General features: G+C 37.3%; 47 protein-coding genes (1 of these 47 running past the window's edge). 24 read left to right on the top strand and 23 right to left on the bottom strand.

The annotated features are described in order from the left end of the window. Positions 1-630 carry the 5' portion of a capsular biosynthesis protein gene (locus KO505_RS03085; RefSeq protein ID WP_216053983.1) on the bottom strand. 531 nt of this gene lie to the left of the window's left edge, so the window shows 630 of its 1,161 coding nt (coding positions 1-630); it begins with the start codon at positions 628-630; its stop codon lies off the left edge, out of view. A 146-nt stretch (positions 631-776) separates the two neighbouring features. On the opposite strand from KO505_RS03085, the gene KO505_RS03080 reads away from it, so the two are divergent. From KO505_RS03080 to KO505_RS03060, 5 genes are all read left to right on the top strand, one after another. Then, positions 777-2,204, top strand: coding sequence for a capsule assembly Wzi family protein (locus KO505_RS03080; protein WP_216053982.1), 1,428 nt, complete (start codon positions 777-779; stop codon positions 2,202-2,204). A 7-nt stretch (positions 2,205-2,211) separates the two neighbouring features. Further along, on the top strand, positions 2,212-2,775 hold the full coding sequence (locus tag KO505_RS03075) for a hypothetical protein (protein ID WP_216053981.1): 564 nt from the start codon (positions 2,212-2,214) through the stop codon (positions 2,773-2,775). A gap of 8 nt (positions 2,776-2,783) precedes the next feature. Next, positions 2,784-3,884, top strand: coding sequence for a glycosyltransferase (locus tag KO505_RS03070; protein ID WP_216053980.1), 1,101 nt, complete (start codon positions 2,784-2,786; stop codon positions 3,882-3,884). 85 nt (positions 3,885-3,969) lie between these two features. Further along, positions 3,970-4,404: a YeeE/YedE family protein gene (locus KO505_RS03065; protein WP_216053979.1), complete on the top strand. Its 435-nt coding sequence runs from the start codon at positions 3,970-3,972 to the stop codon at positions 4,402-4,404. Continuing rightward, positions 4,404-4,823 carry a DUF6691 family protein gene (locus tag KO505_RS03060; RefSeq protein WP_216053978.1) on the top strand — a complete coding sequence of 140 codons (420 nt, stop codon included), beginning with the start codon at positions 4,404-4,406 and terminating at the stop codon, positions 4,821-4,823. Before KO505_RS03065 ends, KO505_RS03060 begins: the two co-directional genes overlap by 1 nt. Before the next feature lie 11 nt (positions 4,824-4,834). Here the strand turns inward: KO505_RS03060 and radC are convergent, their stop codons facing one another. After that, positions 4,835-5,509, bottom strand: coding sequence for a DNA repair protein RadC (radC, locus tag KO505_RS03055; RefSeq protein WP_216053977.1), 675 nt, complete (start codon positions 5,507-5,509; stop codon positions 4,835-4,837). A 149-nt stretch (positions 5,510-5,658) separates the two neighbouring features. Between radC and coaBC the strand changes: the two genes are divergently transcribed. Continuing rightward, a complete protein-coding gene (gene coaBC, locus KO505_RS03050) occupies positions 5,659-6,882 on the top strand; it encodes a bifunctional phosphopantothenoylcysteine decarboxylase/phosphopantothenate--cysteine ligase CoaBC (RefSeq protein WP_216053976.1) in 1,224 nt (407 codons plus the stop codon). A gap of 23 nt (positions 6,883-6,905) precedes the next feature. Continuing rightward, positions 6,906-7,490, top strand: coding sequence for a nucleoid occlusion factor SlmA (gene slmA / locus KO505_RS03045; RefSeq protein ID WP_216053975.1), 585 nt, complete (start codon positions 6,906-6,908; stop codon positions 7,488-7,490). Positions 7,491-7,558: 68 nt separating this feature from the next. Here the strand turns inward: slmA and KO505_RS03040 are convergent, their stop codons facing one another. From KO505_RS03040 to metB, 7 genes are all read right to left on the bottom strand, one after another. Continuing rightward, complete coding sequence (locus KO505_RS03040; protein WP_216053974.1) at positions 7,559-8,251, bottom strand: tRNA (guanosine(46)-N(7))-methyltransferase TrmB; 693 nt, start codon at positions 8,249-8,251, stop codon at positions 7,559-7,561. A gap of 79 nt (positions 8,252-8,330) precedes the next feature. Beyond that, entirely contained in the window at positions 8,331-8,912 is a 582-nt protein-coding gene (locus KO505_RS03035) for an alkylphosphonate utilization protein (protein ID WP_216053973.1), read from the bottom strand. A 123-nt stretch (positions 8,913-9,035) separates the two neighbouring features. Next, positions 9,036-9,353 (bottom strand): DUF5665 domain-containing protein, encoded by a 318-nt coding sequence (locus tag KO505_RS03030; RefSeq protein ID WP_216053972.1) that lies wholly within the window; start codon positions 9,351-9,353, stop codon positions 9,036-9,038. Between the two features lie 7 nt (positions 9,354-9,360). Next, positions 9,361-10,209, bottom strand: coding sequence for an HDOD domain-containing protein (locus tag KO505_RS03025; RefSeq protein ID WP_216053971.1), 849 nt, complete (start codon positions 10,207-10,209; stop codon positions 9,361-9,363). 167 nt (positions 10,210-10,376) lie between these two features. Next, positions 10,377-11,264 (bottom strand): methylenetetrahydrofolate reductase, encoded by an 888-nt coding sequence (gene metF, locus KO505_RS03020; RefSeq protein ID WP_216053970.1) that lies wholly within the window; start codon positions 11,262-11,264, stop codon positions 10,377-10,379. 14 nt (positions 11,265-11,278) lie between these two features. After that, positions 11,279-12,421 (bottom strand): hypothetical protein, encoded by a 1,143-nt coding sequence (locus KO505_RS03015; RefSeq protein WP_216053969.1) that lies wholly within the window; start codon positions 12,419-12,421, stop codon positions 11,279-11,281. Positions 12,422-12,457: 36 nt separating this feature from the next. Continuing rightward, entirely contained in the window at positions 12,458-13,714 is a 1,257-nt protein-coding gene (gene metB / locus KO505_RS03010; protein ID WP_371819944.1) for a cystathionine gamma-synthase, read from the bottom strand. A 214-nt stretch (positions 13,715-13,928) separates the two neighbouring features. On the opposite strand from metB, the gene metJ reads away from it, so the two are divergent. Beyond that, positions 13,929-14,246, top strand: a complete 318-nt coding sequence (metJ, locus tag KO505_RS03005; RefSeq protein WP_216053967.1) for a met regulon transcriptional regulator MetJ — start codon at positions 13,929-13,931, stop codon at positions 14,244-14,246. A 94-nt stretch (positions 14,247-14,340) separates the two neighbouring features. Here the strand turns inward: metJ and KO505_RS03000 are convergent, their stop codons facing one another. The 3 genes from KO505_RS03000 to KO505_RS02990 all read right to left on the bottom strand — a co-directional run bounded on the left by KO505_RS03000 (position 14,341) and on the right by KO505_RS02990 (position 16,687). Continuing rightward, entirely contained in the window at positions 14,341-15,558 is a 1,218-nt protein-coding gene (locus KO505_RS03000) for a malic enzyme-like NAD(P)-binding protein (RefSeq protein ID WP_216053966.1), read from the bottom strand. 447 nt (positions 15,559-16,005) lie between these two features. Next, entirely contained in the window at positions 16,006-16,218 is a 213-nt protein-coding gene (gene rpmE / locus KO505_RS02995) for a 50S ribosomal protein L31 (RefSeq protein ID WP_216053965.1), read from the bottom strand. A 139-nt stretch (positions 16,219-16,357) separates the two neighbouring features. Beyond that, on the bottom strand, positions 16,358-16,687 hold the full coding sequence (locus KO505_RS02990; RefSeq protein WP_216053964.1) for a hypothetical protein: 330 nt from the start codon (positions 16,685-16,687) through the stop codon (positions 16,358-16,360). A 121-nt stretch (positions 16,688-16,808) separates the two neighbouring features. Between KO505_RS02990 and priA the strand changes: the two genes are divergently transcribed. Further along, entirely contained in the window at positions 16,809-19,031 is a 2,223-nt protein-coding gene (gene priA, locus KO505_RS02985) for a primosomal protein N' (RefSeq protein WP_216053963.1), read from the top strand. A gap of 31 nt (positions 19,032-19,062) precedes the next feature. Continuing rightward, the gene (locus KO505_RS02980) at positions 19,063-19,596 is read left to right on the top strand and encodes an SPOR domain-containing protein (RefSeq protein WP_216053962.1); all 534 of its coding nucleotides are present in this window, start codon (positions 19,063-19,065) and stop codon (positions 19,594-19,596) included. A gap of 40 nt (positions 19,597-19,636) precedes the next feature. Here the strand turns inward: KO505_RS02980 and KO505_RS02975 are convergent, their stop codons facing one another. Further along, positions 19,637-21,226, bottom strand: coding sequence for a methyl-accepting chemotaxis protein (locus tag KO505_RS02975; RefSeq protein WP_216053961.1), 1,590 nt, complete (start codon positions 21,224-21,226; stop codon positions 19,637-19,639). A gap of 221 nt (positions 21,227-21,447) precedes the next feature. Between KO505_RS02975 and hslV the strand changes: the two genes are divergently transcribed. Further along, entirely contained in the window at positions 21,448-21,966 is a 519-nt protein-coding gene (gene hslV, locus KO505_RS02970; protein ID WP_216053960.1) for an ATP-dependent protease subunit HslV, read from the top strand. Between the two features lie 20 nt (positions 21,967-21,986). Continuing rightward, complete coding sequence (gene hslU / locus KO505_RS02965) at positions 21,987-23,321, top strand: ATP-dependent protease ATPase subunit HslU (RefSeq protein ID WP_216053959.1); 1,335 nt, start codon at positions 21,987-21,989, stop codon at positions 23,319-23,321. 90 nt (positions 23,322-23,411) lie between these two features. On the opposite strand, the gene KO505_RS02960 is transcribed toward hslU, so the two are convergent. Further along, the gene (locus tag KO505_RS02960) at positions 23,412-25,298 is read right to left on the bottom strand and encodes a methyl-accepting chemotaxis protein (protein WP_216053958.1); all 1,887 of its coding nucleotides are present in this window, start codon (positions 25,296-25,298) and stop codon (positions 23,412-23,414) included. A 309-nt stretch (positions 25,299-25,607) separates the two neighbouring features. On the opposite strand from KO505_RS02960, the gene KO505_RS02955 reads away from it, so the two are divergent. The 8 genes from KO505_RS02955 (at position 25,608) to KO505_RS02920 (ending at position 45,260) form a co-directional block, all read left to right on the top strand. Beyond that, entirely contained in the window at positions 25,608-26,447 is an 840-nt protein-coding gene (locus KO505_RS02955; RefSeq protein WP_216053957.1) for an MBL fold metallo-hydrolase, read from the top strand. 45 nt (positions 26,448-26,492) lie between these two features. Further along, positions 26,493-27,806, top strand: a complete 1,314-nt coding sequence (locus KO505_RS02950; RefSeq protein ID WP_216053956.1) for a surface lipoprotein assembly modifier — start codon at positions 26,493-26,495, stop codon at positions 27,804-27,806. 8 nt (positions 27,807-27,814) lie between these two features. Continuing rightward, positions 27,815-29,245, top strand: coding sequence for a FecR domain-containing protein (locus tag KO505_RS02945; RefSeq protein WP_216053955.1), 1,431 nt, complete (start codon positions 27,815-27,817; stop codon positions 29,243-29,245). Positions 29,246-29,253: 8 nt separating this feature from the next. Further along, complete coding sequence (locus tag KO505_RS02940) at positions 29,254-40,362, top strand: tandem-95 repeat protein (RefSeq protein ID WP_216053954.1); 11,109 nt, start codon at positions 29,254-29,256, stop codon at positions 40,360-40,362. Further along, positions 40,363-41,190 carry an MBL fold metallo-hydrolase gene (locus tag KO505_RS02935; protein WP_216053953.1) on the top strand — a complete coding sequence of 276 codons (828 nt, stop codon included), beginning with the start codon at positions 40,363-40,365 and terminating at the stop codon, positions 41,188-41,190. Positions 41,191-41,298: 108 nt separating this feature from the next. Next, the gene (locus tag KO505_RS02930) at positions 41,299-42,948 is read left to right on the top strand and encodes an HD family phosphohydrolase (protein ID WP_216053952.1); all 1,650 of its coding nucleotides are present in this window, start codon (positions 41,299-41,301) and stop codon (positions 42,946-42,948) included. Positions 42,949-42,964: 16 nt separating this feature from the next. After that, entirely contained in the window at positions 42,965-44,830 is a 1,866-nt protein-coding gene (locus tag KO505_RS02925; RefSeq protein WP_216053951.1) for a GGDEF domain-containing protein, read from the top strand. A 118-nt stretch (positions 44,831-44,948) separates the two neighbouring features. Next, complete coding sequence (locus KO505_RS02920) at positions 44,949-45,260, top strand: pyrimidine/purine nucleoside phosphorylase (RefSeq protein ID WP_216053950.1); 312 nt, start codon at positions 44,949-44,951, stop codon at positions 45,258-45,260. A 71-nt stretch (positions 45,261-45,331) separates the two neighbouring features. On the opposite strand, the gene gpsA is transcribed toward KO505_RS02920, so the two are convergent. From gpsA to KO505_RS02900, 4 genes are read right to left on the bottom strand one after another with little or no spacing between them, the layout of a single operon-like run. Beyond that, entirely contained in the window at positions 45,332-46,342 is a 1,011-nt protein-coding gene (gene gpsA, locus KO505_RS02915) for an NAD(P)H-dependent glycerol-3-phosphate dehydrogenase (RefSeq protein WP_216053949.1), read from the bottom strand. A gap of 46 nt (positions 46,343-46,388) precedes the next feature. After that, the gene (gene secB / locus KO505_RS02910) at positions 46,389-46,877 is read right to left on the bottom strand and encodes a protein-export chaperone SecB (RefSeq protein ID WP_216053948.1); all 489 of its coding nucleotides are present in this window, start codon (positions 46,875-46,877) and stop codon (positions 46,389-46,391) included. Between the two features lie 22 nt (positions 46,878-46,899). Further along, the gene (gene grxC / locus KO505_RS02905) at positions 46,900-47,157 is read right to left on the bottom strand and encodes a glutaredoxin 3 (RefSeq protein ID WP_216053947.1); all 258 of its coding nucleotides are present in this window, start codon (positions 47,155-47,157) and stop codon (positions 46,900-46,902) included. A 15-nt stretch (positions 47,158-47,172) separates the two neighbouring features. After that, positions 47,173-47,601 carry a rhodanese-like domain-containing protein gene (locus KO505_RS02900; protein ID WP_216053946.1) on the bottom strand — a complete coding sequence of 143 codons (429 nt, stop codon included), beginning with the start codon at positions 47,599-47,601 and terminating at the stop codon, positions 47,173-47,175. Positions 47,602-47,792: 191 nt separating this feature from the next. On the opposite strand from KO505_RS02900, the gene gpmM reads away from it, so the two are divergent. From gpmM to KO505_RS02885, 3 genes are all read left to right on the top strand, one after another. After that, positions 47,793-49,322, top strand: a complete 1,530-nt coding sequence (gpmM, locus tag KO505_RS02895) for a 2,3-bisphosphoglycerate-independent phosphoglycerate mutase (RefSeq protein WP_216053945.1) — start codon at positions 47,793-47,795, stop codon at positions 49,320-49,322. 42 nt (positions 49,323-49,364) lie between these two features. Further along, positions 49,365-50,546, top strand: a complete 1,182-nt coding sequence (locus tag KO505_RS17545; RefSeq protein ID WP_216053944.1) for a peptidoglycan DD-metalloendopeptidase family protein — start codon at positions 49,365-49,367, stop codon at positions 50,544-50,546. Positions 50,547-50,706: 160 nt separating this feature from the next. After that, complete coding sequence (locus KO505_RS02885) at positions 50,707-51,510, top strand: divergent polysaccharide deacetylase family protein (RefSeq protein ID WP_252731618.1); 804 nt, start codon at positions 50,707-50,709, stop codon at positions 51,508-51,510. Between the two features lie 19 nt (positions 51,511-51,529). Here KO505_RS02885 and KO505_RS02880 read toward each other — a convergent pair whose 3' ends face one another. Beyond that, a complete protein-coding gene (locus tag KO505_RS02880; RefSeq protein WP_216053943.1) occupies positions 51,530-52,351 on the bottom strand; it encodes a DUF2797 domain-containing protein in 822 nt (273 codons plus the stop codon). A gap of 153 nt (positions 52,352-52,504) precedes the next feature. Then, positions 52,505-53,371: an RNA polymerase sigma factor RpoH gene (rpoH, locus tag KO505_RS02875; protein ID WP_216053942.1), complete on the bottom strand. Its 867-nt coding sequence runs from the start codon at positions 53,369-53,371 to the stop codon at positions 52,505-52,507. 222 nt (positions 53,372-53,593) lie between these two features. On the opposite strand from rpoH, the gene KO505_RS02870 reads away from it, so the two are divergent. Continuing rightward, the gene (locus KO505_RS02870) at positions 53,594-54,844 is read left to right on the top strand and encodes an EAL and HDOD domain-containing protein (RefSeq protein WP_216053941.1); all 1,251 of its coding nucleotides are present in this window, start codon (positions 53,594-53,596) and stop codon (positions 54,842-54,844) included. Positions 54,845-54,891: 47 nt separating this feature from the next. Here KO505_RS02870 and ftsX read toward each other — a convergent pair whose 3' ends face one another. The 3 genes from ftsX to ftsY form a co-directional block, all read right to left on the bottom strand. Beyond that, positions 54,892-55,878 (bottom strand): permease-like cell division protein FtsX, encoded by a 987-nt coding sequence (gene ftsX / locus KO505_RS02865; RefSeq protein WP_216053940.1) that lies wholly within the window; start codon positions 55,876-55,878, stop codon positions 54,892-54,894. Further along, entirely contained in the window at positions 55,875-56,585 is a 711-nt protein-coding gene (gene ftsE / locus KO505_RS02860) for a cell division ATP-binding protein FtsE (RefSeq protein WP_216053939.1), read from the bottom strand. Before ftsE ends, ftsX begins: the two co-directional genes overlap by 4 nt. A 126-nt stretch (positions 56,586-56,711) precedes the next feature. Next, a partial coding sequence (ftsY, locus tag KO505_RS02855) for a signal recognition particle-docking protein FtsY (protein ID WP_216053938.1) occupies positions 56,712-57,671 on the bottom strand: 960 nt, incomplete at its 5' end.

Here is a 57,671-nt window from a genome sequence, read left to right as displayed (position 1 = left end):
AAATGGCACGAAAATAAACGATTCAGGCAAAACCACATTTTGTTCATCTAACTTTCGATTTTTATGTGGTTGTCTAACAACCAATTTTTTAGTTATCTCACTGTCATCAATATTTATATCGCGATAAAAATGCGGTTCTCGTGGCACTGAATTTAATGCATTTACCCCTTTAGCATCTAAAACGGTCGTATTTGGCAATAATCCATTCTCAAATAACATGGTTTTTTTCCCGCAAACTTTAGCTACTTGGTATGGGGTTTTATTAGGCTGCTTCATGCCATTCCATAAAATAACCGTGTCATACTCGCCGTTTAGAAATAACTTAAAGTAATAACTCGCTCTTAACTTTTCCAATAAGATATAACTAGATTTAACAACACTGAGTAATGGTTTGAACGTAACTAACCATGGATGGCGAACTATTTTTCGGCGCACATGGACATCAACTAACTCATCAAAATTCAATTTTTCTAGGTGCTTCCAATATGCGATATGGGGTAAAGATATCAATTTTAATTGATGTAGTTCAGCCGATCCTCCAATAAACGCCACTAACTTTTGGTAGTAACGATAATGTGAAGACTTCCTAGATATAAATAAAAATTTCTTTTGAATATTATTTGACTTCAAATGAGCTAATCCTGTTGCCTAAATTTTATGAAGCACCTTATCTTCAGAATGTTACAGTGATATTATCGAAAAGTTAATGAAATAGTGAATTTCAAATTTAAAGCCTTTACACTACGCCTACTTTTAGACAGCGTTAAACATCTATTGTGATAATAAAAAATTACCTAGTACTGTTATTCTTCATATCCTCATCTGCACTGGCTGGAACATCTGGTTATTTACCTTTAAAACAATCCGCAAAGCTTGAACGGAACATTGACCAATTATTATTAATGGCGAATATGACGTCATTAAAAAAACCGCTTTCTGTTAGTCAAGTTAAACAAGCACTCAATAAAGTCTGTTTTACTCGTGTTACTCCTCTTTGTACTGAAATAACAACACATATAAAAAAATACCAATCACCTGCGAGTATATTGGACGGGCGTATCGCGGTTCAATTGTCTGACCGCACAGACTCTACCTTAGCTAACCAAAGAGGGATTGAATACCAGTCTAATGTCTATGGCCATATCACTGGATATAGCCAACTAACGGAATATTTATCTTTGACTGCTGGTGCTCAACTGAATGGCAGCGATACATCATTAGAAAATACCTATATTTCCGTTGGTACTGACTGGATGCAATTAGATATTGGCACCAAACCACATTGGTTATCACCAATGGAAAACTCCGCCATGTTACTTAGTACACATGCTCCGACACTCCCAACGCTCTCCATTAGCAATTCAATACCATTAACTGACTTTGGGGTAAATTATGAACTCTTTGTCGGTGAGCTATCAAATTCTGACAATATTTATTATCAAGGTGAATACATTAGCGGGAAGCCGATTATCACTGGCTTTCATCTATCCGTCTCTCCTTGGCAAGGGTTTAGTTTAGGCGTTAATAGAATATTACAGTCTGGCGGAGGTCAACGAGGTTCTAATTCATTCAGTGATTTAATTGGTGCTTTTTTTGACCCTAGCGGTAGCGATAATACCAGCGCAGATTTATCCGTAGACGAACAATTTGGCAATCAAGCAGCTTCATTAGTCAGCCAATTTACCTTCTCAGGTGATACTCCATTTTCTTTATATTTTGAATATGCAGGAGAAGATACAAGTCGAGGTTTTAACTACAAATTAGGTAACTCAGCTTTATCTGCAGGCCTTTATATTCCGTCTTTAACAGACAATATTGGTCTTCGCGTAGAGTTATCTGAATGGCAAAATGCTTGGTATGTGCATCATGTTTACGGCGATGGTTTAACTCATCAAGGAAGTATAATAGGTCACTGGGCGGCAGAGTCTAGAAATCGTGACAATTCTTTCTCTGGTGATGGTGTTGGAGCGTATAACGCTATGGCAAAGTTATATTGGTTACAGAGCAATGGAGATGACATCACCCTTTCAGCCAATGTTACTCAAAATGAATCCTATACATCTTACGATTATCATACTAGTTATCAGGTTAAAGCTGAATGGTTTACCATCATGAATGAATATCAATGGGTCTCTTCTATTGAGTATGGTAAAGATATTTTTAACGAGTCTTATTATTCAATTTCGACCTCGATAGGCTGGTGATCTCACAATGAACAAAATACTTATAATCATACATCTCGTTGCATTTCTTTTTACTGCCAATAGTTTTAGTGCTGACTCATATCAACTTAGATTAGATGCAGGAGCTAATATTTTTTTTGGTCGGTTATATGAAGCCATTAATGAACCAATACCTGAGTATGAATCAGCAAAACTGGGCCAATATTTAGCGATTGCCGTACATAAACCTATTTCAGATACAAGCTCCATAGGTACAAGGTTAGATATACAGAACTTTAATGATCATGTTTTATTAAGTGTCAGAGCGATTGATTATCAATACTCATTATCAAAATCATTCACCACTAATATTTTTCTTGGGGCTGCTCGTTATCAATTTAGAACCCCAGCCTATGGTTATAGTGCTGGGATTGGCATGTTATACCAACCTAATGAGTGGGGTAACTGGGGGTTACAAACGGAATTCCAGTACTTTGATATGTTAGCAAGAGATAAGTTAACTGCAGAAGACCCTACAGGTGCAGAGTATAATGGACTTGATTCATTTACCTATTTTCAAGCCATTTCTATCGGCGTAAATTACTATTTTTAGGCAATATGATGAGTAAAAATATAGCGATATTTATTGATAGTCTTGGTGGTGGTGGTGCTGAAAAAGTCATGTTGACTTTAGCTATAGGACTACAAAACGTAGGTAATAACGTTCACTTCTTTTTACTTGAGCCCCGTATCGAATACGATTCACCGGCTGAGTTCCCAGTCCATATCCTATATAACGATATCAAGCACAGAAAAAGTACGAATTGGCTAAATATAAAACAAACGGCGAGAGATATGCAGACTCTCGTTAATGAAGTCTCAGCTCATTCCGGTTCATTTGACTTACACCTAGTCAACTTAGACCCTAGCAGTAAAGTATTATCTCGTTGTCATTTCGTAAATACATTTTATGTCCTTCATAATGCAATGGCACAAGAGCTAAAACGCGAAGCCCGACTAGGGCCTTTAAAGTATTGGCGTAAATTGAGAGAGAAAAAAAGCTACAACAATAAAAATTTGATAGCAGTGTCGGAAGGTGTCAAAAATGAAGCACTCTCAAAACAATACATAACCCCCAAATCTGTGGTTAGAATCTATAATCCAACTGATATCACAACAGTTCAAGAGTTAGCAACTGTATTAAATCCCGATATTCCTGAAGAGCCATACTTAATTCATGCAGGAAGAGTTGTTAAACAAAAACGACATGACATATTGTTTCAAGCGCTCGCCTTAGTGCCCGACATTAAACTTGTATTACTTTGTAAATATGACAAAAAAGCCCGAAAACTTGCTGCAAAATATGGCGTAGAACACCGAATTATCACCCCTGGTTTTCAAGAAAATCCTTATAATTGGCTTGCTAAGGCCCAGCTATTAATTTCAAGTTCTGAATTTGAGGGATTGGGCATGAATATTATTGATAGTCTGATTTGCCAAACTCCCGTTGTCAGCACAAATTGTGATTATGGTCCAAGTGAGATCTTAATTGGCGAACAAGCCGACTTCCTAACTCCAGTAAATGACCCAGAAACTCTTGCTATTAAAATTATACAAGCGCTAGAAACCCCACCCAAAATCGACCTATTACATATTAAACAAAACTTCTCAGTGGAAGCCGCAGTGGAGCATTACCTAAAATTAGCCCAGCAAAAACCTTAGTTATATATCCTTTAACTTAGATATAAGACCAGTATGTTAGTAGCTGCTAAAATACGTTTTTATAATTTATGCTAGGTACTAACACATGGTTGAATTGACCTTCTCTGACTTTACGTTAGCCATAATTGGCGGCTGTTTTATTGGTGTGTCTGCTGTATTAATGCTGTTATTTGTTGGGCGAATCGCTGGCATCTGTGGTATTACTTTTTCATTATTAGATCCTAATCAGGTCAAAAAACCTTGGCGTTGGATATTCTTACTTGGCTTAATACTTGGCCCAATGCTCGTGCATCATGTATACAATTTACCAATTCCTGAAGCGCCAACTGACAATTTGCCTTTATTGATCATTGCCGGTCTTATTACTGGTTTTGGTACCAAGTTGGGTAATGGCTGTACAAGTGGTCATGGCGTCTGTGGCATTGCTCGGTTTTCTACCCGCTCAATAGTCGCGACTATCACTTTTATGTTATTTGGCTTTATTTCCGTATTTTTACTTAAACAAGTAGGGGGATTCTAATGACTAAATTAGCAGAATATTTAATCGTATTGTTAGCAGGATTATTGTTTGGTATTGGACTGGCCTTGTCAGGTATGAACGACACCAAAATAGTACAAGGCTTTTTAGATATATTTGGTTTATGGGACAGTCGTCTTATATTTGTGATGTTAGGAGCTTTGATTGTCACTATTGTAGTTTTTCCTTTGATATTAAAACGCAAACAGCCATTATTTGATTCGTCATTTCATTTACCAACGTTTATAAAAATTGATCGGAAACTAGTTATCGGCTCGGCTATGTTTGGTATTGGTTGGGGATTAGTTGGTTATTGTCCAGGCCCAGCTATTGCCTCAATAAGCTATGGTTATTGTCAAACCATAGTCTTTATTGTCAGTATGTTAGCGGGGGCGTTTATTTGTAGTAAAACAACCGATTAACACACTTACTGTTATAACAAGCCACGCTCGGCAAAACTAACAACCTGATCATAACCCACCACAAAATGATCCAATGTTCTCACATCGATTAGGGTTAATGCTTGTTTTAACTTGTTGGTCAGGTTGATGTCCGCATGGCTAGGCTCCGATATACCCGACGGATGATTATGGGCGAATATTACAGCCGCTGTTTTGTGCTTTATAACCGAATCTATTACGACTCTAGGGTACACGGCGGCAGAATCAATGGTTCCGGTAAACAAAACTTCATCGTTAATGACTCTGTGTTGATTATCCAAGTGAATAAGTAAAAATTTCTCGTATGTTTCATCTCTTAATAACTGGTGTAAATAGGTTTTAACCGCTCCCGGCGAATCTAATACATTTTCCCTAAACATAGATTCTTGAAAATACCGTTTGGACATTTCTAATACAGCTTGTAATTGAGCATATTTGGCCTCGCCCATACCTTTCGTTTGGCAAAAAGAAATGACATCCGCGTTAAACAATCTATTTAGCGAACCAAAGTGATCCAGCAGATGAGTGGCCAACTTAACCACGTCCATCCCAGCGGTGCCGGTACGCAAAAATATCGCTAACAATTCCGCATCAGTTAACGATGTTGCGCCTTTTGTTAATAGTTTTTCTCGAGGTTTTAAATGTTCCGGCCAATCGTTTAGTGACATACTGCCTCCGTGCAATAATAAATTGATTGCTTTTAAGCAAGATTATTTAGTTTAAGAATGGTTTCCGTTGCTGAAAACCGTTAAGGTATAGGCCTAAAAATTATAGTGTTCGTTTTCATTTTTACCAATTTTGGCTACAAGATATGACCATGCTGTTACAAGACCATTCCAATAAAAACATTTTGCTCATTATTACCGGCGGAATTGCCGCTTATAAAATGCCTGAATTTGTTCGCCGTGTTAAAGAACAAGGTGCTAACGTCAAAGTAGTCATGACATCCGGTGCTAAGGCGTTTATTACTCCATTAACATTACAAGCGGTAAGTGGTGAGCCGGTAGCAGAGGATTTATTAGATCCTCAAGCGGAAGCTTCTATGGGCCACATCGAGTTTGCAAAATGGGCCGACCTAGTAGTGGTTGCCCCAGCGACGGCAGACATTATTGCGAAAATGGCAGCTGGATTAGCCAATGACTTAGCCACAACTTTATTATTAGCGACCCCAGCTCCGGTAATTGTATGCCCTGCGATGAATCAACAAATGTTTGCTCACCCAGCAACACAGGATAACTTAAAATTATTAACACAACGTGGTGTTACATTATGTGGGCCGGCAAGTGGTGAACAAGCTTGTGGTGATGTAGGTTTAGGACGTATGGTTGAACCTGCAGAAATAGTTGCAACTTGTGTGCAACACTTCGACAATCTATTGGACACTGCATTGCCAATTTGGCAAGGTAAGACAATTACCATTACGGCAGGCCCTACTCGTGAAGGTATAGATCCTGTTAGATATATATCCAATCACTCTAGCGGTAAAATGGGCTTTGCTATTGCTCAAGCTGCGGCTCAGTTAGGCGCTAAAGTTAATTTGATTTCTGGTCCTGTAAATCTAACTACACCAAATAATGTTTCAAGAACAGATGTAGTAAGTGCGTGCGACATGCACCTAGCCAGTCTTAATCTAGCAACTCAATCTGATGTGTTTATTGCTTGTGCCGCTGTAGCTGATTATCGCCCAGATAACCTCGCGACACAGAAGATAAAAAAAGATAATGATGTCATGCAGATCACCATGACCAAAAATCCAGATATTGTAAAAGATGTCGCCGCTTTAACAGAAAATAGACCGTTTGTTGTTGGTTTTGCGGCTGAAACCCAAGATGTTGAACAATATGCAAAATCAAAAATGTTACGAAAAAATTTGGATATGATTTGTGCAAATGACGTATCAGTTTCAGGTCAAGGCTTTAATTCTGATCAAAATGCGCTTAAAGTATACTGGGATGATGGAAGTAAGGACTTACCTCTTGAGAACAAAAATGTTTTAGCTAAACATTTGTTGTCATTAATTCATCAAACATATAACCGCTAAAACTTTAAATTTCGAGGAAAGTTATGCCAGCAGGTAAAAAAGGAAACCGTAAAGAGCAAATATTACAATGCCTTGCGGAAATGTTGGAAAGTCATTCAGGTCAAAGGATCACAACGGCTAAATTAGCTGAAAAAGTAGGTGTGTCTGAAGCAGCTTTATATCGTCATTTTCCTAGTAAAGCGAGAATGTATGAAGGTTTAATCGAGTTCATCGAAGGCACATTGTTATCCCGCATCAATATAATATTAGAAAAAGATAAATCTACCGAAGGTCGTATTTCTAATATTATGAAGCTGATTTTAGGTTTTGCCGAAATGAACCGAGGTATTACCGCCATACTCACCGGTGATGCATTAATGGGTGAACACGATCGGTTAAGAGAGCGTGTTGCCGCACTGTTTGAAAAACTTGAGACTCAATTTAAACAGGTATTACGTGAACGTAAATTACGTGAAGGTAAAAACTTCCCTATCGATGAAGCTGCCCTTGCTAATATGTTATTAGCTTATACCGAAGGTAAGATGAATCAGTTTGTCCGTTCAGGCTTTACTCGAAGCCCAATGGAAGGATTTGATGCACAGTGGAAAGGCTGGCAACTGTTCTGGTAAAAAAAGACATCAACAACATAAGCTCTTATCTAACAGAGCTTATGTTGTCATATTTAAATTCGTAAAACTTAACTCTTCAAATTATTAAAAGTTACATTCAACTCAGTGCTTTTTTGACCACTCGCCCAATATTTTCGTTCAAATGGCGTCATCGCTGTATCACGTTTATAATCAGATATTTCAGCTTTCACATTCATATGTGTCAACGCTTGAGTAAACTCTTCAATATATATAGCCCAGTTACTTCTCACCGTTAACTTTTCACTTAATTGAGGTATGTATTTAAATACGGGGGCTCCGTGCCAACGTCTTTGTAGGTGTTTGCTTTTAGGCCACGGATTTGGATATAAAATATAGTGGTGTGAAATTGGCCAATCTGCCTCTGCAATTAAACGCCATAAATCATTTAAATCACCACGGATCAAAATAAAATTATCTATTTTTTGTTGGTGATGGTGTTCGTACTTTTCTATCCTGTGTTCAGATTTATCGATACCAATAACCAAAGCATCAGGATTATTAACCGCTAAATGATAAGTACTTTCACCCACTCCACAGCACGAATCTAAAATAATTGTGCCTTTTGAGTTAGATAACAAGAACACAGAAACTCGCATCTTTATTTGCTCAAAACCTGACAGTGAATGGGGAGCATATGGTTTTTTAAAATCTGAGCTTAAGTGTTTTTTTACAACTTTATCAAGATCATCGTGAACGCCTAATTGATTTGACGTAATACTTCTGGAGTTACCTTCAATCATAATGATCTCTGTGGGGTTAACTGGTTATTGTATATGAGGCCTCTAGGTGGATAATTATTCCACCCAGAGTAATATGGATTTAAACTTTTTTAACGAACTTAGTTAAAATAACTATTTTTTGACCATTCACACGCCCTTCAACATGTTCAGGGTTTGAAGTTAAAGAAATTCCACGAACCGTTGTGCCTTGTTTTGCGGTAAAACCAGCACCTTTAACTTGAAGGTCTTTGATCAGGTATACATTATCACCCGCTGACAATTTTACACCGTTTGAATCAAATGCTTCAGCATCATCTTCTGACAATAAATGTGCAACACCTGACTCTGCCCATGCTTTAGCATCGTCTTCCATGTACATCATATCTAACAAGTCTTGAGCCCAGGTTTCACCGGCTTTAGTCAACACAGTTAGCTGCTGCCATGATAATACTTGAACCGCAGGTGTCGTGCTCCACATACTGTCATTTAAACAGCGCCAATGTGTTATATTTAAAGGCTCATCGCCATTCAATTGTGAAACACAAGTACTACAGACTAAAACACAATGATCTGAATTTGAGGCATCTTTTGGTGCAACAGGTTGAACTGTTAATCCATCCTTAGCGCCACATAATTCGCACACATCATTACTTCTTTGTTTTAATGTAGTTTCAATCGTCATTGATATTCCTTAGAGTGAATATAACTGGATAAAGTACCCACTTATTTTGTGCGGGATTATGCCTATTATTAGCCTAAATTTAAAGTACCACGTTACTTTTAGGCTAATTTAATTCCGTTATATTTAATCTGTCGTTGGGGTTTTCACTACATCAATGATGGCTGACACCCACTCTCCAATATAAGGAATAAACTCAAACTGAGCCAAAACATACACTAACGCGGATAACACAACCGTAGCCCCTAAGACACTGCCTAAACCAAATGCAACGCCTTTCAACAAATGAAACCACAACAACTGAGGAATTGAGTTGTATGCCTTTATTAACTTGTGATGGTTTAACTTTTCGAGTTGATGATTAATTTTCTGAGTTTGCGCAATAACCTCATCCATACGTTCAAGGTTATTATCTATTTTATCGATTTCTGTGTTTTCTTTCATATCCAATTTAATTTCCAATGACTAACTCAATAGCGTCTTCTTTTATATCGTTGTATTCATAATTAGTGATACCAAGAACATCTAATACCGCCTCTTTCAAATATACCCAATCTGGTGCTGCTACATATCGTCTTTCGGTATGTACAATATTTTCAGCCATTTTCAAGATTGAAAAGGTCATTTGCTCTATCGATGATTCTTTTTTATCTAAGAAAGTTAGATCATGGTGTCGTAAAATTAAGGTACAAAGCTCTTTTGGTAGATTCCAACCGCTTGCTAAAAAATACCCAACAATCGCGTGATTGGTTTGGAAATACTTTTCTTCCAACTCCACCAGCGAATGATCATAATTTTTGTTGGACTCAACAAGTACATGAATGTAATTTTGAAACTTCATCGCCATTAGTGGCACGCCAGCATCATGAAACAAGCCTAATGTGTATAAACTTTCAACTGGCACTTTAGTTTTAATTTGGCTACCTATGAATAAGGCAACTTGTGCAATCTCTTCTGATGTATCCCAAAAACGCTCTAAACTAATTGAGCTTTTTCCTGCAAAAGATTGTTTTAACTTAATCCCTTGTACTAATCCATATATACGGTCAAAGCCCAGAAACATAACGGCTTGATTTATATTTGACACTGTACGAGCAATCCCAAATATGGGGGAGTTGATCAATTTGAGCACCGCTGCAGATATCGAAATATCTTTAGCTATGATATTACCCATCTCAACCAAAGATGGCTCTTCTTGCTGCATTAATGCATTTAGCTCAGTTAATAACTCTGGGCGAGGCGGTATCACAAATAGTTTTGTTATTTGCGATACATATTGATCATCTAACGTAATCGCCATTATTAATTCCTTATAAGCTATATTGCATATAAATATCGGCAGTAAAACCTTATAACAAATAAGAGGAGTATTAAATAACAATTATCAGAAAGGAGAACTCAGGAAATATTGAAGGTGCTTAGCGAATAAAACTAAGAAAGGCTAAGCACCCTAGTGATTTATGGAAGTTACTTTGGACGCACACCTAACATGTGGCAAATGGCATAACTTAATTCACTACGATTAAGTGTATAAAAATGGAAATCCGTTACCCCTTCTTTTGATAATACTTTAACCATGTCCATTGCGATAGAAGCGCCGACCATATTACGTGTTGTAGGGTCATTGTCTAAACCTTGGAATGAGTCATGGATCCAATTTGGCACATGAACATTGGTTAATCCAGCAAAGCGTTTTAACGTATTAAAATTAGTTACCGGTAATATCCCAGGAATAATATCCGCTTCAATACCAGCTGCCGCACAACGGTCTCTAAATCGTAAATAAGAGTCCACATCAAAAAAGAATTGAGTGATAGCACGGTTAGCGCCAGCATCAATTTTACGTTTTAAATTAATAAGGTCAGCCTGTGCGTTGCGCGCATCAGGATGCACTTCTGGATACGCCGCAACGGATATATCAAAATCAGCAACTGATTTTAATAAAGTGACCAAATCAGAAGCATACATGTGAGGTTTTGCTGAATTATCAGGTAAATCACCGCGTAAGGCGACAATGTGACGCACATCATGTTCCCAATAATCTTTAGCAACTTGTATAAGTTCTTCTTTACTGGCATCGATACAAGTTAAATGAGCAGCCGTTGATAGATTGGTATCTTTTTGAATGCGTTTTATCACATCATGCGTTCTATCGCGGGTTCCAGAACCTGCACCATAAGTAACCGAAACAAACTTAGGGTTTAAAGGTGTTAAGCGCTCAATTGAATTCCAAAGTGTTGTTTCCATCTCTTCTGAGTTTGGTGGAAAAAACTCGAATGAAACATCAATTTTACCTTTAATATCTAGTAGGTTGTTGTTTATAGACTCTAAGTGCTGTGCTCGCTGAAAACTCATGTTGTGCTCTCTAATTATTTTTTATTGTTGGCTATCTCATTGGCGACGGCCAATTGAGTTACAAATTTGTTTAAATCAATATTCACTGCTGTTGCGGTTATGATTGCACCCGCCCCCGGACCTCTAATGATCAATGGGTTGTCGTTATAAAAATCAGTTTTCAGAGTAAATACATTATCAGTAGGTGATAACTGAGTTACGGCATTCGCTGCTGGTAATGCCGTTAATTCTACTGATGGAAATGCAACTTTATCGACAAAAGATACTTTTGCTTCGTATACTAATTTACTGCTTTTTTGCTCTGCGTCTGCAAATTTTTGCGACATATATAAATCAATTTTATCTTTCTTATCCCAAAAATCAGCCACACTTCCCTGTAATAGTTCTTGCGGTAGTAAAGGCTGAACAGCAATATCATCTAAATTAATAATATAACCCGCTAACCTGGATAAAATTAATAATTTCTTTTGTACATCTGCACCGGATAAATCTTCTCTTGGGTCTGGCTCGGTAAACCCAGCATCTTTAGCTTGTTTAACTAACTCAGTGAAACTTTGCTTTCCGTCATAATTGACTAATAAATAAGATAAACTTCCTGAAAAAACGCCATTTATTGATAACACTCTATCGCCAGATTGAATTAATTCAACCAAGCTAGATTGCACAGGCAATGCAGCACCTACCGTAGCATTTATTCCCCAATAACAACCATTACTTTTTAACAAGCTCACTAATCGTTTATAACGCTCAGATGACACCGACATTGGAATTTTATTGGCCGATATAATATTCCAGCCTAATGACGCAAACTCAGGATAACTATGAGTAACTTGTTGACTAGCGGTAACATCAATCACTAGAACATTATCTAATTTCGCTTGTTCAACTTGCTCAATTAACCCAGCTAAATTATTTACAGTTGAATCTTCAGCAAAATTATTAAATTGATTTGATGTTAACCCTTCAAAGTTAACTATCGCTCGAGTTGAATTGGCAACGACAATCAGTTTAACCTCTACAGTTTGCGCAAAACGTGCTTTTTGTTCACTAAACAAAGATAACCACGCATTGCCCACGTTCCCCTTACCAAGCAATATAATATTCACTTCTGCCATGCTTGATTTACTCACGCCGCTATCTTTTATTTTCAGAGTCATTTATACCGTTCCGTTCCCTATTAATAAAACCTATAGTTACCACAATGCTGCTAAAGCAGGACTTAATCGGCAAGTGGCGATGGTTTCAAGTTCTATTGACGTTTCATTTTCAGAACAAAATGCGGAAGCAACTTTTAAACTATTTAACGAGTCTAATGCTTGCACTAAATCGTTGATTAAGTCTTGTTTAGCTTCTATCCCCACCGACAACCTAATTAATTGTGGGGTAATACCCGCTTCTTTTTGTGCTTCCGCGTCCATAGCTGCATGTGTCATGTTAGCTGGATGACAAATTAAACTTTCTGTGCCACCTAATGATTCAGCAAGAGTAAATAAATTTAACTTTTTCACAAATGCATCAATTTGACTGTCATCTGCATTTATTTCAAAACTCACCATGCCACCATGCTGTTTATGTTGGCGAAGTGCTAATTGATGATCTGGGTGCTGAGGTAGCCCCGGGTAGTTAACGCTCGTTACATTTTTGTGCGCTAATAAGGTCTCCGCAATAGCAAGTGCATTTTCACTATGCTGCTTTATTCGGATCGGTAAGGTTCTGATACCACGTAAAATCAAATAGCTATCAAATGGCGCTCCGGTTACGCCAGTATTATTGGCCCACCAACTAATTTGTTCGTGTGTCTCTTCATCCGCTGAAATAACTGCGCCAGAAATAACATCACTGTGACCATTGAGATATTTAGTACAAGAATGAACAACTATATCAGCCCCTAACGCAATTGGTGATTGCCCTAGTGGAGATAAAAAGGTGTTATCTACAACAACTTTTGCATTAACTTGTTTTGCTACTTGGCAAAACTGTTTAATATCAGTTAAACGTAATAATGGATTACTTGGGGTTTCTAACCAGATCATTTGAGGTTTTGTTTGAAGTAACTGTTTCTCAATGTCTTCTGCGTAAAAGTCCAGCCAAACTAAATTAAATCCACCGCGTTTAGCTAAACTGGTAAATAATCGATGAGTTCCACCATAACAATCTTTAGGAGCCACTAGTGTGTCGTTAGGCGTGAGTAACTGTAAAACCAAATTAATAGCAGCCATGCCTGAAGATGTAACGACTGCACCTTTACCACGCTCTAATTCTGCAAGTGCTTGGGCTAATAGATCTCTAGTTGGATTACCACCACGACTATAATCAAAATTTGGTTTGTTAGTAATCGTGTCAAATTCGAAGTTGGTTGCCAAATAAATAGGGGCAACAACTGAATTGTGACTTTGGTCAGAATTTAAACCGGATTGCACTGCAATTGTTTCAGCATCAAGGTTATTTATTGACTGGTTTGACATATCACCCTCGGACATTTACACGTTTAGATGGCTAAACTATAAACTGATTATTAGTATTGTCAACCATCTAGACGTCTAAACTTTTAGAAAGCGATAATTTGACTAAATAAATAAATTCAATACAATTTCACAGTCTCAAAAATTTAGTACCTGGTTGTTAATAATATTAATAGCTGGATTCACAACAAATAGGTTTGTTATGGCAAAGTGGAACGGTGAGTATATTCACCCATATGCAGAACATGGGAAAAAATCTGAGCAAGTAAAAAAGATCACAGTATCTATACCGCTCAATGTTTTAAAGGTGTTGACCGACGAACGAACTCGCCGTCAAGTGCAAAATCTGCGACACGCTACAAATAGTGAATTACTGTGTGAAGCATTTTTACATGCATTTACAGGTCAACCATTACCAGCAGATAATGACTTAGCGAAAGAAAATCCTGAGCAGATCCCAGAAGAAGTAAGAAACATTCTTATTAAAATGGGTAAAGAAATACCAACTATTGAAGAATAAAATAAATTAATTTTCATTTTTATTTAATTTTTCAAATAAAAAACGCAGCCTCATTAAGCTGCGTTTTTTTATTGCTCTAATAAATTAGGTTAAATCAAATCCTTGAAACCCCAGATTTAATTGCTGCATCAGCAACGGCTTTTGAAACCTTTTCTAGTAAACGAGGATCCATTGGTTTTGGGATTATGTAATCTGCACCAAAATGTAATTCGCTAACATTGGCCGCTTTTAATACACTCTCAGGCACCGGCTCTTTCGCTAATTGTCTAATCGCTTCGACTGCCGCAATTTTCATCTCGTCATTTATCACCGTTGCCCTAACATCGAGCGCTCCACGAAATATAAACGGAAAACATAAAACATTATTAACTTGATTTGGATAATCTGAACGGCCTGTTGCCATAATTAAATCGTCGCGAACAGACATAGCTAATTCAGGCTGAATTTCTGGGTCAGGATTAGAACACGCAAAAACAACAGGATTTGGGGCCATCAACTTTAACGCTTCCGCGGTTAATAGATTGGCACCTGACACACCAACAAATATATCAGCGCCTGTGATTGCTTCTTCTAATGTGCGTTTGTCCGTATTATTAGCAAAACGCATTTTATATTCATTCAAATCATCGCGACGAGTGTGAATGACACCTTGACGGTCTAACATGTATATTCGCTCTCGTTGCGCACCACATTTAATCAACAACTCCATACACGCGATAGCTGCTGCACCTGCACCAAGACATACAATAGTACAATCGTGCAAAGCCTTGCCTTGAATCTCCAACGCATTTAACATACCAGCGGATGTAACGATTGCAGTTCCATGTTGGTCATCATGAAACACAGGAATGTTGCAACGGCTGATTAATTCTTTTTCAATTTCAAAACATTCTGGGGCTTTGATATCCTCTAAATTAATTCCGCCAAACGAATCGGCAATACTGGCAACTGTATTAATAAACTCATCGGTCGTATTGTGGGTAACTTCAATATCAAACGAATCAATATTAGCGAAACGTTTAAACAATAATGCTTTACCTTCCATTACCGGTTTTGAAGCTAACGGTCCAAGATTACCTAAGCCCAGGATGGCAGTGCCATTACTGATCACGGCAACTGTATTTCCTTTGGCTGTATATTTATAAGCATTATCTGGATCTAGCGCTATTTCTCTTACTGGTTCAGCAACCCCTGGACTATAAGCGAGTGATAAATCATCAACGGTCTCTGCCGACGTGGTTAAAGCTACTTCTATTTTCCCCGGCTTTGGATATTGGTGATATTCCAAAGCTCGTTTTTTTAAATCAGACATTTAGTTACTTCCTGATATTTAGCTATTAACAGCAATAAAGTGGGCTCTTGAGTGCAATTGATAGCTAAAACTCAGCTACTTATTTAAACAATCAAGAGACTGTATATTAGAGTTAATGTACTACTAAAGTCTTAGATAAAAAACCACATGCGTGTAATAAGTTATAAGGTTTGATGCTGTTCATACCAGTAAGATGTAATTTAACAACATTTAGACTCAAAGAACAAAAAGTTGAAAATATCACCCAAATGATAGATGAAAACATTTAAGGTGTATTTCTTAAGCAATTGACAAAGATCAAAGCAGATTCGACCTGTTGAATACACTTTATAAAGAGACGAGTAAATTGATGCGTTGATTACTTACAACAAAATTAAAAATAAATTGTTTTTATTACAGGCATAAAAAAAGCACCCTAAGGTGCTTTTTTTGCGTATTAAGCAATTATTACTTTTTGCCCAACATGCCAAAACGATTTTTGAACTTGTCAACACGGCCACCAGTAGTAGCTTGTTTTTGTTGACCAGTATAGAAAGGGTGACAAGCAGAACATACGTCTAAGTGTAAGTCTTTACATACTGTTGAACGAGTTACGAATTTGTTACCACATGAACAAGATACGTTAATTTCTTCATACTGTGGGTGGATGTCTTTTTGCATGGGATTACCTCATTAGGCCGTATCGCCATCCGGTCATTGCCGAATACCATACGAAGTTTAAATAAATTTAGGGCGCGAATTATAATCGGTATCGACTAAAGATCAAGCAATAACAGTATTAATTCAAAAGATAATTTAATTATCGACGAACTTGCCTATGTTTTTCTCTCGCTTGGATAATTTTTTCAACTTGATTGGGGTTTAAATAAATACTACTGCCAGGGTAAGGCTGACCATATTGGTAATTCCAACTGGCTGGTTGAAACTCAGCTACTAAGCGATTTACTCGGTTGCATAATTTAACTTTTGGGCGAAAACCAAGTCGACTTTCGTATTGTTTTAAGTAATCATTGTCTACTTGCTCAAACGCCAGAATACAATATCCTTCGGTAGAATAGGTTCTTGCTTCTTTTGCAAATATGTTAATATTAACGCTTAACATTAAGCTGAAAAATATAATCTTATACATTTTGGGTAAACACAATTTCATCTGTTTTTACTAGTTTTAATATTAATAGTTACTTAAGCCTTAACAAAAGTAAGTGATTGCTTTCATTTTGTCAACTTATCCATATGGGTCACAGAGTTTAATGTCATTATTTAATCATCAAGTTCTGCAAGTAGCCTTACCGCTACCATTAAGAAAACTCTTCGATTATCTATATATAGCACCAACTGACATTATAGATATCACCAATAAACCTCAACAAGGTCAAAGAGTTATCGTTCCTTTTGGGCGTCAAACTCTGGTTGGGACCGTGATAAACATTACCGATAAATCGGAATATCCAATAGAAAAACTGAAACCAATTATTGCGTTAATAGAAAATGAGACAAGTTTCACTTCAGAACAATTAAATCTATTACTTTGGGCGGCAGAATATTACAAACATCCAATTGGTGAAGTATTTTCAGCGGCGTTACCCGGTGTTTTGCGTGAAAATAAAACCATTGGTCAACTTGCACCGCAAAGATTGACACTCAGTCAAATACACAATGTAGATGAAAAAATACCTAAAAATGCCAAGCAATTACATAAGTTATTATCACTATTATCGGAGCAGTCTTATACCCGCTCTGAATTAACCAACAAAGACATGAAATCTACCTCAATAAAACGTTTTGTTGATGAAGGCTGGGCAAATTGGAAAACCTCGTCCATTTATATTAAACCTGTAACGGCGGACGATATTACCGGGCAACTTTCACTTAATACCGAACAAGCAATTGCGGTTTCCGCGATTAACAGTTCAAGCAATAATAACAACCTACCCAGATGCTTTTTACTCGATGGTGTCACTGGCAGTGGAAAAACTGAAGTTTATTTACAAGCCATCGAACATACCCTATTAAAGCAGCAACAGGTGCTTGTTTGTGTGCCAGAAATTGGGTTAACACCACAGACCATTAGTCGCTTTAAACAAAGATTTAACCTAGATGTCGAACTTTGGCATTCTGGTATGACGGATAAACAAAGATTTAATACTTGGTATAAGGCACGCAGTGGCCAAGCAAAAATAGTCATCGCCACTCGTTCTGGGGTATTTTTACCGTTTGCCAGTTTGGGCATGATAGTTATAGATGAAGAACATGATGCATCATTTAAGCAACAGGAAGGCTTTAAATACCATTGCCGTTCATTAGCCCTTTATCGTGCTAAAGTGGCAAATATCCCGGTTATATTAGGCTCTGCAACCCCCAGTTTGGAAACGTTACAGAATGCATTAGTGGGTAAATTTCATCACTTAGAGTTAAAAAGTCGAGCAGCTGGTAGCCAACTGCCAGCAATGAAATTATTAGACCTAAATCAATGCCGTGTTGACTCTGGTATAGGTGAACCTTTACTTGAAAAAGTAAAGTCCTGCTTAGCTGCGGGTCAACAAGTTATGTTGTTTATCAATCGCAGAGGGTTTGCTCCCGTTCTTATGTGTGAAGAGTGCCGTTGGTTAACAGAATGCAGCCGATGTAGTAGCTATACTACATTTCATAAAAGTAAAAATCAGCTCATCTGTCACCATTGTGGTGATCAACAACCAACTATTCATCAGTGTAAAGGTTGTGGCTCGACTCGTTTATCCACAGTCGGTGTTGGTACCGAACAGCTTCATTTAGCTTTGCAAGACGCAATACCTGATTATCCAGTGATTAGATTAGACAGAGATAGCACAAGCAAAAAGGGCGAGTTTGAAGCAATACTCGAACAAATCAATCAAGGGAACCCTTCCATTGTTGTAGGTACTCAAATGGTTGCTAAAGGGCATCATTTTCCAAATGTTAGCTTAGTAGGTGTTGTTGATGTTGATGGCTCCTTGTTTAGTAGCGACTTTAGAGCTCCAGAAAAACTAGCCCAATTAATTGTTCAAGTCAGTGGGCGAGCCGGTAGAGGAAGTATAAAAGGTGAAGTATGGTTACAAACTAAATTTCCAGAACATCCGGTGATCCAAGATCTCATCAATAATAAATATTCAGATTTTGCTAGCTTTGCATTAACTGAGCGTGAAATGTTAAATCTTCCTCCATACTCACATCAAGCTTTGATAAGAGCTGAGGCGACTAATGAAAACTACGCGAGTCAATGGCTACAGTCTATCAGTCCTCACCTTAGTCAGTTTGCTGATTTATTAGTATTAGGACCAAGCCCAGCCCCTATGATGAAAAAAGCTGGGAAATACCGTCATATGCTGACTATTCAATGCAAATCTAGACCTTATCTACATAAAGTCGTCGATTGGTTAATTGAAAACTTGGATAGTGTGCAAAAGGATAATAGAATCCGCTGGTCAATTGACATCGATCCCTTGGATTTGAGTTAACGTATAAACAATTAAGGTTCTCTACCCCAATATGAAAAATAAAGATTATGTAAGTCAAAATAAAAATAAGAAACAACCAAGACGAACAACCAAAACCAAAGAGAAAAAACCATTCCCTGTGCTAAAGCTTGCGATTATTGTGTTAGCGGCTTCTGGTTTTGGTTATTTTTTATCCCAATTAAGTGACCAACCCACTATTGATACGGTTGACCAAAAACAACCAATTGAAAAGAAAAGCAAACAATCGGTGCCACCACCACCTGATGACGAAGAGTGGCAATTTATTGAAGAGCTAGAAAATAAACAAGTAAAAGTCAGCACTGAAGAATTAGAAGCAAAGGGTCCCTTTATTGTACGTTGTACTACGGTACGTTCAAGAGATAGAGCTGAAGCCCTTAAAGCTAAAATTGCTTTTGCTGGTTTCGAGTCTGAAGTTAAAGAGTATCAAGGCACATCAGGGATTTGGTACCGAGTAGATCTTGGGCCATATGAGAAAAAAAGAACGGCTGAAAAGACACGCCACGAATTAAAACGTAATAATATTCACGGTTGTGTGTTTAGATAGATTGAGTTAGGTCAAAACAGTTTAAAACTAACTATTCTTGTTACGTTTTAAACTGTTTTAACAATTGATTTAGTCCTGTTACCAATTGCCCCAGTGAGTTTGACGCTTGTCTGGTTTCGTCACTGGTTTGTCTAACTTGTTCAACAGAGCCACTAATATCATCTATATCGGCACGGATCTGAGAGACATCACTTTGACTGGCTTTGCCAAAGTCGGCTAATTGATTATTTTCATCACTTAACCTAATCACGGTAGATTTAATTTCATTTAACGATTGAACCGTAACTTCTGCCGCATTTACCGCTTCGTTCGCTTTACTCTTATTCGTTTCCATTGACTCTACCGTTAACGAAATTGCACTAACAATTTCAGCTAAAATAGAATTAATTTCATAAGTAGACGCATGAGTGCGGGAAGCCAACGTTCGAACTTCACCGGCAACAACAGCAAAGCCCCTGCCCGTTTCACCAGCTCTCGCGGCTTCTATCGCCGCATTAAGTGCTAATAAATTCGTTTGTTCAGCGATCTCTGCAATCGTTTTAACCACAGAACTAACTTTATCCCCTGAGTGTTTCAAACTTAATAACATGTCTGAGGAAATATCGATATCGGTAGAAAGCTCGGCAATAATGTCAGCGGTTTGCTGAATGTCTGATGACCCTTGCTCCACTTGCTCTGCCCCTAAACGTGCTTGTTCAGACGCAGACAGCGAACGATTAGCACCATCACCAATGCTATGTTCCAATTGAGACAGGCTATTAAGCATAGTTACCATAGTGGCTGATAACTTTCTTATTTGCTCGTCTGACAAACCTGCACTGTGATTTAAGAGCTCAATTGATTGGTATAACACGTCGGCAGAATTGCTAATCTCACCATTTACTTTACGAAATGCTCTTAATAATTGGTTAACACTATTCGCTGTGATATTGATCTCATCGCCACTATTTATGCTGACGTCTTTACTTAAATCATGAGCATCAACAATATAATCAAGTTGAGATGACAAGGATTTCACAGGTTTTACAATTGTATTTTTAGCCAATAACAGTGCCAGTAATGTAATCACAAAGATAATTATGATGCTCAAAACTAACCAAGTCAGCATATTGTCGATATTGACAGTGACATGATTCACTTTTTCATTTGCCTGGTTAGACACTGACGATTCTGCTTGATTTAATATTGATTCAACTTTTAAAGACTGAGTTTGTAACTTTGTTAACAAATCTCTGGCCACATCCCAATCAACAGAATCAGCCGTCATTTGATTTTTAAGCTCTGTGAGAAGTGCAGATAATTCCGTTAATTTGATATTAGGTTTATTTAGATGTTGGCTTACTTTTGGTAAAGCCGCAGCCAAGCGTTTCAATTCGCTATCGACCTCTGAACTAAACTCATCCGCCGTTAAGGTGTAACCATATAAACCATATGCCGCGATTGATAATTTACTCAAACTCGAAATGGCCTGATTAGCAGACTGTAAGGTAGGTAACGTATCAGTAACAAATTGATCGCTAATGGATTTAATAGTGATTAATTTCGAAAACAAGGTACTCGTGGTTAAACCTAAAACAATTAAAATTGATAAATAACCAACAACCACTTTTTTACTAATTGAATTTAACAAAGGCAACCCTTTTGTATTAACGTGTTTAACTTACGCTTATGAAGAACGAATATAACGAAAAGAACTTTCATAACACCTATATTTAATATCGGCATACTGTCACTTTTATTGAATTAAAACCGACCATATTAATTAATAATACATAACTATTAAAAACTCGGGCTTGAATTCATAGAAAAAAACATTACATAGACGTTAATCTAGGTTTTTAGGAGTGGACAATGACCACTATAGTCTCAGTTCGTCGTGGTAACAATGTTGTATTAGGTGGAGATGGTCAAGTATCACTTGGCAACACAGTAATGAAAGGCAATGCCGTAAAAGTTAGACGTTTATATCGCAACAAAGTGATTGCTGGTTTTGCCGGTGGAACCGCCGACGCTTTTACTTTATTTGAAAAATTTGAAGCTAAATTAGAGATGCACCAGGGTCATTTAACCAAAGCTGCGGTTGAATTAGCAAAAGATTGGCGTACCGACAAAATGTTAAGAAAGCTAGAAGCATTATTAGCCGTAGCAGATGAAACCGCTTCGCTCATTATTTCTGGTAATGGTGATGTAATACAGCCAGAAAACGATTTAATCGCCATTGGTTCTGGTGGACCTTATGCCCAAGCTTCCGCTACCGCTTTGTTAGAAAACACAGAATTATCAGCCCGAGACATTGTAGAAAAAAGTTTAAACATTGCAGGCAATATTTGTGTTTACACTAATACCAATTTAACCATCGAAGAATTATAGAATTTTTAAAAGGTAATCAAATGTCAGCAATGACCCCAAGAGAAATTGTTCACGAATTAGATCAGCATATCATTGGTCAAAATGATGCCAAACGAGCCGTCGCAATCGCCCTTAGAAATAGATGGCGTCGTATGCAACTTGAAGCTGAATTACGTGCTGAAGTCACACCAAAAAACATCTTAATGATTGGCCCAACAGGTGTGGGCAAAACCGAAATAGCTCGCAGATTGGCTAAATTGGCCAATGCCCCTTTTATCAAAGTAGAAGCCACCAAATTTACCGAAGTAGGTTATGTTGGTAAAGAAGTTGAGTCCATCATCAGGGATTTAACTGAGATATCCATTAAGATAACCCGCGAAGCGGCAATGGAAAAGAACAAACACCGAGCTGAAGAAGCTGCTGAAGAGCGTATATTAGATGCTTTATTACCTAAACCTAGAGACACCTATGGCCAAGTAATTGAGTCTGATGAACCTGAAAGCAATACCCGTCAAGTATTACGTAAACGTTTACGTCAAGGGGAGTTAGACGACAAAGAAGTTGAAATTGACGTTGCACAAAAAGAAATTGGTGTTGAAATCATGGCACCTCCTGGCATGGAAGAAATGACATCACAACTACAAGGTATGTTCCAAAACTTATCTGGTGATAAAACCAAACCTCGTAAATTAAAAGTCAAAGTTGCACTTAAAATGCTAATCGATGAAGAGTCAGCAAAATTAGTCAACAATGATGACTTAAAAGAAAAAGCGTTAGAAGCCGTTGAACAAAATGGTATCGTTTTTATCGATGAAATTGATAAAATTTGTAAACGTGAAGGTGCCAATAGCGCAGATGTTTCTCGTGAAGGTGTACAACGTGATTTATTGCCGTTAGTTGAAGGCAGTACGGTATCAACTAAATACGGTATGGTAAAAACGGATCATATGTTATTCATCGCATCTGGTGCATTCCAAATGAGCAAACCATCAGACTTAATTCCTGAGTTACAAGGCCGCCTACCTATTCGTGTTGAATTGAGTGCATTAACGCCAGAAGACTTTGAACGAATTCTAACTGAACCTAATGCATCGTTAACGGAACAATACATTGCTTTATTAGCAACAGAAGGTTTAGCTATTGAGTTCACAGAAGATGGAATTAAAGAGATTGCTCAGGTAGCTTTTAAAGTAAACGAACGTAATGAAAACATTGGAGCCAGACGTTTACACACCGTTTTAGAACGACTAATGGAAGAGATTTCATTCACAGCTTCAGAAAGCAGTGGCAACTCAGTCATCATTGATCAGAGCTTTGTGAAAGCAAACCTGGATGAAATTGCCGAAGATGAAGACTTGAGTAAATTTATTCTTTAACGATAGGTTTGTACAAACCTATTGATTAATAAATAAAAAAGCCCGTTTATGACTTACCATAAACGGGCTTTTTTATGTAACAACCTACTCTTAACTAGCTGTTTTATAACGTTCTATCTCTTGATGTAAAATAGCCGCTTGTTTCGCTATGTCTCTGCTAGCATCGGCATTGATTGCAGCACGTTCTTGTGAGTCACTCGCAATATCACGAATTTTAATAACATGTTTACTCATTTCTGTCGCTACCATATCTTGCTCTTGTAGTGATGCTGAAATTTGGCTATTCATGCCAACCACTTCATCTACATGGCTTGCAATCCGGCCTAACGACTCACCCGCACTTTGTGCTTGTTCAGAACATTCAATACCATTTTTATAACATTGATTAACCACATCAACGATAGTTTGAGTACTTGATTGCAATGAGGAAATAATCGTTTCAATCTCACTAGTAGATTCTTGAGTTCGCATAGCTAAACTTCGTACTTCATCTGCAACCACCGCAAAACCTCGACCTTGCTCTCCAGCACGAGCTGCCTCAATCGCAGCATTTAGCGCTAACAAATTAGTTTGTTCAGCAATTCCGCGAATCGCATCAGATACGGTTCCAATTAATTGGCTGTCTTTTTCTAATTTCTCTATTTGAGTTAAAGCATTTTTTAACTGATTAGCTAACTCACTAATATTGGCAACGGTTTGCCCAACCTCTTTAGCACCAGCCTGAGCCATCTCACCCGTTTTATTCGCAGTCGCTGTGGCAAGTTGTGTATTCTGACTAATATCCGCAACCGTTGCTTGCATCTCTGCACCAGAGGTAGCAACCATATCACTCTCACTAAACTGCAACTCCATACCCTCTAGCGTATTTTGTGTGTTGGAGGCTAATTCATCAGTAGAATTATCTAAGGTGTTAAGTGCCGTATTAACGTTCATTATTAAGTTTCTGAAATCGGCAACTAATGAGTTCACATCGGTGGATAACTCAACAAGCTCATCTTTACCTTTTGATTTAACTAACCAAGTTAAATCATTGTTTCTACGTATATGTGAAATTGCATTTCTGACCGCTAAAATTGGCATTAATATGCTACGACTCGTTGTGTAGACAATGAATAAAGTGAAAATCATGGCAACAATGAAAACGATTGTGGCATTACGAATGGTTGAATCCACTCTTTCTGCTAACTCAACTTCCAAACTATTGATTATTGAGTCTAATGAAGATTCCGTTTGATGAATGGTTGCCCTTAACTTACCTAATGCGCCTGACTTAGCGTCCAGTCCAATATCGGTTTCAGCTTTAGCAAGCTGCTTAAACTTGGACTCGTAAATTGCTAAGTAACTCTGAATATTACTCAATTCACTCGCTGGCATAGACTCCAGGATTAGTTGTTGCCTAAATGTTTGCATTCCAGCATCAAACTTATCTAGGTATTTTACATCTCTACGCAACATAAAATCTTTTTCTGCGCGTCTCAATTGCAACATGTAAGTTAATAATTTGTAAGAATTACTATTTTTTAACTCTTCTTCTGCTTCATGCACCGAACTTCTTAACTCACCATAAAGTCCCGTGGTCGGAGTTAAACCAATTTGTACTTGCAGTGCACTAACCGTATCAAATTGAATGGCATAATCTTTAACTGCCTTAGCGAAGTTGCTTAACTCTGGAACTTCAAAATTCAACTCATCCGCTATCAGTTGTAAATCCATCGTGTTTTTTTGCAGTTTTTTTACCGTACTTTGAAATTCTTTTACGTACTTCATGTCTTTTCGGGCTAAAAAGTCTTTTTCATGTTTTCGTAACGTCAGCACCTGCGCTTCCAACTTTTCAACTTTAGCTAAGGATAAACCGAGTGTATTTAGGACATTTGAGTTCACTAACATCATGCCAAATAAAATTGATAGAGCAATTGCTACAACAATAGCATTAGCAAACAAACGATTTTTGATCGTCAAATTTGTTAAAATTTTCATTTTTTATCCTACTTAATTAAAAGGAAAACTCACTTTCCACTGCAATATACACGACGGTAAAGATGTATATAGTTATCGGCCACCAAGTTAGATTTGTGACTCTTTTTTTTTATCTTGTTAATTTACATAAAGTTATAGATACCTATCACTAAGCGTAATAGAAAATTTAGTATTTACAAAAAATGATCCTAGCAAAACCAAATAAATTGGACCTTGCATATTTTGTTCTTGCTTATTTTTACTGATAAATTGTAAATTTTGCTTATTTAACGTATAAAACTGGATGATAAATAATCAACGTTGTTCATCATGAAAGTAACCTTTTACGGAGTCAGAGGCTCCATCCCCACACCCGGACCTGATACTGCAAGATACGGGGGTAATACGCCTTGTGTTGTATTACAAAGCGATGGTGGTCAAAAGCTAATTTTAGATGCTGGCACAGGTTTACGACTTGCCAGTAAAGAATTTGAAAACTATAACGACACCATCCACATCTTATTAAGCCATCACCATTGGGACCATTTACAGGGATTTCCTTTTTTCACGCCTATTTTTAAAAAAGGAGTAAACATAACGATTTACCCTGGAAGTACGACTCTAAATCATGATACTGCGATTTTAGATCAGATGAGTAAAAGTTATTTCCCAGTAAAATTTCATCAGCTTCCGTCGACCATTACATTAAAGAAAACCAACTTTTCTGTCGATGAAGGTATTGAGGTAGGTGACTTTATAATTCAAGCTATGGATATGAATCACCCTGATGGTGGCTCAGCTTATCGGATAAAGTGTGATAATCAAATCTTAGTTTATGCGACAGATCATGAACTTGTAGCCCCAGAGAGTCATCATTTTCGCACTGTACAACAATGGGCCGGGTTTTGCGCTAACGCCGACTTATTAATACATGATGCCCAATATTTAGATCATGAAATGACACAAAAATTCGGTTGGGGACATTCCTCTATATCAGAGACATTAAATTTAGCCCATAATGCAAATGTTAAAATGTTATCTTTGTTTAGTCATGACCCTTTAAGAACAGACGAAGAAATTGATGATTTAACTGCTAAAATATTAAAAACAAACCCTGACTTCAGTTTCTTTTTTGCTAAAGAAGGTCAAAGTTTAATTTTAAGAGAATAATGCCCTTTTATATACCAAGCGTACGCCAAAGGAACTAAAACAAAAATGAGCCGGATTTTCACATTTTTAATAAGTTTGTTATTGATACTAAGTTTTACAACTTATGCCAAGGTTATGCCCTATCCAGACGTTATAAAACAGCTTAATGTCTTATTAACCAACAAACAGTATGCACAAGCGTTCCAATTGTCGGATGAATATACCTTTGAATATGGTGGCTTGCCTGAGTTCGACTTATTAAGTGGTTTTTCAGCTTACGGACATAAACAATACCAAGAGGCCGTATTTGCATTTGAACGAGTAGTAATCGAAGTCCCTAACTCTTATTTAGCACGATTTTATCTAGCTCAAACCTACCAAAAGTTAGATAACCTACAAGCGGCTGTGGCTGAATTAAACCGTTTACTTAAAAGACCCCTATTAGATAATCAGCGCGACAGTGCAACAAAATTATTAAATCGAATTAATAAAACCATTCTTAATAAAAATAAAACGTGGGGCCATTTTATATCTGGCATGATGGCATTTGACGATAACATTAATAGCGGCACTGCAGAAGAGCAGATATTCATTCCCAATTTAGGCGAAATTCAATTATTTGATAACTCTAGACAGACGCGCGACCTAACATATTCGTTTAATTACAAAGCAAACTATCAACACCCTATTAGCCAAAACCAATGGTTAAAAGTCAACATTGGTGCAAATTACGTAGATTATTTAGAGTTTAATGAATACCAAAGACACATGGTTAATTTTGACTTAGCTTATGCACAAAAATCTAAAGTGGGCACATTATCAGTATCCGGCTTTGCTCGTCCTTTATGGTTAAATGGTACACATTACCGAACCGAAGCTGGTGCAAGCTCTAATTGGCAAAGTGAGTTATCTAAAAGTAGTGGCATCATGTCTAGCCTCAGTTATTCAGTAATCAGCAACGAATTAAATTCTGAACTAGACTTATCTCGTACCAAGTTATCCGTTTCATACCTTTTAAAATCAAGCCAAGTTCACACGATAATGGCTCATTGGCAACAGGATGTTAGTGATGATTCGCGTTATGTGTTTAATGATAAAGATGTAATTGGCGCAATGTACCAATTAACTTGGCCAATTACAGATTCCGTCATTAGTAATAATTCGTTTATGGTTGAACAGCACACCTATAAAGGCGTTCATCCGTTATTTTTGCAAGAGCGTGATGAAACAATGTCGATGTTTTCATCTCAGTTAATGTTTAATTCCACAGATAGATTGAACTTAAAACTGCATTTAAATGTGCAGAATAAAAGCAGTAACATAAAATTATATAGTTATGACCGAGTTGAACTTGGTGCCAGTTGGCAATATGAGCTGTAGGGAAGTTTATGAATATTTATAAGATAGTACTAGTCGTCAGCCTTGTCACTGCAAACAGTGTTAATGCACAAACAACCGCAGGAAAAACACTTATTTCTAAAGGTAAAGTAAGTGCCATCGCCAATGATAAAACCAGGGCGCTTAAACGACGTTCCATCATTTATGACAACGATGTGGTTACCACAGGTAAAAAAAGTAAAGCCCAACTTCGTATGGCTGATGGAGGCATGATTGCCCTCAAAGAAAGTACGGAACTACTCATTTCCGATTACCGTTTTTCTGATGAAAATGGCAGAGGTTCTGTGGTTATGGAGCTAGTAAAAGGTGGATTGCGTTCAGTCACAGGTGCTATAAAAGCTGAAAACGGCGATTACAACTTAAAAACACCTACAGGCAGTATCGGTATCCGAGGAACCCATTACGAAATTGAATTAATTGAAGGTGATATGTTTCTTGCAGTTTGGGACGGTGCTATAGATGTCACAGTTGAAACTGGCGGAAGTGAAAGCACAGTATCTTTTGGTGATGGTGAAGATTATTCATTTGGCGTTGTGAGTGAAGAAGGTGAAGTGACTCAGTTATTAGAAGCACCTGAAAACTTTAATGAAGGACATAGTACAGACGATAGTGAAGAGGAAGATGAAGAGTCTGAATCAAATAATTCTGAATCAACCGACGATGAAGGTGATTCGGAAGACGGAGAAAGCTCGGATGAAAATAACGATGAAGGCAATGAAGAAAATTCAGATGAGAGTAACGATGAAGCGACTGATGAAAATGAAGAAGGCTCCTCTGAATCTGATGAAAATAGCCAAATTGCATCAGAAACTGATTCGTCTGACACCTCAGATTCAGAAGAGAATGATGATTCAGAAGGGTCTTTGATTGCCGTAGATACAAGTGACAATAGTACTCTTGAAGAACCTGAAAATGTAGCAGAAGATGTAGCTATATCTGAACAAACGGAGCTCGTAACCAGCACCATATCTGAAGAGTTCCAACAAATTGAAGATAACGCTCCAACAACGGTAGAAGATGACTTTAATTCAATTGATACCTCAACAACTGAGGAATTATTATCACAACGCAGTGGCAGCTTTAATTACAACAATGTAGAAAGTTTCTCAGTGACGTCTAGCGCCGGTGCAATTTCAAATTTCAATATGAATATGAACATTAACTTTGATAATGGCACAATCCCTACTGGTCAAATATCTTTTGATGATGCAGGTGGAGAATGGTTTGCGGCCTTCAGTGGGATTATTTCAGTTGATCAATTAAATTTAGATATAAGTTTCGCTTCACATGGTAATAACCTCGCTGATGGGGATATTAACGCATCGTTTTTTGACGGTTTAAACTCTGTTGTTGGAGAGTTTGATTTCCATGAAATACATAATCCCAATAATAAAGTGAATGGCAGCTTCTTGCTTAAGTAGTAAATATTATGAAATTAGCCACATATCAAATTAGTAAAATAAACAGAACGTTAATTTTGTTTATGAGCATATTACTTACTGCGGCCTGTGGTAAGTTCAATTCAGATGGTGAGCAATCAACGTCTGATACAGATAAAACCTCTGACAACGTCATAGATGCATCCAAAGCTACATTAGTACAACAAAAGGTTGCTCACAAAGTAGCTGGGGTTGTATACCAAACTAATTCCGTTGCTACAGCGAGTGTTTTTAATGCTACGGGCGGATTTAACTACCCTTCAGCAGCGACTGAATTCTCAGGCAACATATCGGTTTCTCTAGATGTCGCCGATGAACAAGGAATCAAACAAGTATTGATTGGCTTTGTTGGCTCTGATATGACATTACCAATTTGTGAGATCGATTGTGGAACGGAATTTTCTGCATTTGTAAACGGCATTAATCCTAAGTTGTTTGCCTTGTCTAGTGGTGAACAAACAATAACACTATGGGTTGAAGATAATGACGGCAACTTATCCCAAGTAAATAATCTAAATATCAATTGGCGTGAATTAGTTATAACAGGTGTTTCAGCAACGTTAAACCCAGACAGTGAGGAGTTATCCATTAGCTGGAGTCCGTTAACAACGGCTTTACGTTATAATGTTTACGTTAGTAATGACGTGGCTCTAACCGGTCAAAATTATATTGATCTGACCGGTGGCGAAGCGAAATTAGCATTAACGGAAACCTCTACTGTTTTTACACAAAAAACAGTTACTGCTGACTATTACATATTAGTTACGGGAATTGATGGTAGTGGAGAAAGTGCATTTAGCGACAAACTAATTTTAATTAATGGCAACAAATCGGTTGTGCCTATTGCCGCCGCAGATACGTTTTCGACTGATGAAGACCAAATCTTAAGCAATAACTTATTACTTAATGACAGCGCTGAAGGCGATATTATTGTTGCGGTTACCACCCCCGTAACTTTGCCAACAAATGGTACGGTTATCATTACTGAAAATGGCGATTTTACTTACACGCCAAATGAAAACTTTAATGGAACTGATCAATTTAGTTACAGCATCATAAACTCTCATGGCTTAACCAGTAGCAACAACGTCACTATTACAATAAACGCAGTAAATGACTTACCTTCAGCAATCAATGACACTTTTGTGATTGAAGCCGACACATTAACAATCACTTCGCCAGGTGTGTTAATCAACGATACGGATATAGATAATGATCCGCTAACCGTTATAACCGAGTTACTACAACAACCTAAATTTGGTGAAGTGACCATCAACGCTGATGGCAGCTTTGAGTATAAAAAAGGAGTTAACTTTACCACTTATGATAACTTTACATACTCTATTACCGATGGTTCTGATTCCTCACAATCTGCAACGGTAACCATAACAAGCCCAGAATTTAATGGGTATCCACCGGTAACAATAAACGATTCGTATGAAACTAATGAAGATGCACAACTAATTGTATCTGAAGATAAAGGCATTTTAATCAACGACTTTGATGAAGATAATGCAACGGACGAATTAACGTTAAGTGTAACAACAGAACCCAATAATGGCGCTTTAGTCATTGCCGACGACGGCAGTTTCACTTACCAACCCAATTCAAATTATTTTGGTAACGACCAGTTTAGCTATAGCCTGACCGATGATAACAACAATACCGCAACCGCGATTGTTACCATAAATGTAATCGCTCAAAACGATGCTCCTACGCCATTAAACGATAGTTATATAGTCCAAGCGAATAGCCCAAATGATTTGCCGCCCTTTTTTGGAATTTTAGCCAATGATAAGGATGTAGATAATGATGAGATTTCTGTAGTACTTGACTCAGTTTCTGAGCCAACGTCAGGCTCTTTAGTCGTATTAGAAGACGGTAGTTTTAGTTATACCCCCAATTCAGAGTTTATCGGAACGGATAGTTTTACTTATAAAATTACAGACGGTAAGTTAAATAGTGTTGATGCCACTGTACAACTATTTGTCAGTGAAGTTATCGCAACGACCGATGATCTAAGTCCAATTACGATCAGTATTTCTGAACTCACGAATGGATTTGATACTCTTTATGAAATCAATGACATTAACGCAGAACACGGCGAAATAACGATTGATGGTGATACCATCACCTATACTCCTACAAAAGGTTTCGGTGGCTTTGACACAATAACTATTGTGTATTTAATCGATGGAGAAGAATATACGGTTTCATTTTATCTTCAGGTTAATTTAACTAATGTTGCACCGACTATCACGTCTTTAGCGCCTATAACAGCGAAGCATAATACACTCTATTCATACACCCCAACCGCATCCGATCCTAACAACACTCAATCAGAGTTAACATGGACGCTAACCAATGCGCCTGTTGGAATGAGTATATCTGAGGTTGGTAAAATAACTTGGATACCGACAACCGATATTTCTACCTCCGGATTAATTACGTTAAGCGTTTCTGATCTTGACTCGACAACCGATCAACAATTTGAAATAACGGTTAGCGCACAAGACACAGATAACGACGGTCAACCAAATGAAGTTGACACTGACGACGATAACGACGGTATCTTAGATAACATTGACAGCCATCCGTTAGTTGCTGAATTTACAGACGGCGACACACATTTAGGCTTTTCCAATAAAGGCATGATATCTAATGGAATGTTAGATAATGTTCAATCGTTAGCTATTCATCCTAATGGTCGTTATGCATATATAGGCTCAAATAACGGTCTTATGATTGCCGACTTAAATGACGATGGTTCAGTAACGGGTACTTTTAACCAACTCACAACAACCCAACTAGGTAACCGTAATTCGACTCAAGGGAATTATATAAAATTTGCTGATGACGGTAATTTATACTGGGCATCAATCATTGAATTAAATGGTGAAGCAACCTTTGGCATAAGAGTCTTTAATGTTGACCCTATTACGGGGGAAGCAAAATTATCTCAAACTATGCCGCTTATGTTAAAAGCGGATGCGGCTGCTGAATCGAATCAGCCTGAAATATTTGAGTTTTCACCTAACGGTCAATTCTTATATACAACGGTTCATTATAGTTCTGCTGGAAACTACTTATTAATTTACAAAATTGATCAAACCAATGGTCACTTAAGTTATGCCGGAGAATTTGATTTAAACTCATTTGGGTATCCAGATTACGAGCATAACTTTGCAATTTCTTCAGACAGCAAATTTATTTATTACGCCTATGAAGACTCTAAAATTGCAATATTAAAAACGGATACCAACACCGGTTTAGTCGTTTCTACAACAGTTCAATCTTTAGCGGATAGTATTCCTTACAGCATCGCAATCAAAGCATCGTCATCTAACAAAATGTACGTCGCCCATCTCGGTGTGCTCAAAGTCATGTCTATTAATGGGAGTGATGGCCGGTTATCTGAGCATCAATCAATAAATTATGGCTCTGATATGACCAATGCTTATGTCATGTCCATCAATGATGATGAGTCTAAGTTAATAGTTATTGATGAAGATGAAAGTCGTAAGTATCAATTAAGCCAATTTTCTTTGGGTAACAATATAGAGCTGATTGGACAAACCACTATAGACAGCATTACCTTGGATGTTCGTTTTAATCCACAAAACAATTACATTTATTGGAGCAACTGGTCAAAAGAATCAATACTTTACAGTACATCGTTGCCTTTAATTACAAATGAATTTAACCAAAATGAATTCGGCAATCAAGGAGCTAGGATTTCATCAAACAGCGTTTCATCTCAATTTAGCTTGCTTGGTTTAAACGATGGTTCAAATTACAAAAGAATCAGAGATAACGGACACGGTTACTTAGAGCACACTGAATTGTGGCCAGAAGATACCGAACAATTAACATCTTATTTCCGTGGCTCAATATTAGTTGATGAACATACGGCAATGTTGTTCGGTGACAAAATGTACAATACCGAAGGGGGTTATACCGGAACCCATTATGCGGGTACAGAAGTGTTGGTCAATAAATTATTAGATGACGACACTGTAGAGTCAACACGTTATACACTAGGAACTGGCTCAACCACCTATCGAGTAATTTATGTTAAAAGCCTTAATAATAATAAAATATTATCTTTTGAGATTAGCGATAACCATTCAAATGACTCAAGTTTAGGTGGGTCTCCTTACGGCTTAACTATATACAATATCGAAGATGATTATAGCTTAACTGTCTATGCCGCTATTCCAGCTTACGGGTTTCTAGATATTCGTAATATGGATGCACGATTAGACGATGATACGCTGGCATTAGGTACAAGTGTGTACCAAATTACTAACGGTATTGGCGATTATATTCGCAGTACGGACAGCAGTTTTTACAATTCTGATAATTTTTGGTCAGAGACAATTGGTGTCACTTTGTTTAATGATTCAAAAACCGTTAAATCATTTATATCCCCTTCAATAACGCCAGAATTCTCGATTAACGCTGGTGAACATGAGTCATTTTTAAAAATTGATGATAAACGTTTTGCTCTAGTTTCAATCGCGGAAGCCGGTTTTGTTTCAATTGAAGTTTATCAAGTGACTAACGTAGGTGACTTTATCCCTTTAGCTCACTCCAAGTTACCATTACAGACACAAAGCAGAGCTGAAATTAAACTCAATTACGACTTTTCTAGTTATACCTTATGGTTGACGGTCGGAGGTGGTTATGATGAAACTTTCAAATTAACCTTTGGACCTGTCATTGACTCTGACAATGATGGTTACTTTGATAACAATGATGTTTTCCCTACCGATCCATCAGAGTGGAGTGATTACGATCGTGATGGTGTTGGTGACAATAGCGACGATGACTTAGACAATGATGGTATACACAACGATTCAGATGCATTTCCATACGATTATACTGAATCCGCCGATACGGACTCTGATGGCGTTGGTGATAACAAAGATGCTTTCCCTAATGACAATACAGAACAACAAGATAGCGATTTAGATGGTATAGGGGATAACTCTGATGCGTTCCCGTTTGATGCGTCAGAAAGTGAAGACTCTGATTCAGACGGCGTTGGTGATAATACCGATTTATTTCCTAACGATAGTTCTGAGCACTCAGATAGCGATTTAGATGGTGTTGGTGACAACAGTGATGCGTATCCGTTTGATAATACACAAAGCACGTTCGTAGAGTTAAACTCTTACGTAGAAGTGAGTGATTTCAGTATTAGTTCGGCCTATACGCAAAGCACATCGAGTTGGTTCGCTCAGTCTGAATATTATACCGCCGGAGGGTCTGCATTAAGATCTGGTGCAATATCTAAAGACCAGTTTTCAATATTAAAAACAACTATTGATGCTGGTTCTGAAGGGGCGTCCTTGTCTTTTGATTGGAAAGTTTCCACCCAAGAATACAACGCCCAACTGGCTTTATATGTAGATGCACAACATTGGAATGCCATTACCGGTGAACATGATTGGCATAATCAAACCATTGAGTTGTCGCCTGGTACCCATGAAATTGAATGGCATTATATTAAATATGACAGCGTAGACTCCAACTACGATGACGCTGGATTTATAGACAATGTTGTTTTGTCTGAAAATCAAAAGTTGGCCAATATTAATTGGGATGATCCTGATTTAGGCCAATGTATTATGAACAACCATAGTTTTACAAATGCTGATGTTAACGATGTTCATTATATTTCGTGTTCTGGTACATTTGAAACCTTAACTGACCTTGTTAGGTTCCCAAATCTTAACCAAGTCAATTTTACTGAAACAACGGTTAACGATTGGACCGCTCTAATTGCGTTAGATTTGTTTAATTTTAGCTTGCATGGTAATACTAATTTTGACGACTTTAGCTTATTACAAAATCACAGTAATCTATCAACACTCACCTTATACGGAGTCAATCTTGCCTCTTGGGACTTCTTATATGACTTTGATTTAAGTTACCTAAATTTAGATGACAGTAACTTTACTGATTTAAATTTAGTCACGCATATGTCCAAATTGGACAGTCTCCTGTTAACCAACAATAACATTAGTGACTGGTTAGTTTTAAGCCAACTTGATTTACAATATTTATCTGTTTCTAACACTGATTTTAGTGATGTAAGTTTACTTTCACAAATGACTAACTTAACAGGGTTAAATGTTAATTATGTAAACTTAGACCCGACTAATTGGGCGTTAATCACCAACCTTGAAACTTTATGGTCATTACAAGCGAGTGGAAGCAATATTTCATCGTTAGAAGGGTTAACTAATCTAAGCTCTTTAGCATTAGATCACACTTACGTTTATGACTTTACTCCACTTAAAAATTTACAATTAGGCTATTTTACGGCCAACAACACCACTTTTGATGACTTTGATAACTTAGCTGGTAGTCAAAATACCTTACATCAATTGAACATCAGCTATACCAATATAACTGAGCTTACACCGATATATTCATTTACAAATTTAAGTTATTTACACGCCAACGTTCCTACTTTTGGAACTATTGAAAATGGAATATTGTTTGATTTGTACAACAATGGCATGACCATCTATGAAGCGCCGGATAACAACGCAAACGGTATTTTTGACTTTTTGGAAGATATAGACGGCGATGGTGAATTCAACGACATTGATTCTGATGATGATGGCGATGGCGTATTAGATATAAATGATGCCTATCCAAATGAAGTTGATGTTCATGAATTAATTGATTTAGCAGACGCTGTTGAATACTCTGAAAGCATAGTTACATCAGGATTTACCGATGGCTTTGCCCGTTGGTTTGAACAAAATGATAATTTCACGACTGGTAGTTCAGCACTTCAATCCGGTTCAGTCAGAAATAATAACCGCTCTATTTTAACAACTGATATTGATGCTGGGGATGATGGCGCTACGCTTTCATTTGACTGGAAAATAAACTCTGACAATAGCAATGGCTCACTGCAACTATATGTGGATGGAAGTCAGGTGGCGCAAATAAACGGAAATAAACTTTGGCAACAAATGTCATATTTATTGTCAGCGGGGTCACATTTTATTGAATGGCATTTTCAAAATTGGCAAGGCGAAAATAATTCAGGTTTTATTGATAATATTAGTGTTGATCAACTTATAATTAATGATAGTCCTCAAATCACTAGTTCTGCGCCAACTAATGCCACTGAGGATATTTTATATACCTACATCCCCACCGTTGTTGATTTAGACGATGTTAATAATGGCTCAGATTTAATCTGGACTTTAACCGATGAACCCGCGGGCATGGTTATATCTTCTACTGGCGAAGTTACTTGGACGCCACTCGAAGGCGTTTATACTTCAGGCTTAGTCACCCTGACAGTTTCGGATGGAGGTGAAGATAATTCTATACCTTATTCAGAAACTTTTACTGTAACAGTGACTAGCGTGAACGATGCTCCTGAATTCACGAGCTCAAATAACATTACGTTAGATGAAAATAGTAAATCAGGCTCATTAGTTTATTCACCTGTCATAATCGATCCAGATACAGGCCAGAGCCATACATTCAGTTTATTTGATTCAAGTGGTGCATTCACAATAGACACACAAAATGGATTAGTTTTTGTAGCAAATGAAAGCCTGTTAAATTTTGAAACAACACCAAACTTTACCTTTGACATCGTAGTAACTGATGAGGATGGACTTTGGGATACTCACTCAATATCTCTTACTTTAAATGACATAAATGACAGCCCATCGATTTCAAGTTCCGCACCAGCCAGTGCAACCGAAGACCTAATTTATACTTATACACCCACAGTAATTGATGAAGACGATGCCAACAACGGCTCTGATTTAATTTGGAGTTTAGTAAACGCCCCTGCGGGTATGACGATTTCAGCGACAGGTGAAGTGACATGGACACCGCTTGAAGGGGTATTAACTTCCGATACCGTTTCTATTGTTGTAACCGATGGTGGTGAAGATGGTGCTACTGCATTTACTGAGAACTTCATCGTGAGTGTTACCGCTGTAAATGATGCGCCTCAGTTTACTAGTGCTTCTAATATTACATTAAATGAAAACACACCTTTTGGTGTCAGTGTATATACGCCGACTGTGGTTGATCCTGACTCTGGTGCAACCCATACATTTAGTTTAAATGATCCAAGTGGGGCTTTTGATATAAATTCAACCACCGGTGAAGTAACGGTTTATGATCCTTATTTATTAAATTTTGAAACAACACCAAGCTTTAACTTTACCATTACCGTCACTGACGATACGTCACTGACAAGTTCTCTGGCTGTGGCTGTTGCAATAAATAACATTATTGAAAATTCAGAATATGTTTTAGACACGACTTTTGCAGACAATGGTATATCTCAATTTAATACTTACGCCGACACTGAGTACGACGATTATTTAGTGGATGCAACAATGGATGCTGCTCATAATCGTTTTGTGTTGGCTTATACGGCGAATCCTAACGGTACTGATTATGTATATACCATTGCAAAACTGTATTCAGACGGCAGCATAAATCCTGATTTTGGTAACAATGGGCGTAAACACCTTAACTTTGAATATTTGAATGATCCTAATGTTGATATGTTTGATGACAGCGGTTCATTAGATAAATTTAAACCAACTAAATTAATCATTGATGAAGTAAGTGGCAATAATTATATCTATGTACTTGGTTATCAATATAACGGTGCCGGTGAAGAAAGCCCATTTTTATTACGCTTAAACTCAGATGGTTCGATAGACAACACATTTGATTATGATGGTAAGTTTGTACATACAGGCCTTTCTACAAATGACCATTCTGAAGCGGTCGACCTAGTGCTACACACCAATGGAATGTTGTATTTAGCGAGTTCAAGCCGTTCCACTAGTTCTACTACCAAATCTTTTAAACTAGACGAAATTGATCCAGATGGCATTTTATCTACACAAACATATACATATAACCTAGAAGGATTGTCAACCAATGATGAAACTATCATAGGCTTGGTACAGAATACGGCCGGTAATCTAGTCGCTTTAGGTTCTGTAGAGGTTCTATTAGACACTCAGCTATTCGCAGCTGAAATTGAAATAGCCAACTTATCCAATGTACTTAATACTTTTGTGTCAAGTATTGGCGGAATTAGCGCAATAAATAAACTTAATACGTATCAAAAACTTGATAGCGACAATGTAATTTTAGGTGGGTCGAGTGCGAACCTAAATATTTCTGAACAAGAACAGTTAATTGCCAAGTTGAATATTTCTACACTTTTATTGGATACCTCGTTTGGTGGCGTAGATGGTCATTATATTGGTGTTGGTACAGCTTTAGTTGATGATGAAGAAGTTATTAGTCTAGGAATCGATTCTGCCGGCAATATAACTTACATTACAAAGTCCAACCCAATTAGCGGCGCTGTCAATTTAATTCCTTACCAGCTTAGTGCTAACGGTACTTTAAGTTCACTTGGTATTATTTTAGATACAGAAGATCTCATAGATAAAGACCTCTCTAATACATCAGGTTTAGGGATTAATTCTGACGATGATATCCACGCGGTTGTACTGTTTGATTCAGATGACACGGATAACTACATTAATATATTTAGCTCAGTCGAAACTCAAAATATGAATTTGGCCACTAGCCCTGAAGTTTATAACACTGAGTTAGAAATCTATTATCAGCAATTCCACCCTGACTTTATGGTAGAGCAAATTGAAGCAATTGATGAGCGAATTATGTTCGAATTTCAACCAACAGAGAGTCAATATTTCTTCGGCAATCTGGTTCATTCTTCAGGAAGAGTTATTACCTCAACAGCACGTGATAACACTAACTACGGAATAATAGGTCAAACCATTACGTCTCACGACTTAAATAACGGACAACAAAGTCCCGTTATAATACATTCTGATGCTGACTCATCGAGCTATATATCTGTGTTAGGCACAGGTTTAGTCGAAATCAATGAAACCGATGCAAACGGTGATAATTATGTTATTTCAGCTGAAATAGTTAATGAGGATGTTAATAATTCTCATCTAAAATTACAAAAAATAGATGCACACGGTTATATAATTACGGAATATCCAAACATAGTTATGCCAGTAGTTACGCTAGTAAGTAGTATTGCTTATAATAGCTCGTTGAATACAATCGCACTGTTTGGTCAATCCGGAAGTGAAGTAGCAATAAATCATATAGTCCTTGTAGATTTAGCAGACAACGCGCCTGAAAATGTTGTTATCAACGAAATAGACTTATCAGGTTTAGTTGGTTTAAGTAGCAACGATAATTATTTAACTGCAGGTATATTACAAGACGATGGCTCTGTTATTGCCCTTGGCACAGGTGAATTAGCCTCCACTCAAGATAGAGTAACTTTTTTATTAAGAGTTAAAGCAGATGGTAGTATTGATAGTACTTTTGACGATTTAGCATCTGATGATGCAAACGATGATATTTTATCTGTCGAAATTTCGGCTATAGGCCAAGTAACCTCTGGCAAATTAGTGCAATTATCAGACTCTTCAGTAATATATTCTGCGATAGATTATGAACAGTCTTTCTTGATAAAGTTAACTGATGCAGATCTTTCTAACGGGGTAGATGCCCAAAAATACGCTGTCGATACAAGTTTTGGCACCTCCCTTGGCGCAAGTGGAATTATTACCGTCGATATGTCGGGTTTAGCTACTTTCTCGTCACCACCCCAAGTAGAGATACGAGATTTAAAAGTTAACTCAAATGATGAAATTATCGCTGTCGGCAATGCATATTTTGATTACGAACCGACTGGTTTTATTGCTAAATTGAATGGTCTAAATGGTGCACCCCATGATACTTTTGGGGCTAATTCATTACCTGGTTATTTAGTACCAAATGGTAGAATCCAATGTTCATATTTAGATTCTATGATGAATGGTCCACCTCCTGGAACGACTGAAAGTAAGCTGTGTGACATCGTGGGTTATGATAATATTTCACTTACAAACGACGGCTCAATAATTATTAATGCAATATTAGAAGATTCTCTAGAAAATTCAGTAAACAGTGTTATTTTGAAATTCATAGAGCAATTCGATGATACGGCAAATCCATACTCAATCTACGTCGGATCTCCACCATAAATGAAAGTTACTTTTTACGGCACACGCGGTTCTTGCCCTACTCCAGGCCCTTTAACATTAAAATACGGTGGTAATACCGCTTGTGTTTTAATTGAATCTGAAGGTGGTCAAAAACTAATACTAGATGCAGGCACAGGTATTCGTGTTATAGGTGATGAATTTGTGAAACATCGAGAAGATGTCTACATATTATTGTCCCATAATCATTACGACCATATACAAGGTTTTCCTTTTTTTAAGCCTATTTATCAAAAAAATCGTAATATATATATTTATCCAAGTGAGACAACCCCTAATCAGCCAAGAGCCATTGTTGAGCAGATTAATGGCAGTTTCTTTCCATTAGATGAGGATGAGTTATTAGCCAACTTGAACTTTAAACAGCCTAATTGGGATATACAGCCAGTTACAATTAATGGCTTTCGAGTATATAGACGAACGATTAACCATCCAAATGGTGGTTCTGCGTATATAATTGAGAGTGCTGGTAAAAAGGTTGCTTATGTCACAGATAATGAATTGGCACCACCAACTGCGCCTAAGACCAGTTCTTATGAGTGGAAAGAGTTTTTATTAGGGGTTGATTTAGTAATCCATGATGGTCAATACACTGACTCAGATATGCCTCTTAAACATGGTTGGGGTCATTCACTCATAGTTGAAGCCGTTGATTTAGCTAAGTGTAGCCATATAAAACAATTAGCTATTTACAGTCATGATCCAGACAGAACTGACGATGACATTGATAAGTGGCAACAAAAAATTAATGAAATGCAATTAGACTGCAATATATTTTTTGCGAAAGAACAACAGATTATTCAACTTTAAGCACAAATAATCATCACTCGCATTGAATATTAAAACACCATATACTAATTAGTAATTACGCCAATGTTGGTTAACTATTTTGATCACCAACAGTAATAGAGAATAATAATGACAACGGATTTTAGTGACTCAGCACTTAAACATTTAATTAATGTGGGTGTGGAATTATCAACTGAAGAAGACACTACAAAACTATTAGAGAATATTCTTCTAAGCGCTAAACAACTTTCGCAAGCTGACGGCGGAACGATATATTCTATTACCGAAAAAAATTGTCTTAAATTCGAAACACTATTAAATGACACTCTTAATATGTATATGGGTGGCACTTCTGGCAAACCTATACCTTTCCCTGAAATTCCAATGTTTGTCGATGGCGAGCCAAATTACAACGCTTTAGTCGCATACGCAGCCGCAACCGATCAAGTCATTAATATTTCAGACGCTTACGAATCTGGCAACTATGACATGAGTGCCGCTCGTAAAATGGATGAGAAAACGGGGTATCGTACTAAGTCCGTATTAACAATCCCCATGAAGAACCATGAAAAAGAGCTGATTGGTGTATTACAACTGATTAACGCTCAACATGATGAGCAAGTCGTTGATTTCCCTCCGGCATTAGAGGAGATTATTCGCTCATTAACGTCTATGGCCGCTGTTGCCCTTACCAATAGACAACTGATTGATGGCATGGAAGCGTTATTTAAATCTCTCACTCGCCTAATCGCTCGCGCAATCGATGAAAAATCCCCCTATACAGGTGGTCACTGTAATCGTGTTCCAGAATTAACCATGTTAATCGCCGACGCCGTTTGTCATACCAAATCAGGTCCATTAGCGGACTTTTACCTAGACGAAAATCAAAAATATGAGCTTTCTGTTGCAGGCTGGTTACATGACTGCGGAAAAATTGCGACGCCAGAATATGTGATGGATAAAGCATCGAAACTAGAAACGATTTTCGATCGAATTGCTTTAGTTGAATGCCGAATTGAATTAGCCATTAATGAAATTAAAAATGCCCATCAGCAAAAAATAATTGATCAATTAAAACAAGGCAAAGACATTACAAAACTGGAAAGTGAGTTACCCAGTTTAATCGAAGAGCTTGAACAAGACAGATTGTTTTTATGTAAAGCGAATGTTGGTGGAGAGTTCATGAAACCTGATGATCAACAACGTGTACATGATATTGCAGCAAAACATCAAGTGACCATTGCGGGTGTGAAACAACCTTTACTTTCGGCGAATGAAGTATGTAATCTGGAAATTGCTAAAGGCACACTATTACCAGAAGAACGAGAGATTATTAACAACCATATGGTGGTAACCATTGACATGTTGGAGTCACTCCCGTTCCCTAAACACTTACGCAATGTACCTGAATATGCTGGAGGCCATCATGAAAAAATGGATGGTACTGGCTACCCCAACGGTTTAACACGTGAACAAATGTCTGTTCCCGCTAGAATGATGGCGATTGCTGATATATTTGAAGCATTAACTGCAGCAGATAGACCATATAAACCAGCGAAAATGTTGAGTGAATGTTTAAGAATAATGGGATTCATGAAACTCGATAAACACATAGATCCAGATTTATTTGACGTATTTATAGATGAAGAAGTTTATATGCAATATGCTCAACAATACTTATCAAGAGACCAAATCGATGAGATCGACAAAAGTATAATTCCAGGGTACGTATTACCCGACAAAAGGGAAAAGATAACTAAAAAAAGTTATCATTCATAGGATATGAATAACAATAATGAAATTTAAAGTATCAAATAGCAAAACATCACATATTATTTTATTAATAAGTTTCTTTTTAGTTACGGCTTTTTCTGCATTAGCTAGTAACCCAGCCTCTTCGCTTTCATCCAAGTTACAGGATATTGAGTCAGTATATAAATCGGATAGCCAGCAAGCATTAAACTTAGCGAAAGAGTTATCCGTCGAATTCCCAGAGAATGCCAAAGTCATTTATTGGTTAGCCCGTTTATATCCTATATATTCTGAGTTTGAACTTGGTTATAAATATGCCACCAATGCACTTGAGTTAAATATATCTGCCCACGATAAAACCTACATGTACTTAACCTTGGCTTACTACTCCCAATTCAAACAGAACATACCGCAGCAGTATGAGTATTTAGAACAAGCCATTGATTACGCTAAAAAGACGGAAGATCCAGAGCTTATCGTTGAAATGTTATCGGTTTATAGTGGTACGTTAGCGAGTAATAATCGGGTTGATCAAGCGATGGATTATATGACTCAGTCATATGAACTAGTCGATAATGTATCCAGCCCAGATGCTTTATCCACTATGTACAATGCCTTGTGTACCATTTATTTACAAACGGGTCACCCGGATGGTGCTATCGAAGCCATGTTAAAATCAATTGAATATGTGATGTTAACTGAAAACACACAACAACTCTCCGTGGCTTACTACAACTTAGCGGATATTTATATCCAAACCGAAGACTATGAACAAGCTATAAACGCATATAAAAATTCAGAACGTTACAGCCGTAATAGCGGAGATATTATAGGTATTGCTTATGCGTATATGGGGATGGGGCGCAGTTATTTACACGCCAAGCAATACGATCAAGCCTTAACGGTTTTATTAGATGCAAAACAACGTTTTTTACCTGAGAATCATATCGGAAATTTAATTCAAATATACGGCGATCTCGCTAGCGTACAATTAAACTTAAAAATGTATGAAGACGCACAAGACTCTTTAGCCAAATTAGAAGCGCTTAAACCATATAAAACAGAAAGGTCGTTTGAAACTTATGTGCAGTCGGCTGAAACTCAAGCTAATGTCTTTTTTGCATTAGGCAAAATAAAAGAAGCCTATCAAGTGCAACAAAACTATATAGATCAACTTAGGTCTTACCATAAACAACAATTAGAAATTTCTAGAGAATCCGTTTTTGAGAAACTTAAAAACTCGATTTATGCTAAAGATAACCAATTATTAATATTAGAAAATCAGCTTAAGAAAGTGGAGCTAGATAAACATAAGAAACAAACAGATTTATTAATATTGACGTCTCTATTTTCAATCTGCATTGCTATTTTTGTGACTTTTATTCTGTCACGCAATATTCGATTACAGAAACAGCTGGATAAACTCGCCACCACAGATGATTTAACCGGCTTATATAATCGCAGAAAAATAATGGCTATTTTATCTCAAAGATTCAACGACTTTAAAAAATCAAAACAATCCTTGTATGTGTGTATGTTTGATTTAGATTTGTTCAAAAACATTAATGACCAATTTGGTCATGTGATGGGAGATGCCGTTTTAAAACATATTGCGGACTGCGCAATCAATATATTTGGTGAAGCGCAACCCGTTGGCCGATATGGCGGCGAAGAGTTCTTAATCATATTGAATTCCAAAAGTTATCAAGCAGCGCATGCTCAATTAGAAGAATTTAGGCTAGCGATTGAAGACTTGGATATTCCAGGGCTAGTTCAGCCAGTCACGATCAGTTTAGGTCTATCAGAAGCCTCTATAAACGACGCTTATCAAACAGATATAATCCAACGAGCAGATACGGCTCTTTATGATGCTAAAAAATCTGGCCGAAATAGGTTATGCGGAAAGTAAACCCAATTATTTTATAAACGTGTAACCAATTGATATGTTATATAGCCATTTAAGCTTTTTACTTTTGCAAAACTCCGTATTATTTTAATTAATATCAATACTATAAGGACTTACCTAAATGTCACAATTTGACAATGTGTCTATAAAACAAAGTGCCAACATATACTTTGACGGCAAAGTAACAAGTCGTAGCTTGACCTTTTCAGATGGCACCACTAAATCGCTAGGCGTCATGTTACCGGGTGACTATGAGTTTGGCGCCAATGAAGAAGAGTTAATGGAAATAGTTTCAGGAAAGTTAGAGTTATTATTACCAGGTTCAGAGTGGCAAACCATCGTTGGCGGTGAAAGTTTTGGCGTACCAGCTAACTCATCTTTTCAAGTAAAAGTAATCGAAATAACTGACTATACTTGTCACTATATAAAATAAAGTCCGTTATTTTTAACCATAAAAAAACCAGTTAAGTTAACTGGTTTTTTTCTTATTGAAAACAAGCTCAACTACTCTGATTTTGGATCTCTAGCTAATAAAGCCAAAGCCGCATCATGGGCTGACTTTCCTTTATATAGAACTTCAAAAATTTGTTCGGTTATCGGCATTTCAACATGATTTTCATTAGCCAACATGTGAACTTCTTTGGTATTACGATACCCTTCAACAACCTGACCAATCTCTTCCATTGCCGTTTCTACTGATTTACCTTGGCCTAATGCCAAACCAAAACGACGATTACGAGATTGATTGTCGGTACAGGTTAATACTAAGTCACCAAGTCCAGCCATTCCCATTAACGATTGAGGTTCGGCACCTAATGCCATCCCTAATCGCATCATTTCTGCTAATCCACGAGTGATCAACGCCGTTCTTGCATTGGCACCATATCCAATACCATCAGCCATACCCGCACCGATAGCGATTACATTTTTAACTGCACCACCCAGTTGCACCGCAACAAAGTCTGAGTTGGTATAAACTCGGAACTTCCTTTCACAATGCAATAATTTACTTATGGTATCAACAAACGCTTGGTCATCAGATGACAACGAGATTGCCGTCGGTAAACCTTGCACCATTTCTTTAGCAAATGTAGGACCAGACAACACAGCTAAAGAAGCCTCATCGCCAAGTATATCTCTTGCTACCGTATGTAATAAACGTCCAGTATTAGGATCTAATCCCTTAGTTGCCCAACAAATTTTAGGTTTATTAGGCAGTAATGGTTTTATTTGAGTTAATACATTGGAAAATACATGACTAGGTACAACCACTAAATGCAACTCGGATTGCGTGACTGCTTGATTGAGATCGTCAGTAACATGAAGCGTATCTGGGAAATCAGCCCCAGGTAAGTACTTACGGTTTTGACGATGTAATTGCATATCAGCCATTTGTTCTTTGTCTCGTCCCCACATGATCACATCATGTCCATTACGAGCAAAACAAAAAGCGAGGGCGGTGCCATAAGAGCCCGCCCCTAAAATTGCAATTCTGAATTTTTTATCAGAACTCATATTGTCTCCACTTTAAGCGACAAAAAGTTTATAACAAGTTATAAACTTACGCGTCTAACTTTTGACCTTCACTTTTTGCTTGGGCTTGTGCCTGTTGCATATACTGGGCAAACAACGCATCAAAGTTAACAGGAGAAAGGTTTAACGCTGGGAAAGTACCACGGTTAACTAAGTTAGAGATTGTTTCACGTGCATATGGGAATAATGTATTTGGACAGAAAGCACCTAACATATGTGCAATTTGACCTTCAGGCATGTTGCCGATTACAAAAACACCAGCTTGCTGAACTTCACATAAAAATGCAGTCTGACCTTCAACTGTAGCAGTTACCGTCACTGACAAAGTAACGTCATAAACACCATCTTCTAATTTTACACTTTTATTATCTAAGTCTAATTTTACTTCAGGTTTCCATTCTTTAGTAAAAATAGCCGGAGAGTTAGGCGTTTCAAACGAAATGTCTTTTACGTAAATTCTTTGGATTGAAAATTGAGCCGTTGCTTCGTTTGTTGGAGTTGCTGCTTGTTCTGTCATTTTAATTATTCCTGAATATTATTTATTTTGATAACAGCGTGTCTAGTTTATTTGCACGCTCTAGAGCCATTAAGTCGTCACATCCGCCAATATGCTGGTCGCCAATGAAAATCTGAGGAACGGTGTACGCGCCTTTCGTTCGAGCTATCATTGGCGCTCGTAATTCTGGATGTTCGTCTATTTTTATTTCAGTAAATTCAACTTGTTTCATTTTTAATAAACCAAGTGCTCTGACACAAAAAGGACAATAAGCCTTTGTGTAAATATCGATTTTAGCCATATATAAGAGTCTTATTTACTTTTTAACAACGGGTAAGCTTGCACTTATCCAACTTTGAATACCACCTTGCAATACTGATACTTGCTCGAAACCCGCTTTATGCATTAATTTAGCTGCACTTTTAGCCGTCATTCCAGCGTTGCAAACAACTACTATGGGGTCAGCCTTTTTATTTTCAAGCGCTCCAAATTGGCCACTTGTTATTTTATCCATTGGTAGGTTAACCGAATCCGTAATGCGACCTTTATTAAAATCCGCAACTGAACGGATATCAACCACATGACCATTTGAACGATTTACTAACATAGTTAGATCATGGCTTGAGATAGACTTAACACTAGATGTTGCACCAGATAACCAACTCATGACTAACATTAAAAATAATAGAGCCCACGCAGCTCCTAACATATAGTGGTTGCCAATAAACTCAACAAACTGTTCCATAGATAAATTACCTAATTATTATTCTCTGAAATGTATTCAGAATTTGTTTTGAAGTGGCGGGATTATACCTGCTTAATCTAAAGATACCAAAAGCTTATAAGATGATCTTAAAAATTGTTAAACACTGAGTTTAAAACAGGTTAGAATCTTGACATACATCATCGCATTAACTCAAAAATACGGAAACCTTCATGTCGGATAAAAAACCATTTGTTTTAGTTATTATGGATGGTTGGGGTCATCGTGTCTCAACAGAAAACAATGCTATTGCCGCGGCTAATACGCCTAACTTAGATAACCTTTGGAATACCAAACCACGTACACTAATTTCTGGCAGTGGCTTTGATGTTGGATTACCAGACGGTCAAATGGGCAACTCTGAAGTGGGTCATGTAAACTTAGGCGCCGGTCGTATTGTTTATCAAGATTTCACTCGTATTACGAAAGCCATTGAAGATGGTTCATTTAATCAAAACCCAGCGTTAGTTAATGCGGTGGATTCTGCAGTACAACACGATAAAGCGGTTCATATTATGGGGCTTATGTCTCCAGGTGGCGTACATAGTCACGACGAACATATTTTAGCTATGGTAAAAATGGCTGAACAGCAGGGTTGTAATAAAGTTTATGTACATGCTTTTCTTGATGGACGTGATACGCCACCACGCAGTGCAAAAAACGTTTTAGAAACGTTTGAACAACACTTTGCTACTTCTGGTAAAGGTAAAGTTGCTTCGCTAATTGGTCGTTATTATGCCATGGACCGAGATAATCGATGGGATCGTGTAGAAAAAGCATATGACTTGTTAACCTCTGCTCAAGGTGAATTTACTGCTGATTCAGCAATAAAAGGGTTAGAAGATGCCTATGCACGTGATGAAAATGACGAGTTTGTTAAACCGACTATCATAGGTGATGCCGTACCTATGGTTGATGGTGACGCTGTTATTTTTATGAACTTTAGAGCAGACAGAGCACGCGAATTAACTCGTAGTTTTGTAGATAACGACTTCTCAGGTTTTAAGCGTAAACATGCACCTAAACTAACTGACTTTGTCATGTTGACCCAATACGCTGCGGATATAAATACCACAGCGGCTTTCCCTCCAACACCATTGAATAATGTACTTGGTGAATGGCTAGAAAAACATGGGAAAACACAGTTACGTATATCTGAAACAGAAAAATACGCTCATGTAACTTTCTTCTTTTCTGGTGGCCGTGAAGACTTATTTATAGGTGAAAAACGTGAATTAATACCATCTCCACAAGTGGCTACTTACGACCTTCAACCAGAAATGAACTCTGAGCTATTAACCGATAAATTAGTTGCGGCTATTGAGTCTAAAGAGTTTGACTTCATCGTTGTTAACTACCCAAATGGTGATATGGTCGGCCATACCGGTGTATTTGATGCTGCAGTGAAAGCATGTGAAGCTGTCGATCATTGTATTGGACGTATTGTTACGGCTCTGGAAAAAGTGGGCGGAGAATGTTTAATCACCGCTGACCATGGTAATGCAGAAAAAATGGCTAATGTTGAAACGGGCCAAGCGCACACGGCACATACTAGTGAACCAGTACCATTCATCTACGTTGGTCGAGACGCCAAAGTCGTTGAAGGGGGTAAGCTAAGTGATGTCGCACCAACCATCCTTAATTTGATAGGTATGGAGTTACCAGCAGAAATGTCTGGTAAACCTTTGATGTTAGTTGATTAATCTGATTAGATAGACAGGGATGTTTAAATTATCAGAAGAACTGTGAATCTACCTTTTAAAATTATCAAAAATCTATTTATTAAGTCGGCTGTTATTTCATTCTCAGCCGCTTTATGTTTCTGCGCCTCAGTTTTAGCGTCTCCTAGTAATGATTCAAATAACAACATTACAAAAAATAATGAAAAGCTCAAACAAGTACAACTTAGTATCAAGCAACAACGAGAAGCGTTAGATAAACAAATTAGCAAAAAATCAAATCTTGAAGACTCATTTAAGTCAGCAGAGTTAAAAGTCGCTGAAATTGCAATCCAACTGACACAAACTAATAACCAGTTAGATGACGTAAACGACAAGATATCTAAGCTAAAACAAGAACAACATAAGTTGAATAAAGAAAAAAAGATTCAACAAACTCTGTTAGCTTCTATGGTCAAAATTGCTTATTTAAATGGCAAACATGACTACACCAAATTATTACTCAATCAAAACGAACCTGCACAGCTAGAGCGATTAATTACTTACTACAAGTCTATTAATGACGCTAGGGTTAAACAACTTGAAGATATACAAAGAGTATTAACAAGATTAAGTGAAATTGATCAAGAATTGGCGCAGCAACAAATTGATTTGCTCGCATTACAGAAACATCAAAAAGATGAACGTCAACAATTAGCTCTCTCTCAAAAAGAGCGAAAATCAGCATTACGTCAGCTCAACAAAAACATTAAATCCGATCAAGACAAATTAAAACAGTTACAAGCTAATCAACAGAGACTGACTAATGCAATTGCCGCTGCACAAAGTAAAATGGCCGTTGACCCTGCAAAATTAGCTGGGTTATATACATTGAAGAAAAAATTAGTTTGGCCAACTAAAGGCAGATTAAAAAGTAAGTTTGGTCAAAGACGTAATGGCGCGTTACGCTGGAAAGGGGTGATGATTGACTCCGCGTTAGGCAATAGGGTTAATAGTATAGCCGAAGGTATTATTTTATACGCAGATTGGTTAAAAGGCTTTGGTTGGGTGACCGTCATAGACCACGGTAAAGGCTATATGAGTTTATATGGACATAACCAAGCATTATTAAAACGTGCTGGTGATTATGTAGAACCAAATGAACCAATTGCCTTAGTTGGTCAAAGTGGTGGGCAAGCGGAAGCTGGATTGTATTTTGAAATCCGTTATAAAGGCAAAACGGTCAATCCTGCTCGCTGGTGTCGATAAAATACGCAATTGACTTATATTTCAGTTAATTGACAGTACAAACACGGATCATGTCGATATACTGCTTAATATCACTGAACATGAATTTGTTAACTCAATAACAATTAAGACAATTTTGCGAACTTTAAGACTAATAACTATTTTTTTAATAACCTATGTTTTGACGGCAAGTAATGCTCATGCTGGAAAAATTGCTATTGTCATTGATGACATTGGTAATCAAGCAAGTGATAAAAAATTACTTACATTAAATCAGGCCTTAACCTTCGCTATTTTACCTCACACGCCTTATAGCACCGCATTCTCAAAACAAGCGACCGAACAAAAAAGAGATGTGATCATACATTTACCCATGCAGGCCAATAAAAGAAACCAGTATTTAGGGCCTGGTGCATTAACTATGGACATGACCAAGCAACAATTTCAACAAACCTTAATTGCAGCTATTGAGGATGTCCCCTATGCCGTAGGCATAAACAACCATATGGGAAGCTTGTTAACTCGATTAGATCAGCCTATGCAATGGACTATGGAATTGTTAAGGCAACATAATATGTTCTTTTTAGACAGTAAAACAACCGTCCTTAGCAAAGTCGAGCCTATCGCTGATCAATATGGTGTGAATGCATTACACCGCAATATTTTCTTAGACCACGTTAGAAAACCAGAGGTTATGGCATTTCAATTTCAACGTCTTATTAACATTGCTAGAGAGTATGGTTCAGCCATCGCAATAGGCCACCCTTACCCTGAAACTTACCAACTATTGCAACAGAATTTGCCTTTGTTAGCTAGTATGGGCGTTGAGTTAGTGCCATTATCTAAGCTGTTACCTAGTAATATTTCTATACTGGATAACTTGGCTACAAGAGATGGAGAAGAAATTAAGCATAAAGCAAAAAGTAAAATCGCAGTTGATTTCATAAAACCAACTGCGAATAAAGTAGCTGAAAGTGCACTATAAATGTTGTTAAGAATGCTTATTAATATTCAGCACTAATCTCATAGGACGTGAATTTTCTTATATTAATGACACCTGTATCAAAAATTAAATACTGCCCTTTTATACCTTGTAATACACCCGATACGCCCACTTCTTTGTCAAAGTTATAAGAGCTAATTTTAACTGGATAATTTAATACCGGGTAGTCGATATTAACAACATCGTCATCGAGTATTTCGATACAATCGTCACCAAATTCAAGTTTTATAGCTGTTAAGCGTTCCGTAATTTGTGGCAATAATTCTGCGGCTTTCGCTTTTAAATCAATTGCTTCATTACCTCCTTTTAACATGGCTCGCCAATTTGTTTTATCGGCAATAAAATCAGCCAATGCAGTTTCAACTAAACCGGATTGATATCGGGTTTTAACTTTTATGATTGGTAATGCTTGTGTAGCGCCTTGATCTATCCAACGGGTAGGTACTTGGGTATGACGCGTGATCCCCACTTTTAATCCTGAGGTATTTGCTAAATATACATAGTGTTCAATCATGCAATTTTTCTCGCCCCATTCAGGCTCTCTGCATGTACCTTGATCATAATGACAAGTTTCAGGTTTCATAATACACATGTCACAAGCGGCGAGTTTTCTCATGCATGGAAAACAAAACCCTTGAGAAAAACTTTTTTTCGTTTTTTTATGGCAATTCAAACAACTTATGTTGCCCGTATAAGTTAAGGTTAACGGTTTACCTATTATCTCATTAAGTGATAACAACTCATCGCCAATTGGCAATTTATAATCTACTTCTCCAGTTTCCATATTCAAGTTGGAAACCATTTTTTTTACAAAACCGATCATATTATTATTCTTATTAATTAACTCTAAATGAACTTTAACACAGAGCCTCAAAATTCCATTGTGGAATTTGAGTTTTCATCTGTAGATTCTTTATCTCTAAATTTTCTGCATAAAAAAACCAGCACTCTGGCTGGTCTTTAATGGCGGTTAACTTTATGCCGCTAACAAACCTTGAATTTTCTTCATTGCATTTTTTTCTAACTGACGAACTCGTTCAGCAGAAACGCTGTATTTGTCGGCAAGTTCTTGCAAAGTGGTTTTATTATTATCATCCAACCAACGGCTATGCAAAATGTCTTGGCTACGTTCATCTAACGTTTTAATCGCAGAGAAAAGACGTTTATTTGTATGTTCTTCCCACTGTTTATTAGCAACGTTTTCAGCTACGTCTGAGTTATCACGCTCCAAATATAATGATGGCGAATATGCCGCTGAATCTGAGTCTTCATCATCATTACCCATGTCAAATGCCATGTCGTAATTACTCATACGAGATTCCATTTCCAATACTTCTTTTTTGGAAACACCTAACGTTTCTGCAACATTTGACACTTCGTCATTGCTGAACCAACCTAAACGCTTTTTAGATTTACGTAAATTAAAAAACAATTTACGTTGAGCTTTCGTTGTTGCAACTTTAACAATACGCCAGTTTTTAAGTACAAACTCATGTATTTCGGCTTTAATCCAATGAACGGCAAAAGATACTAATCGTACGCCAACTTCAGGATTAAAACGTTTTACTGCTTTCATAAGGCCGATGTTACCTTCTTGGATTAAATCCGCTTGAGGTAAACCATAACCAGAATAACTTCTTGCAATGTGCACCACAAAACGCAGGTGCGACATTATTAATTTTTTTGCTGCAGCTAAATTTTCATTTTCATATAAATCAAAAGCGAGTTCACGCTCTTCTTCTGCAGTTAACATATTGATACTAGTGACAGTAGACACGTAAGACTCAATGCTACCGCTATGAGGTGTTACTGCTAAATCCATAGATTGACTTAATTTCGACATGATCAATCACTCCTTCTTAATAAGTTGAAACGATACTAGCACTCTCAAAGTTAGAGTGCTAATTTTATTTTTGAGCTTTATAGATCTTTTAGTTATATTTTTTATTTCGCTTAGTTTTTTTCCTTATTTAAATACGAATAAACATCGTATTTACAATTAGTGTTTTATTATTAACCAAGTTAAAGTAGTTTTATCGGAAGTTATTTAATAAGGGAGGTATGAATGAGCGCTTATGTGGCTAGGCAACCAATTTTAAACATAAATGAAGAAACCATAGGTTTTGAATTATTATTTAGAGATAGTTTAAATAACAGTTTTCCACATATTGACCCCAATGAAGCGACGTCTAAGATCATCACTCAAAACCAACTCATACTTGGGTTAGAACAAATTTGCCAAAACAAGCTGGCCTTTGTTAATTTCCATGAATTAAGTCTGTTAAATAAAACCCCTACCGCCTTAAACAAAGACACAACCGTCATTGAGATATTAGAAGATGTTACGGTCACCGACGACTTAGTTGCGGTATGTAAAGAACTCTTTGAGGAAGGTTACAAACTGGCGTTAGATGATCATGACTTTAATGAAAAATGGGAAGTGCTTTATCCTTATACCGAAATTATAAAAGTTGATATTTCACAACTTAATATTATTCAAATATCCAAATTCTCTCGTAAATTAAAAGCAACGTACCCCAATATTATTTTATTAGGGGAACGGGTAGAGACTGAGCATCAACTTCGAATGTTAAAAGAGTTAGGCTTCACATTATTTCAAGGATTCTTTTACGCACAACCTGAAATGGTTGAACAAACAGGCCTTTCTACAGACAAAATTAAATTACTGAAATTAATCAGTTTAATGGCAAATGCCGAGGTTACCTTCGATCAGGTCGCCAGCATTATCGAAAAAGAAGCCAGTATTTCTTTTGCTTTATTACGATATATATCATCGACTGCTTTTGCGGCAGGCAAAGATGTCACCACGGTAAAACACGCTCTTACCTATTTGGGTTTTGAGGAAATTAAAAAGTTTGTCGCGTTAATTGCTTTGGCCAATTTAGGAGCCCACACAAATCCGGAGTTGCACAATATGGCAATTTTAAGGAGTAAGTTTTGTGAGTTTTTGGAAGATCTTAACAATGAGAATGGACCGGTTCCGCGCGCTTACTTAACCGGTTTATTATCCTTGATATCACCTATCATCAATATCCCAATAGAAAGCATTGTGCCTAAACTGCCAATTGATAAAACAATGAAAATAGCCTTGTTACATCGTAAAGGTTCGCTTGGACTTTACCTGATGATATGTGAAGCCTACGAAATTGGTGATTGGGATGTTATTGCTTCAACCGCTGCTAAATTAGGCTTAGATAAGGATGACATTGGAAGGGTTTACCATGAAGCCCTTCTCTGGCAAAACGAATACTTACTTAAGGATAAAAGAGAAAGAAAAGTAAGTAACTCAAACTAAACAATCAAATTGTGAACGATGAGTTAACTCTGCCAGTAATAATTAAATTAATCTAAGTCTGGTTCTATTTCTTTAATATGACGATGCACTGACCAAAACGCCCCCGAAAACCCTAACCCTGAGGCAATTAACATTAAAGCCCCGAACTCGGATAACGTCAGTCCTTCTATCAAAAAGTCAGCCATGTACAAGCCTGATATTTCTACAATTGCAGACTGCATCCACCAAATAACAAACGTAACTATAATAAAGGCAACAAATCCTCCCATAAGACCATACCAAATGCCTGTGTAGACAAAAGGACGTTGGATAAATCCTTCCGTTGCACCCACCAGTTTCATCACTTCAATTTCTTCTTTACGGGAAATGATAGATAGACGAATAGTATTACCAATAATTAATACAACCGAGACCATGAGTAATAACGCCACCGTAATAACCGCTTCTTCTAACATGCTAACAATGGCGTTGAGGCGAGTTAACCAGTCAATATCTAACTTACCAAAATCAACTTCTCTTTCTTTTTCTAGTTTCGCTAATAATGATTTGGCGGGTTCAGCTTGGCGGTGATATTTATTTGGCGTCACTATAAATGAAGCTGGTAACGGGTTTGACTCTAAATAGTCCAACGCCTCACCAAATCCAGATAAAGATTTAAATTCAGCAATAGCATCTTTTTTGCTGATATAGCGTAATTCCTCTACCTCGTCGTAACTACGTATACGACGAATGGCACTGGATATTTGTTGTTCGGATAAACTGTCATTTAAAAATAAACTTATTTCTGAGGCACTATCCCACTCCAAGTTTATCGACTGTACATTTTTAACTATGATATGAAGGGTAGCAGGTAAGGTTAAACTTAACCCCATTACCGCAATTGTCATGGCAGAAGCAACAGGCGTGCGCCATATTTCACCTACACTTGTTACAATCTGACGTAAATTATGCACCCAAAAATATATAAACTTTTGAATTGGATTCACTGATTTTGAACGTGCACCTGAAGCGTCGGTTGAAAACAGAATACTCATAATAATATCCCACTTTCTGTTGATGATAAGCCGTCATCATGGGCTAAACCGTCGTTAATCATACGACCCTGTTTTAAAGTGAGACTTCTATTTTTCATCCTAGCGATTAACCCTAAATCATGGGTGGCAATTAATACCGAGACCCCAACATCATTAAACTGCTCAAAAACATTGATTATTTCTTTGGATAACTCAGGATCTAAATTACCCGTAGGCTCATCAGCCAATAACAAAGGGGGTTTATTCACAACCGCTCTGGCAATACCAACACGCTGCTGCTCACCACCGGATAGAATTTTAGGAAATAACTTGGCTTTACTTAACAAACCAACTTTATCTAAAGCTGCGTGTACCCGTTTGGTGATTTCACCTTGAGTATAAATACCTTCGATTACTAGTGGCAAAGCAACATTATCAAAAACACTATGCTCTTGTAATAATCTATGGTTTTGGAAGATCATGCCAATATCACGTCGTGCAAACGGCACTTGTTTTGCGGATATTTGATTTAAATTTTTACCATTAATAAATACATTACCAATCGATGGTCGTTCAATCATACTGATCAACTTTAATAACGTACTTTTACCTGCGCCTGAATGCCCAGTTAAAAATGCCATCTCACCTTTTTGTAGATGAAAAGACACTCTTTCTAAAGCTCGAAAGCCACCAGGATAAGTTTTACTTACCTGCTCAAACTTGATCATTTAACGCATTCCAATTTTAAATGGGATTTTTTATTATCCTAATAGATTAACTCATGCAGCAGATAGAAAAAAGCCAGAAGTTAATTTTCTGGCTTGTTAATAATTAGGAACAATTATTAGGACTCATTATTCACTAAATAAGGCATCAATAAAGGCTTTGTGTTCAAACGTTCTTAAATCATCAACGCCTTCACCTACACCAATGTAACGTATTGGAATACCAAACTGTTCAGCCACAGCAAAGATAACTCCACCTTTCGCTGTTCCATCTAATTTAGTCAGTGATAAACCGGTTAAACCTACCGCTTCATTAAATATTTTTGTTTGGCTAATTGCATTTTGGCCAGTAGTTGCGTCTATGGTTAACATAATTTCATGTGGCACTTCTGCATTGAATTTTTTCAAAACACGAACAATCTTTTCTAGTTCCTGCATTAAATTATCTTTATTTTGAAGTCGCCCTGCCGTGTCAGCAATTAATACATCGGCGTTTCTCGCTTTCGCCGCTTGATAAGCATCAAAAATAACTGACGCACTGTCAGCACCGGTATGTTGAGCAATAACGGGAACGTCATTACGTTCGCCCCAAACTTGTAATTGCTCTACGGCCGCCGCTCTAAATGTATCTCCGGCTGCTAACATCACAGACTTACCTTGTTGCTGAAACTGTTTTGCCATCTTGCCAATAGTCGTTGTTTTACCTACACCATTAACACCAACCATTAATATAACAAATGGGCCATTGTCCGCTTTAGCCACTAAAGGTTGATCAGATTTTTTTAAGATATCGGTCATCTCTGATTTTAATAAACCATAAAGAGCATCGGCGTCTTTTAAATCTTTTCTATCCGCATGTTCCGTTAACCTATTAATTAACTTTACTGTGGTATCCATGCCCACATCAGCCATTAATAGTTGTGTTTCTAATTCTTCGTATAAGTCATCGTCAATGGCTTTGCCTTTAAACAAAGAAATAAAACCACCACCGATTTGCTGGCGAGTTTTTGATAACCCTTTTTTAAGGCGTTCAAAAAAGCCAATTTTCTTTTCTTCGGTTACAACGTCTGTTTCTGTTTCTGTTTCTGT

This window comes from Psychrosphaera sp. F3M07, assembly GCF_018860345.1.
In the GTDB taxonomy this organism is placed as follows: Bacteria; Pseudomonadota; Gammaproteobacteria; order Enterobacterales; family Alteromonadaceae; genus Psychrosphaera; species Psychrosphaera aquimarina.
The sequence above is the reverse complement of the archived record's forward strand: the minus strand, read 5'-3'. Positions and strand labels throughout refer to the sequence as shown.

Coding starts and splice junctions, on each gene's coding strand:
- KO505_RS03075 (WP_216053981.1), top strand. CDS start 2,212: ATGAACAAAATACTTATAATCATACATCTCGTTGCATTTCTTTTTACT.
- KO505_RS03070 (WP_216053980.1), top strand. CDS start 2,784: ATGAGTAAAAATATAGCGATATTTATTGATAGTCTTGGTGGTGGTGGT.
- KO505_RS03065 (WP_216053979.1), top strand. CDS start 3,970: ATGGTTGAATTGACCTTCTCTGACTTTACGTTAGCCATAATTGGCGGC.
- KO505_RS03060 (WP_216053978.1), top strand. CDS start 4,404: ATGACTAAATTAGCAGAATATTTAATCGTATTGTTAGCAGGATTATTG.
- radC (WP_216053977.1), bottom strand. CDS start 5,509: ATGTCACTAAACGATTGGCCGGAACATTTAAAACCTCGAGAAAAACTA.
- coaBC (WP_216053976.1), top strand. CDS start 5,659: ATGCTGTTACAAGACCATTCCAATAAAAACATTTTGCTCATTATTACC.
- slmA (WP_216053975.1), top strand. CDS start 6,906: ATGCCAGCAGGTAAAAAAGGAAACCGTAAAGAGCAAATATTACAATGC.
- KO505_RS03040 (WP_216053974.1), bottom strand. CDS start 8,251: ATGATTGAAGGTAACTCCAGAAGTATTACGTCAAATCAATTAGGCGTT.
- KO505_RS03035 (WP_216053973.1), bottom strand. CDS start 8,912: ATGACGATTGAAACTACATTAAAACAAAGAAGTAATGATGTGTGCGAA.
- KO505_RS03030 (WP_216053972.1), bottom strand. CDS start 9,353: ATGAAAGAAAACACAGAAATCGATAAAATAGATAATAACCTTGAACGT.
- KO505_RS03025 (WP_216053971.1), bottom strand. CDS start 10,209: ATGGCGATTACGTTAGATGATCAATATGTATCGCAAATAACAAAACTA.
- metF (WP_216053970.1), bottom strand. CDS start 11,264: ATGAGTTTTCAGCGAGCACAGCACTTAGAGTCTATAAACAACAACCTA.
- KO505_RS03015 (WP_216053969.1), bottom strand. CDS start 12,421: ATGACTCTGAAAATAAAAGATAGCGGCGTGAGTAAATCAAGCATGGCA.
- metJ (WP_216053967.1), top strand. CDS start 13,929: ATGGCAAAGTGGAACGGTGAGTATATTCACCCATATGCAGAACATGGG.
- KO505_RS03000 (WP_216053966.1), bottom strand. CDS start 15,558: ATGTCTGATTTAAAAAAACGAGCTTTGGAATATCACCAATATCCAAAG.
- rpmE (WP_216053965.1), bottom strand. CDS start 16,218: ATGCAAAAAGACATCCACCCACAGTATGAAGAAATTAACGTATCTTGT.
- KO505_RS02990 (WP_216053964.1), bottom strand. CDS start 16,687: ATGTATAAGATTATATTTTTCAGCTTAATGTTAAGCGTTAATATTAAC.
- priA (WP_216053963.1), top strand. CDS start 16,809: ATGTCATTATTTAATCATCAAGTTCTGCAAGTAGCCTTACCGCTACCA.
- KO505_RS02980 (WP_216053962.1), top strand. CDS start 19,063: ATGAAAAATAAAGATTATGTAAGTCAAAATAAAAATAAGAAACAACCA.
- hslV (WP_216053960.1), top strand. CDS start 21,448: ATGACCACTATAGTCTCAGTTCGTCGTGGTAACAATGTTGTATTAGGT.
- hslU (WP_216053959.1), top strand. CDS start 21,987: ATGTCAGCAATGACCCCAAGAGAAATTGTTCACGAATTAGATCAGCAT.
- KO505_RS02960 (WP_216053958.1), bottom strand. CDS start 25,298: ATGAAAATTTTAACAAATTTGACGATCAAAAATCGTTTGTTTGCTAAT.
- KO505_RS02955 (WP_216053957.1), top strand. CDS start 25,608: ATGAAAGTAACCTTTTACGGAGTCAGAGGCTCCATCCCCACACCCGGA.
- KO505_RS02950 (WP_216053956.1), top strand. CDS start 26,493: ATGAGCCGGATTTTCACATTTTTAATAAGTTTGTTATTGATACTAAGT.
- KO505_RS02945 (WP_216053955.1), top strand. CDS start 27,815: ATGAATATTTATAAGATAGTACTAGTCGTCAGCCTTGTCACTGCAAAC.
- KO505_RS02940 (WP_216053954.1), top strand. CDS start 29,254: ATGAAATTAGCCACATATCAAATTAGTAAAATAAACAGAACGTTAATT.
- KO505_RS02935 (WP_216053953.1), top strand. CDS start 40,363: ATGAAAGTTACTTTTTACGGCACACGCGGTTCTTGCCCTACTCCAGGC.
- KO505_RS02930 (WP_216053952.1), top strand. CDS start 41,299: ATGACAACGGATTTTAGTGACTCAGCACTTAAACATTTAATTAATGTG.
- KO505_RS02925 (WP_216053951.1), top strand. CDS start 42,965: ATGAAATTTAAAGTATCAAATAGCAAAACATCACATATTATTTTATTA.
- KO505_RS02920 (WP_216053950.1), top strand. CDS start 44,949: ATGTCACAATTTGACAATGTGTCTATAAAACAAAGTGCCAACATATAC.
- gpsA (WP_216053949.1), bottom strand. CDS start 46,342: ATGAGTTCTGATAAAAAATTCAGAATTGCAATTTTAGGGGCGGGCTCT.
- secB (WP_216053948.1), bottom strand. CDS start 46,877: ATGACAGAACAAGCAGCAACTCCAACAAACGAAGCAACGGCTCAATTT.
- grxC (WP_216053947.1), bottom strand. CDS start 47,157: ATGGCTAAAATCGATATTTACACAAAGGCTTATTGTCCTTTTTGTGTC.
- KO505_RS02900 (WP_216053946.1), bottom strand. CDS start 47,601: ATGGAACAGTTTGTTGAGTTTATTGGCAACCACTATATGTTAGGAGCT.
- gpmM (WP_216053945.1), top strand. CDS start 47,793: ATGTCGGATAAAAAACCATTTGTTTTAGTTATTATGGATGGTTGGGGT.
- KO505_RS02880 (WP_216053943.1), bottom strand. CDS start 52,351: ATGATCGGTTTTGTAAAAAAAATGGTTTCCAACTTGAATATGGAAACT.
- rpoH (WP_216053942.1), bottom strand. CDS start 53,371: ATGTCGAAATTAAGTCAATCTATGGATTTAGCAGTAACACCTCATAGC.
- KO505_RS02870 (WP_216053941.1), top strand. CDS start 53,594: ATGAGCGCTTATGTGGCTAGGCAACCAATTTTAAACATAAATGAAGAA.
- ftsX (WP_216053940.1), bottom strand. CDS start 55,878: ATGAGTATTCTGTTTTCAACCGACGCTTCAGGTGCACGTTCAAAATCA.
- ftsE (WP_216053939.1), bottom strand. CDS start 56,585: ATGATCAAGTTTGAGCAGGTAAGTAAAACTTATCCTGGTGGCTTTCGA.